The sequence below is a fragment of the Agarivorans sp. QJM3NY_29 genome, assembly GCF_050870835.2.
Classification (GTDB): Bacteria; Pseudomonadota; Gammaproteobacteria; order Enterobacterales; family Celerinatantimonadaceae; genus Agarivorans.
Genome location: NZ_CP194036.2, coordinates 173,015 through 230,685 on the forward strand (window position 1 = coordinate 173,015; position 57,671 = coordinate 230,685).

General features: G+C 45.8%; 44 protein-coding genes and 2 pseudogenes (2 of these 46 running past the window's edge). 36 read left to right on the plus strand and 10 right to left on the minus strand.

All coding sequences use genetic code 11. The features are described 5' to 3' along the window. From tssF to ACRRS0_RS00845, 9 genes are all read left to right on the plus strand, one after another. Positions 1-1,549, plus strand: the 3' portion of a protein-coding gene (tssF, locus tag ACRRS0_RS00805; protein ID WP_432455102.1) for a type VI secretion system baseplate subunit TssF. The gene continues 281 nt to the left of window position 1, outside the view; the window shows 1,549 of its 1,830 coding nt (coding positions 282-1,830); the start codon falls outside the window, past its left edge; it ends in the stop codon at positions 1,547-1,549. Then, positions 1,546-2,523, plus strand: coding sequence for a type VI secretion system baseplate subunit TssG (gene tssG / locus ACRRS0_RS00810; protein ID WP_432455101.1), 978 nt, complete (start codon positions 1,546-1,548; stop codon positions 2,521-2,523). Before tssF ends, tssG begins: the two co-directional genes overlap by 4 nt. Positions 2,524-2,554: 31 nt before the next feature. Then, complete coding sequence (gene tssH / locus ACRRS0_RS00815) at positions 2,555-5,137, plus strand: type VI secretion system ATPase TssH (protein ID WP_432455100.1); 2,583 nt, start codon at positions 2,555-2,557, stop codon at positions 5,135-5,137. 191 nt (positions 5,138-5,328) lie between these two features. Beyond that, entirely contained in the window at positions 5,329-5,808 is a 480-nt protein-coding gene (locus ACRRS0_RS00820) for an Hcp family type VI secretion system effector (RefSeq protein ID WP_432455099.1), read from the plus strand. Positions 5,809-5,878: 70 nt separating this feature from the next. Continuing rightward, positions 5,879-7,693 carry a type VI secretion system Vgr family protein gene (locus tag ACRRS0_RS00825; RefSeq protein WP_432455098.1) on the plus strand — a complete coding sequence of 605 codons (1,815 nt, stop codon included), beginning with the start codon at positions 5,879-5,881 and terminating at the stop codon, positions 7,691-7,693. An 8-nt stretch (positions 7,694-7,701) separates the two neighbouring features. Beyond that, on the plus strand, positions 7,702-7,989 hold the full coding sequence (locus ACRRS0_RS00830) for a PAAR domain-containing protein (RefSeq protein ID WP_432455097.1): 288 nt from the start codon (positions 7,702-7,704) through the stop codon (positions 7,987-7,989). Between the two features lies 1 nt (position 7,990). Beyond that, positions 7,991-8,860, plus strand: coding sequence for a hypothetical protein (locus ACRRS0_RS00835; RefSeq protein ID WP_432455096.1), 870 nt, complete (start codon positions 7,991-7,993; stop codon positions 8,858-8,860). Between the two features lie 16 nt (positions 8,861-8,876). Continuing rightward, positions 8,877-13,274, plus strand: a complete 4,398-nt coding sequence (locus ACRRS0_RS00840) for an RHS repeat-associated core domain-containing protein (RefSeq protein WP_432455095.1) — start codon at positions 8,877-8,879, stop codon at positions 13,272-13,274. Next, positions 13,274-14,143 carry a hypothetical protein gene (locus ACRRS0_RS00845; protein ID WP_432455094.1) on the plus strand — a complete coding sequence of 290 codons (870 nt, stop codon included), beginning with the start codon at positions 13,274-13,276 and terminating at the stop codon, positions 14,141-14,143. Before ACRRS0_RS00840 ends, ACRRS0_RS00845 begins: the two co-directional genes overlap by 1 nt. Here the strand turns inward: ACRRS0_RS00845 and nfi are convergent. Beyond that, on the minus strand, positions 14,136-14,810 hold the full coding sequence (nfi, locus tag ACRRS0_RS00850; protein ID WP_432455093.1) for a deoxyribonuclease V: 675 nt from the start codon (positions 14,808-14,810) through the stop codon (positions 14,136-14,138). The two genes, ACRRS0_RS00845 and nfi, sit on opposite strands and share 8 nt — an antisense overlap. Positions 14,811-15,124: 314 nt before the next feature. On the opposite strand from nfi, the gene ACRRS0_RS00855 reads away from it, so the two are divergent. The 8 genes from ACRRS0_RS00855 to ACRRS0_RS00890 all read left to right on the plus strand — a co-directional run bounded on the left by ACRRS0_RS00855 (position 15,125) and on the right by ACRRS0_RS00890 (position 19,783). Next, positions 15,125-15,442, plus strand: coding sequence for a hypothetical protein (locus ACRRS0_RS00855; protein ID WP_432455092.1), 318 nt, complete (start codon positions 15,125-15,127; stop codon positions 15,440-15,442). An 8-nt stretch (positions 15,443-15,450) separates the two neighbouring features. After that, complete coding sequence (locus tag ACRRS0_RS00860; RefSeq protein ID WP_432455091.1) at positions 15,451-16,203, plus strand: PoNe immunity protein domain-containing protein; 753 nt, start codon at positions 15,451-15,453, stop codon at positions 16,201-16,203. After that, the gene (locus ACRRS0_RS00865; protein WP_432455090.1) at positions 16,200-17,006 is read left to right on the plus strand and encodes a PoNe immunity protein domain-containing protein; all 807 of its coding nucleotides are present in this window, start codon (positions 16,200-16,202) and stop codon (positions 17,004-17,006) included. The genes ACRRS0_RS00860 and ACRRS0_RS00865 overlap by 4 nt, the downstream gene beginning before the upstream one ends. 244 nt (positions 17,007-17,250) lie before the next feature. Next, the gene (locus ACRRS0_RS00870; RefSeq protein ID WP_432455089.1) at positions 17,251-18,057 is read left to right on the plus strand and encodes an EndoU domain-containing protein; all 807 of its coding nucleotides are present in this window, start codon (positions 17,251-17,253) and stop codon (positions 18,055-18,057) included. 9 nt (positions 18,058-18,066) lie between these two features. After that, a complete protein-coding gene (locus ACRRS0_RS00875; protein WP_432455088.1) occupies positions 18,067-18,453 on the plus strand; it encodes a hypothetical protein in 387 nt (128 codons plus the stop codon). 118 nt (positions 18,454-18,571) lie between these two features. Beyond that, on the plus strand, positions 18,572-18,697 hold the full coding sequence (locus ACRRS0_RS00880; protein WP_432455087.1) for a hypothetical protein: 126 nt from the start codon (positions 18,572-18,574) through the stop codon (positions 18,695-18,697). An 83-nt stretch (positions 18,698-18,780) separates the two neighbouring features. Further along, positions 18,781-19,296, plus strand: coding sequence for a DUF5675 family protein (locus tag ACRRS0_RS00885; RefSeq protein WP_432455086.1), 516 nt, complete (start codon positions 18,781-18,783; stop codon positions 19,294-19,296). Continuing rightward, positions 19,289-19,783: a hypothetical protein gene (locus ACRRS0_RS00890; protein WP_432455085.1), complete on the plus strand. Its 495-nt coding sequence runs from the start codon at positions 19,289-19,291 to the stop codon at positions 19,781-19,783. Before ACRRS0_RS00885 ends, ACRRS0_RS00890 begins: the two co-directional genes overlap by 8 nt. A gap of 110 nt (positions 19,784-19,893) precedes the next feature. Here ACRRS0_RS00890 and ACRRS0_RS00895 read toward each other — a convergent pair. Beyond that, positions 19,894-20,112 (minus strand): annotated as a pseudogene (locus tag ACRRS0_RS00895) (IS256 family transposase); the annotation flags it as partial. Positions 20,113-20,162: 50 nt separating this feature from the next. Between ACRRS0_RS00895 and ACRRS0_RS00900 the strand changes: the two are divergent. Further along, positions 20,163-20,398: pseudogene (locus ACRRS0_RS00900) on the plus strand (hypothetical protein); the annotation flags it as partial. Between the two features lie 670 nt (positions 20,399-21,068). Here the strand turns inward: ACRRS0_RS00900 and cspE are convergent. The 4 genes from cspE to dgcN all read right to left on the minus strand — a co-directional run bounded on the left by cspE (position 21,069) and on the right by dgcN (position 24,473). Further along, the gene (gene cspE, locus ACRRS0_RS00905; RefSeq protein WP_432455084.1) at positions 21,069-21,281 is read right to left on the minus strand and encodes a transcription antiterminator/RNA stability regulator CspE; all 213 of its coding nucleotides are present in this window, start codon (positions 21,279-21,281) and stop codon (positions 21,069-21,071) included. Positions 21,282-21,621: 340 nt separating this feature from the next. Beyond that, the gene (locus ACRRS0_RS00910) at positions 21,622-22,479 is read right to left on the minus strand and encodes a D-amino-acid transaminase (protein ID WP_432455083.1); all 858 of its coding nucleotides are present in this window, start codon (positions 22,477-22,479) and stop codon (positions 21,622-21,624) included. A gap of 12 nt (positions 22,480-22,491) precedes the next feature. Then, positions 22,492-23,466 carry an N-acetyl-D-Glu racemase DgcA gene (dgcA, locus tag ACRRS0_RS00915; protein ID WP_432455082.1) on the minus strand — a complete coding sequence of 325 codons (975 nt, stop codon included), beginning with the start codon at positions 23,464-23,466 and terminating at the stop codon, positions 22,492-22,494. Beyond that, positions 23,466-24,473, minus strand: coding sequence for an N-acetyltransferase DgcN (gene dgcN / locus ACRRS0_RS00920; protein ID WP_432455081.1), 1,008 nt, complete (start codon positions 24,471-24,473; stop codon positions 23,466-23,468). Before dgcN ends, dgcA begins: the two co-directional genes overlap by 1 nt. Before the next feature lie 816 nt (positions 24,474-25,289). On the opposite strand from dgcN, the gene ACRRS0_RS00925 reads away from it, so the two are divergent. The 6 genes from ACRRS0_RS00925 to ACRRS0_RS00950 all read left to right on the plus strand — a co-directional run bounded on the left by ACRRS0_RS00925 (position 25,290) and on the right by ACRRS0_RS00950 (position 35,614). Next, a complete protein-coding gene (locus ACRRS0_RS00925) occupies positions 25,290-26,654 on the plus strand; it encodes an alanine/glycine:cation symporter family protein (protein ID WP_432455080.1) in 1,365 nt (454 codons plus the stop codon). Positions 26,655-26,732: 78 nt separating this feature from the next. After that, positions 26,733-27,812: an alanine racemase gene (alr, locus tag ACRRS0_RS00930; protein WP_432455079.1), complete on the plus strand. Its 1,080-nt coding sequence runs from the start codon at positions 26,733-26,735 to the stop codon at positions 27,810-27,812. Between the two features lie 247 nt (positions 27,813-28,059). Then, positions 28,060-28,947 (plus strand): IS982 family transposase, encoded by an 888-nt coding sequence (locus ACRRS0_RS00935; protein WP_432455078.1) that lies wholly within the window; start codon positions 28,060-28,062, stop codon positions 28,945-28,947. 354 nt (positions 28,948-29,301) lie between these two features. Next, entirely contained in the window at positions 29,302-33,654 is a 4,353-nt protein-coding gene (locus tag ACRRS0_RS00940; RefSeq protein ID WP_432455077.1) for a thrombospondin type 3 repeat-containing protein, read from the plus strand. Positions 33,655-33,678: 24 nt separating this feature from the next. Continuing rightward, a complete protein-coding gene (locus tag ACRRS0_RS00945; RefSeq protein ID WP_432455076.1) occupies positions 33,679-34,314 on the plus strand; it encodes an outer membrane beta-barrel protein in 636 nt (211 codons plus the stop codon). 373 nt (positions 34,315-34,687) lie between these two features. Further along, positions 34,688-35,614, plus strand: a complete 927-nt coding sequence (locus ACRRS0_RS00950) for a homocysteine S-methyltransferase family protein (RefSeq protein ID WP_432455075.1) — start codon at positions 34,688-34,690, stop codon at positions 35,612-35,614. A gap of 151 nt (positions 35,615-35,765) precedes the next feature. Here the strand turns inward: ACRRS0_RS00950 and ACRRS0_RS00955 are convergent, their stop codons facing one another. Next, positions 35,766-36,455 (minus strand): GntR family transcriptional regulator, encoded by a 690-nt coding sequence (locus ACRRS0_RS00955; RefSeq protein WP_432455074.1) that lies wholly within the window; start codon positions 36,453-36,455, stop codon positions 35,766-35,768. Between the two features lie 358 nt (positions 36,456-36,813). Here ACRRS0_RS00955 and ACRRS0_RS00960 point away from each other — a divergent pair, with 358 nt between their 5' ends. The 6 genes from ACRRS0_RS00960 to ACRRS0_RS00985 all read left to right on the plus strand — a co-directional run bounded on the left by ACRRS0_RS00960 (position 36,814) and on the right by ACRRS0_RS00985 (position 42,144). Further along, positions 36,814-38,001 carry an ABC transporter substrate-binding protein gene (locus ACRRS0_RS00960; protein WP_432455073.1) on the plus strand — a complete coding sequence of 396 codons (1,188 nt, stop codon included), beginning with the start codon at positions 36,814-36,816 and terminating at the stop codon, positions 37,999-38,001. A gap of 91 nt (positions 38,002-38,092) precedes the next feature. Continuing rightward, complete coding sequence (locus ACRRS0_RS00965) at positions 38,093-38,962, plus strand: branched-chain amino acid ABC transporter permease (RefSeq protein ID WP_432455072.1); 870 nt, start codon at positions 38,093-38,095, stop codon at positions 38,960-38,962. A gap of 4 nt (positions 38,963-38,966) precedes the next feature. Continuing rightward, positions 38,967-39,938, plus strand: coding sequence for a branched-chain amino acid ABC transporter permease (locus ACRRS0_RS00970; protein WP_432455071.1), 972 nt, complete (start codon positions 38,967-38,969; stop codon positions 39,936-39,938). Beyond that, positions 39,935-40,717 (plus strand): ABC transporter ATP-binding protein, encoded by a 783-nt coding sequence (locus tag ACRRS0_RS00975; protein WP_432455070.1) that lies wholly within the window; start codon positions 39,935-39,937, stop codon positions 40,715-40,717. Before ACRRS0_RS00970 ends, ACRRS0_RS00975 begins: the two co-directional genes overlap by 4 nt. Before the next feature lie 3 nt (positions 40,718-40,720). Next, entirely contained in the window at positions 40,721-41,443 is a 723-nt protein-coding gene (locus ACRRS0_RS00980) for an ABC transporter ATP-binding protein (protein WP_432455069.1), read from the plus strand. A gap of 5 nt (positions 41,444-41,448) precedes the next feature. Further along, a complete protein-coding gene (locus ACRRS0_RS00985; protein WP_432455068.1) occupies positions 41,449-42,144 on the plus strand; it encodes an aspartate/glutamate racemase family protein in 696 nt (231 codons plus the stop codon). Between the two features lie 103 nt (positions 42,145-42,247). On the opposite strand, the gene ACRRS0_RS00990 is transcribed toward ACRRS0_RS00985, so the two are convergent. Further along, positions 42,248-44,428 carry a phosphatase PAP2 family protein gene (locus tag ACRRS0_RS00990; protein ID WP_432455067.1) on the minus strand — a complete coding sequence of 727 codons (2,181 nt, stop codon included), beginning with the start codon at positions 44,426-44,428 and terminating at the stop codon, positions 42,248-42,250. Positions 44,429-44,676: 248 nt separating this feature from the next. Between ACRRS0_RS00990 and ACRRS0_RS00995 the strand changes: the two genes are divergently transcribed. The 4 genes from ACRRS0_RS00995 to ACRRS0_RS01010 all read left to right on the plus strand — a co-directional run bounded on the left by ACRRS0_RS00995 (position 44,677) and on the right by ACRRS0_RS01010 (position 50,013). Then, complete coding sequence (locus ACRRS0_RS00995; RefSeq protein WP_432455066.1) at positions 44,677-45,363, plus strand: hypothetical protein; 687 nt, start codon at positions 44,677-44,679, stop codon at positions 45,361-45,363. Between the two features lie 687 nt (positions 45,364-46,050). Further along, complete coding sequence (locus ACRRS0_RS01000) at positions 46,051-46,905, plus strand: substrate-binding periplasmic protein (RefSeq protein ID WP_432455065.1); 855 nt, start codon at positions 46,051-46,053, stop codon at positions 46,903-46,905. Between the two features lie 11 nt (positions 46,906-46,916). After that, positions 46,917-48,410 carry a methyl-accepting chemotaxis protein gene (locus tag ACRRS0_RS01005; protein ID WP_432456117.1) on the plus strand — a complete coding sequence of 498 codons (1,494 nt, stop codon included), beginning with the start codon at positions 46,917-46,919 and terminating at the stop codon, positions 48,408-48,410. Between the two features lie 235 nt (positions 48,411-48,645). Next, positions 48,646-50,013, plus strand: coding sequence for a (Fe-S)-binding protein (locus tag ACRRS0_RS01010; protein WP_432455064.1), 1,368 nt, complete (start codon positions 48,646-48,648; stop codon positions 50,011-50,013). A 287-nt stretch (positions 50,014-50,300) separates the two neighbouring features. On the opposite strand, the gene ACRRS0_RS01015 is transcribed toward ACRRS0_RS01010, so the two are convergent. Next, complete coding sequence (locus ACRRS0_RS01015; protein ID WP_432455063.1) at positions 50,301-50,489, minus strand: hypothetical protein; 189 nt, start codon at positions 50,487-50,489, stop codon at positions 50,301-50,303. A gap of 12 nt (positions 50,490-50,501) precedes the next feature. Beyond that, positions 50,502-54,056, minus strand: coding sequence for an alpha-amylase family glycosyl hydrolase (locus tag ACRRS0_RS01020; RefSeq protein ID WP_432455062.1), 3,555 nt, complete (start codon positions 54,054-54,056; stop codon positions 50,502-50,504). Positions 54,057-54,595: 539 nt separating this feature from the next. Between ACRRS0_RS01020 and ACRRS0_RS01025 the strand changes: the two genes are divergently transcribed. Then, complete coding sequence (locus ACRRS0_RS01025; RefSeq protein WP_432455061.1) at positions 54,596-56,641, plus strand: hypothetical protein; 2,046 nt, start codon at positions 54,596-54,598, stop codon at positions 56,639-56,641. Positions 56,642-56,706: 65 nt separating this feature from the next. Beyond that, a protein-coding gene (locus tag ACRRS0_RS01030; protein WP_432455060.1) for an alpha-amylase family glycosyl hydrolase crosses the window boundary here: on the plus strand, positions 56,707-57,671 show its 5' end (the start). 2,635 nt of this gene lie beyond the right edge of the window; 965 of the gene's 3,600 nt are visible here — the first part of the coding sequence; it begins with the start codon at positions 56,707-56,709; its stop codon lies off the right edge, out of view.

Genomic DNA, 57,671 nt, shown 5'->3' on the forward strand with positions numbered 1-57,671 from the left:
GATGAGCACTCAAAACGTCACTGACTATAGTTTGATGATCCCTAAAGGGACGGAATTAGATACCCAAGTTCCGGGCTATAAAAGTTGTCGTTTTAATACGTGTTACGACGTGCAAATGTGGCCGATAGAGCTTACTAAAGCGAGTTTTGAAAGTGCCCCCTTTAAAGCGCCTCGGCCCAATTTTCAAAAGCATGTTAGCGCCGTTTTAAAATTAAGACTGAGTTGCGAATTTGATGATGTGTCGTTCCGTGATTTAGGTATCGACAAGCTGCGATTCTATATTCACGGCCAACCACAGCTGAGCTATCAACTTTATCAATTAATTTTTCAATCGAGTGTTGGTATGGCATTTGCCAATCCTGACAGTATGCAGGCTCGCCAATATTTGCAAGCAAGGCATATACATGCGGTCGGCTTTGCCGATGAAGAAAAGGTCGTACCTTACGAACAACGTAGTTTTAATGGCTACCGTTTGTTGGTTGAGCATTTTTTATGTCCTGAGAAATTCATGTTTTTTGAGCTTCAAGATCTGGAGCCCAATTGGTTTGGTGAGCAGCATGAAGTGGACCTATATATCTATCTTGACGCCGATTCTGATATTCTGGCGAAACAGCTTAGTGCAGATAACATCTTACTTGGTTGTGTACCAGTGGTGAATCTGTTCGAAGATGAGTTGGAGCCGCTGCGCTTAGATCCCGCTCGGTTTGAGCATCGTCTGGTGCCTCGCTATCGTGATGCGGATATCTCCGAAGTGATTCGCATATTAGATGTAGAAGCTTTTGATCAGCACGACAATGGTGTTGCAGTCACGCCTTTTTATGGTAGTCAGCTTCCTCATTATGTGCCTGCGGGTCATCTATTTTGGACGCTGCGTCGTGAATTCAACAAATGGGCGGGAGGCCATGACGAGCCGGGCGTAGAGAGCTATTTATCAGTGGTTGATGGCAATGCGAAGCCGCTGGATATCGAGCAGCATGAACAATGGCTGATTTCAGCGAAAGCTCTGTGCAGTAATCGAAATTTGCCTGCAAGACTGCCCTTTGGTGGTGGTCAACCCTCGGTCGTGATGCCCAGTCGCGCTGACTCTCTAAAAAATGTTCGCTGTTTGCTGCCATTTAGCGAACCGGTGCGACCGGCAATGTTTGATGCTTCTCGCTGGCAATTGGCCAGTCACCTAACGCTCAATCACTTTACTCAGGCAAATGCAGTCCAGTTGTTGCAGGAGTTGTTGCAGTTGTACGACTTTAAACAGTTACCGCAAACCAAGGTGTTGATTGAAGCTATCACCAGTCTGGATGTTCAGCGAGCAACCGCAAGAGTCGTACAAAATGGTCGAGTTGGTTTCTGCCACGGTTCGGACATCGAGCTTGTATTTACCAACCAAGATTTGTCTGGCACCAATCTGTTCTTTTTTGGCAATGTACTGGCACACTTTTTTGCACAATACACCACCATTAATAGCTTTACCCGTTTAACGATTCGAATACTGGGCCATGCTCAAGCATTGCATCGCTGGCCCGCCTTGGCGGGAGATATGGAGCTGTTATGAATCTCTTTGAAGGCTTAAATAGTGGCAGCGAACAAGATTTTCATCATAGTGTGGTCGCGATCCAAGCAAGTCGGGGGGGCGTTCATCATGGAATAGGCTCCGATACGCTGCCAAAGCACGAAGCGCTGCGTTTTAAAGTGCCGCAAAATTTAGGTTTTCCGGGAAAAGCCTTAGCGAAGGTGGTGGTGCCAGAGTCGGCCTCGCAACCTTACCAGGTGTACGTCAATTTCATGGGCCTAACCGGGCCTAGTGGCGTATTACCCAGCCATTATAGTGAATGGGTCATGGAACGTTGCAAACAAAAAGATGAATCGATGCGTGACTTTTTAGACATCTTTCATCACCGCGTTATTTCTTTGTACCACCGCGCTTGGGAGAAATATCAGTACCCACTGCAATATCTGCGTCGCTTACAAACTGGGCAATCCGATCCTATTTCTTTGGCTTTGCACGCATTAGCGGGGACTTCTACTTCTAGTCAACTTTATGTCGGCGGACTGTTTTCTCAAACCATACGCAGTGCACAAGCCTTAAAACAAATCGTTCAGCTGATATCAGGCTGTCAGGTGGTGGTTCATCAGCGAGTCGGGCAGTGGCTGAGTTTAAATGAATCTGAGCAAACGCAGTTAGGAGGCCGATTCACCCCTGAAGGTCAGCATGCTCAGCTTGGCAGAAGTGCCACCTTGGGCAGCAAAATATGGGATGTGGGCTCAGCCATTGACATTGATATTCAGGCCGACAGTCAAGCGGCGGCTCAGCGTTTGTTACCAGGAGGGCCGTTATTGGATCTATTGCAACAAACCGTGGCCGCATATTTACCGAATCATATTCGTCCTCGTTGGAGTTTAAGTGCACGTTATCGAGATATGCCGAGTGGGCGTTTAGGTCATTGCAGCTTGGCTCTTGGGCGCGGCGCATCCTTAAGCATGAATAGTCGGCACATGGAACAGTACACCAAGATAGTGATTGCGTAAGCGCATTCGAAAGCAAGGAAAGGGAATAAAAATGACCACAATGAGTTTGAAATCAATGGTTGAGAAGCTGTCGCCAGCTGCCAAGCAAAGTTTAGAGTCGGCCGCCGCGCTATCTAATAGCCGTAGTCATTTTAGTGTTGAAGTTCAGCACTGGCTGTTGGCAATGTGTGAGCAGCGCAGTGAGGATTTATACATCATCGCTCAGTATTATTCGCTTGATTTAGCGGGCTTTATTCAGGATTTAAATCGTAGTCTTGAACAAGCTAAAACGGGTAATCCACAAACCCCAAGTTTGTCTCCGCAAATTGTGAGTCTATTAAGTGCAGCATGGATGGTCGCGACGATTGAATACCAGCAAACCAGCATTTTTCCAGTGCATATTCTTCACGCTTTATTGAGTGACGATACTTTAAGTTTCACCACCATGGATTATTTGCAACATTTGGAAGCCATTGAGGTTAGTCAACTGAGCCGTATTTGGTCGGGCCTGCAAAATAACGTTGGTGATGGCACTGTTCAGACTCAATCCTCAGCTAAAACGCCTAACTTAGAGCAGTTTACCATCGACTTAACCGAGCAAGCTCGACAGGGCCAACTCGACCCAATTTTAGGGCGTGATGATGAAATCCGTCAGATGATCGATATTTTAACTCGTCGACGGCAAAATAACCCAATTTTGACAGGTGAGGCTGGGGTGGGTAAAACGGCCGTTGTGGAAGGTTTAGCTCAACGTATTGTCGCCAAAGATGTACCTGAATCATTACAGAATGTGAGGATTCAGGTCTTGGATTTAGCCTTGCTACAGGCAGGTGCTGGGATGAAGGGCGAGTTTGAAAATCGTTTAAAGTCGGTGATCAGCGAGGTAAAAAACTCGGCAATCCCAATCGTTGTTTTTATCGATGAAGCGCATACGTTAATTGGCAGTGGCGGCCAAGCTGGGCAGAACGATGCTGCTAATTTACTCAAGCCAGCCTTGGCGCGGGGTGAACTGCGAACAATTGCCGCTACAACTTGGGCTGAGTACAAGAAATATTTTGAGAAAGACGCTGCCTTGACGCGTCGCTTTCAAGTGGTGAAAGTTGAAGAGCCTAGTGAAGACAAAGCGATCGTCATGTTGCGAGGTTTGCTGCCAGCGATGGAAAAGCATCATCGAGTCAGTATTAGCGATCAAGCTTTACAGGCAGCAGTTTGTCTTTCAAATCGTTACATTAATGGTCGTCAACTACCCGATAAAGCGGTGGCCTTGCTCGATACAGCTTGTGCCCGGGTAGCGATGAGCCAAGCGGCAACGCCAAGCCAGGTAGAGCATTTACAGCGACAGCAGCAACAACTCAGTGCTCAAATTGAGCAATTAGAGAGAGAACAGTTGACGGGTTCTAATCATCAAGCCCTACTTAGCCAACTTAGCTGCCAATTGGTAGATGTTCAAGCTGCCTTTGCGCAAGCCGAAAGCACTTGGCGTGACGAACAGGGTTTGGTGAAAAAAGCCAAGCAGTATGTTGATGAGATTTTAAATGTGGATCATGACGATCGGCTTGAGTTACGTCGTCAGCTGGTGGATTTGAAAGCCTCTTTAGCGGAAGTGGCTCAACCGATGGTGTTCTTAGAAGTTGATGAATTACTCGTTGCAGAGGTGATTGCTGATTGGACGGGTATTCCTCTTGGGCGGATGCAAGCTAATGAGATAACTACGGTTTTGAACTTATCACAGAAAATGGCCGAGCGGATTATCGGCCAGGATCACGCTCTAGATTTAATCAGCAAAGTAGTACAAACCACCCGTGCTCATCTCAGTGACGAGCGTAAGCCCAATGGGGTGTTTTTACTCACGGGACCCAGCGGTACAGGTAAAACGGAAACCGCTTTAACTTTGGCTGAACAGGTCTATGGCAGTGAAGATAACCTCACGGTAATCAATATGTCGGAGTTTAAAGAGGAGCATAAAGTCTCTTTATTAGTCGGCTCTCCTCCGGGATACGTGGGGTATGGTGAAGGGGGCGTGCTCACCGAGGCTGTGCGGCGCAAACCTTACAGCGTGGTATTACTGGATGAGATGGAAAAAGCCCACCCCGGAGTGCAAGACATATTTTATCAGGTCTTCGATAAAGGCTCGATTAAAGATGGTGAAGGTCGAGACATAGACTTCAAAAATACCATCATCATTATGACTTCGAATGTTGGAACTGATACCACCACTGCTTTGTTTGAGGATCAAGAAACAGCCCCTGATATTGACGGCTTAAAACAGGCGCTTAACGATGACCTGCTCGCCGTATTTAAGCCGGCTTTTATCGGTCGCTTAAATGTGATCCCTTTTATTCCTCTAAATCACGTCACACTGCAGCAGATTGTTCGTTTGCAGTTACAGCGTGTCGAACAACGGTTTTCCAAGAGTTATAAAGGAACATTACGTTTTTCTGAGCAAGTCGCTGAATATTTGAACCAACAATCAAATAACGCAGATATAGGTGCGAGGGCGATTCAAAATAATATTCAAAATGATTTATTGCCGATTATATCGAAAAAGGTGTTGGAGGCTGTTTTTTCTAAGAAAAATGTCGGATCAATCTTAATCGATATACGTGATTCTAATTATTGTGTAGAAACAGAGTGATTTATGTTTATTTATTGATATAAATATCTATAATGTGTTATTCGAAGTTGTGATGGTTGTCTTTTTAATTTGTTTTTTACTGGATTGATTTGTGAGATGGCTGCGACAAGTAAATTTGCTCGTTTAAGGCGATGCATTAATAACCTAGCCCTTATGGGTATATTTTTAAAAATTAGCTAAAGGAACTTAGCATGCAAGCAAATACTTATTTGAAATATGGTGATATTAAAGGCGAAGCAACCGCTGAGCAGTACAAAGATCTAATTACGCTGTTATCAGTTGATTGGTCGGTGAGTCGTGAGATCACTTCTCATACGGGGACTGCCCAAGATCGTGAAGCGAGCGCAACGCGCTTATGTGATGTCACAATTTCAAAAATGCAAGATAAAGCTTCGCCTGATTTATTCAAAGAAGCCACTATTGGTAAGGGTAAACCAGCAGTTTTCCACATTACTAAGCAAGGTGAAAAAATTGAAGAAATCATGAAAATCGAGTTAACCGATGCGATGATTTCTAGTTATGCTGTTTCGATTCAAGATGATCGTCCGGTAGAGCACATCACGATTTCTTACACTGAAATGATGATGACCGTTACCCCAACTGATGATCAAAATAATGTTCAAGCACCACTTGTTTACGGCTATAGCGGTGTTAAAGGTCAACAAATGTAATTGTTCTTACCTATGGGGTAGTTTTTAACTATCCCGTTTTTATCTTTATTTATTGTGAAAAATGAGAAATATGAAAAAGGCAAGCCAGAGCAAGAATATCATACAAATAGAAACACCTTTAGGTAAGGATGTACTCCACCTTACTCAATTTGATATTCAAGAAGGTATCTCTATTCCTTTTTCTATAAATGTTTCTTGTTATAGCAATGGTCAGCTTATTTCTCAGGATGATCTTATTGGTAAATCAGTGACGGTTAAATTAGATTACCAAAAGTCTGAAGAAACTGTTACTCGCTATTTTAATGGTTTTGTTTCTAGCATCCATGCATTAGGTAGTCGTATTTCTAGCGAAGCCGAAGGGGAAAAATATCAGGATTATCGTTTGCAGCTGGTATCGGGTTTACATTTTTTAAAGCAACGAATCAATTGCAGAATTTTTCAGAAGCTTAGTGTAGAACAAATTGTCAAAAAGATACTTACTGAACACGGTGTACCGATGCAGAGCGAGCTTAAGTCAACTTACTCGAGTTTGGCATTTAAGGTTCAATACAACGAAAGTGACTTAGACTTTGTGCATCGCCTATTAGAAGAGGCGGGCATTTTTTATTTTATAGAACATCGTAAGAGCAAGCATTCTGTGGTTTTAGTCGATGCTTTGACCGCTTACCGAGAGGCTGAAGAGTCGCAGGTCGTTTTTACTACCGGCTCCTTAGCCGAAGCGCATGTTTTTTCTTGGAACGGTAATTTTCAGCTCCCTGCTGGACGCTCGGTTAAGTATGGATTTGATTTTATAAAGCCCAAAGTAAAACCAAAGGGCGAGCAACAAAAAGTAGCCGTAAGTAAACAGCAATTAAGTAGTGAAGTCTTTGAATACTATGCTGGTTCTGAATTAAACCCGGAGTTGCAAAATTCTGCGAATATTGCTTTAGAAGCGATGCAAAGAGATACCTTGTTGTGTGCTGGTGGTAGTACTTGCGCGACTTTTTCGGCAGGCCAATACTTTACTTTCAAGTCTCATGAAGATCCAAAACAGCTGAACAAAAGTTATTTGATTACCCAGCTGTCTTTAAGTGTCGCCATCGTTAGTCAAACGGGAGCCGCGAAAAATAGTGGTCAGGTATTACACAATCAGTTTTCGTGCATACCTTCCGAGGTGCTATTCAGACCGTTACAGGTCACCCCGCGCCCCTTGATCCATGGCACTCAAACCGCCTTAGTCACAGGCGATCCTGGTGAAGATATCCACGTGGATAAATATGGCCGGATTAAAGTCTTATTTCATTGGGACCGTGAAGCCAAGCCAGATAGCAGTAGTTCTTGCTGGATCCGGGTGGCGCAAAATTGGGCGGGTAGCCGTTATGGCGCATTTTTTTTGCCGAGAGTGGACCAAGAAGTACTGGTGAGTTTCCTCAATGGTGATCCCGACCAACCAGTGATTACCGGAGCGTTGTACAACGGTGATCAAATGCCGCCCTACGCTTTACCCAGTAAGAAATTCCAGTCGGGTATTAAAACGCGTTCTACTAAAGGGGGCGGGGAAAGTAATTTCAACGAGATCCGTTTTGATGATGATGCCGGAAAAGAACTGCTCTACCTGCAGGCGGAAAAAGATCTACAAACCGAAATTAAGCAGTGTCAAATCGAAAAAATTGGTAAAGATTTGACGATTGAGGTAGCGGAGAACCAGTCGCAGAAGATTGGAAAAACCCTGCTGCTTGATGTTGGAAAAAATCTTGATCTTGTCGCTGGAAGCAAGGTCACAATTAAGGCTGGTGGTGCCTCTATTATTTTATCGAGTGGTGGCAATATCGACATTAAGGGCTCGTCCATTTCTATTAATGGTTCGGCTATCGCCCTTAAGGCGCCTTCCATCTCGTTAAACTAGGAAATTACATGGGTAAGCCAGTCGCAACGTTGGGGTCGTTTCATATGTGTCCTAAGGTTGAAAATAAAGTACCCCATGTGGGAGGGCCCGTTGCCAGTGGTAATGGAGGAGTCACTGTGGGCGGGATGCCAGTTGCCTGTGTTGGTGACAAATTAGTGTGCATTGGCCCTCCAGATTCAATTTCTACGGGCTCCGGTTCGGTCACTGTAGGGGGAAAAGCGGTAGCTCGCTTAGGTGACTCGACCGACCATGGTGGCAAGATATTGGCAGGTAATCCAACGGTGTTAATTGGCTAAGATGATGTTAACACTAGACATTGAAGCGATGCAGTTGGGCCAATACGATGACCCAGTCAATATTTTTGAGCTTAGCGAGAAGCAGGCCTTGCAGCCAGAATTAAGGCTTCATCAGCAAGGCTGCTTACGCCATTTTAGCTTTGACCACACAGTTACCGAGCGCTTGCTTGAGCTTCGTTGGGATGCCGATGCGGTTTTCGTATTACTACCCGAGGCCCCGATTGTTCAGGCTAAAGGGAAAGACTATCAGCGGCTTCTTGACTTGATCCCTAGTATAAAAGGTTTAGCCAAAGTGTATTTGTTCCCCTATGGCCGGAGTGCTTTGCAATTAGCTATGCGTCAAGCGGTTAAGCTGTTTTCGCAACAGCAAGTGAGTGATATTCAGCTCATTGCCTACCATGAGGACCCGCGTTTAATCACTCTTGTGAGAGAACCGAGCACTCCTGCCAGCCAATGTTTTATTGCCGGCCGACTGCGTCCAGCAGACAAAGGCTTTGTGATCCCTTGGACCGGTTACGAAGTGCAGACTTCAGATAAAAGCACTCAAGCTACGATTGCAGCACTGATTCAGCGCTATCAGCGTCAATGCGGCAAGTCGCTCAGCCAATGTTATTTCCCAACTGCGTTGCCGCAAGCTTTGAGGGATGGCTGGTTACACAGTGTTGAGTATTTTCAAGACAGCCTTACATCGCGCAGCCAGTTTATCTTTGCCGATGCACTGATTGGCGACTTGGGGGTGTGTAGTGGTATCTATAACTTATGCCATTGTTTAATGCTGTATCAGCAGCAAAAATATGCTGGAACAAGCTTTCAGCTGGCTCTTTCCGATGATGCCTATCGGAGCGCAATGACGCTTCGTTGGGTCGCTTAGTGGTGTAAACAGCAGTATGGATGGAACCCAAAAACAAGTTGTAACCGCTAACGATGGTTTTGCTTATGAGTTTTTTAAAGGCATTAAAAAAAATACCTCAACATCAATTTCTTTTACTGATGTCGCGAGCGTTGAGCTGTTTTTAACGAAGTTTAATGGGGCCGTCAATGCTGCTGGAAAAGGGCTGCATACGGTTTATCTTTTGTTGCCTTTAAACAAGCGAAAGCAGCCGCGGCAACAGCTTGTAAATGCTTTACTCTCTGGCGAAATTTGGTGTTATCAGCAGCGGGTAAAACAGTTGCCGATTTCATCTCCTGCTTCGACTCCCTCTCGGAGTTCATCCGTCCAAAATGAACCCAAAGCTCCGGGAGGGCGTTCGAAGACTCAAGTACAAACTCAAGACCAGTACGCAAGTGAGCCTGTTGCACAATCGATTGATCATCAAGATACCGTATTGTGCGGCGATCCTGTTGCGATGAGTAGTGGTGAGGAAGTCCTTCAGTTGGTAGATGTTCATCTACAGGGGCATGTAGCACTGTGCTGGCAGCGTATTTATCGTTCTAGTTGCTCCCACCTTGATCTGGGACTGGGTCTGGGTTGGCGTAGTAATTTTCATTATAGCTTAGAGGAAGATTTCGGCGAACAGCCGTGCTGGCAATTTACCGACGCATTGGGTCAAGTATTCCGCTTTCCATATGTTGCCGTCGGAGCCAAAAGCATTCAAGTTAAATCCGGTATGGTGCTGCGGCATCAAAGTGATGATATTACCATCAGTCACGCGGATGGCAAAACACTGTACTTTAGTAAAACGCAGCAAGCTTGGTTACTGACCAAATTAAGTGAAGGAGTGGATCGTGCATTCTTGTTGAGCTATTCAGCTGCGCATCGACTGATTGGTGTCGCGGTGAATCGTAGTCAACGGATCTATTTACGTTACGACCTAAAGGGCCATTTACTTGAGGTGTGCTCTAGTAGAGCTCAAGATGCGCAAATTTATGCGAATTATGGTTACGATGACAAGCGTCGGTTGATTCGCGCAAGCAATCGCTTTGCTCAGCAAGAGCACTACCGTTATCAGCAAGGTTTGTTGATCCAAAGAACACGCGCTTCGGGATTTCGTCACTATTTCCGATGGGATGGTAGTGACCAACGCGCTCGGTGTGTTGAGCAGTGGGGCGATAATCAGCACTATCATTATCGTTTTGAGTATCAGCCGGAACAAGGGATTAGCCGTAGTTTCGATAGTTATAATAACTGTTGGACTTACTTGCATAATGCGCAGGGTCAATTGCTTAAAAAAAATGCGCCCGATGGTGCCACTTGGCGATTTGAATATGATGAGTTCCAGCGAAAAATTAGCCAAACTGAACCAAATGGGACAACTACGTGTTTCCATTATAATAGTGCAGGCCAGTTAGTTGCCGAGCTCCATCCTAACCAAAGCTTGACTTGTTATTCCTATAATCGTTTAGGTTTTGTGAATCAGATTGACTATGCCGATGGTTCATCACTCAAACGGGAATACAACAGCTTAGGTTTACTTACCCAAGAAATCGACGTTCAAGGTGTGGTCACTCAATATCGCTACGATGCGCACAGTCGTTTAATCAACAAGTCTGCCGGTAATCAGCCTGCACAGTTATTTTGGTGGAATGAACAAGGTCTGCTGAGCGCCAAGCAAGTGGGCGATGCCCTGACGCGCTACAGCTATAACGCTATTGGGGAATGTAATGGTGAAGTGAATGCCTACGGTTGGGTTAGTCAGTATGTTCGTAATGCCCAAGGGCAGCTGATTGAGGTAGTTCATTATCACCAAGACCAGCCACAGCAAACCCGGTGCCAGCGATACGCCTATGACCAAGCTGGACGGCTCAGCGCCCGAACCAACCCGCTTGGTCATACCACCAACTTTGAATATCAAGGATTATCGCAGCCTAGTAAACAGATTAACCCCGATGGTTCATGGCTTGCTTTTAGCTACGATAAGGAGCGCAACCTAACAGCCATTGAGCGTAGCGACGGTCAGCGTTATCAATTGGAATACGACAGTTGTGAGCGTATACGTCAAACCATCGGTTTTGATGGGCGCGAGCAAGCCTATCAATACAACCTGGCTGGTCAACTAATACAGTTAGTGGAAAACAGCGAGCGTTTGGTGCAGCTGAAGCGAAATAGCTTAGGCCAAGTGATTGAGCAGCGTAGCACCGCCAATGGCATGACTTTAATTAACGACTTTGCTTACAACTTACAAGGCAAACTAAGCCAAGCCAATAATAGCGCTCGTAAAATTCGTTTTAATTACTTTGCCAATGGTCAGTTACAGGAACACTGGCAAGACGACTGGCATATCCGCCATCAGCTTAATCAGCAAGGCTTGCGCAGCCAAACCCGCTTACCTGACAGCAGTATGCTTCGTTATCGCTACGATGAACACGGTCGCTTAAGTGAACTAACATTGAATGGCCAAGCACTGATATCCCGCCAGTTTAATGCCAGCGGCAGCGAGCTAAACCGCGAGCTCAGTGCTAGTCATCAACAGCATAATCATTACGACCCTCAAGGGCGTTTGCTGAAGCAAGAGTGGCAGGGCGACACATTAAATCTGGCGCGTGACTACCGTTTTGATGATGGCGACCAATTGCTGGGGGTCAACGATAGTGAGCTGGGCGCACAAAATTACAGCTACGACCCGCTTAGCCAACTCACCAAGGCCACCTCTCACAGCGGTGACAATCAAGCCTTTAGTTTCGACAGTTTTGCTAACCCCAAACAAGGCGAGTTGGTCGGCGATAAACTGCTGATGCTCAACGAGCGCAGTTACCGCTACGACCGCTACGGCAATCAAGTACTCGCTAGCCAAAGTAAGGTGCGTCAGCAGCGGGTATTTAATGGTTTGAACCAACTGGTCCGGCTGAGTGAGGGGGGAAAACATGCTGAATATCATTACGATGCTCTTGGGCGTCGTAGCCGTAAAATCACCTCCAGTGGCACCACTGACTATCTCTGGGAGGGCCAACAGCTAATCGGTGAACACTGCCAAGGGCAATTTACCTGGTATGTGTACGAGCCTAATAGTCACCGCCCACTGGTCATGATTAAACAAGGGCAGGTTTACCACTACCATTTAGACCATATTGGCACGCCTATTCGTTTAAGTGATGAGCAAGGCAACATCGTATGGCAAGCCCACTATCAGGCCTACGGCGCAATAGAGCAACTAAGCGTTAAGCAAATAGACAACCCGCTGCGTTTTCAAGGCCAATACTTTGATGATGAAAGCGGCCTGCATTATAACCATCACCGTTACTACTGCCCACAGCAAGGGCGCTACATCCAGCAAGACCCGATTGAACTACTCGGTGGCTTAAACCTCTACCAATACACTCCAAGCCCGACTAACTGGGTAGATCCTTTGGGTTTGTGTAAAGAGGATGGTGCCCCTTTGGTTGCTGGACTCCCTCTATTGGCTCCGGCTGCTCAGCCCTTAGCATCAACAGGCTCGCAAGTATTAGGACAATACGCTACGCGGCAAGCCGCCAACCAAGCGGTTTATGCTGTTGCGGAAAGGTCTTTATTGGCGTCATTGATACCCAAAACACCATGGGCACTGCTGTTTTATTCGGGTGAAGTCGGAGCGGGTTCAGATGATGTAGCCGGTTTTATTCAGCAACAAGCTCAGCAAGATGAGCTGGGGCATCGAACGTGGTTGGCTAATGGTGGTGATGGTAGTATTGAGGAGTGGAAGTCTCGGGGTAAGCCCTCTGAGTTGGTGGCTAATGTTACTGAGGAAACTGGCTTGGCAGATGAATTTAAGCTGAGCGATGGGCAGAAAAATGATATAGTTTCTATCAGAAAAATATTTGGAGATAATTTAAATTCTAGAGTTGAAATTGAAGCTAATGCATTAATTGCAGCAGGTAGAACGGATGGGGTAGCACTTTCTTGTGCTGGTATAGCTGAGCAAGGCATTGTGGGTGAAACCTTTCAAAATATTCCTTTCTCTATGAAAAAAGGAAGAACTTTCCCGGGCACTGAGAGGTTTGGGGAAAATAATGGTTTCATCAGAATAACAGACCAAGCGGCTTACTTGGATGAAGTAACAAGGCTGTATGCGAAAACTGGTAATGATTTAAATCCTGTGATAAGGGACCAAATCAAAGCGCATGTGAGGCAAGGTGCCGAGTTTGGACTTCGTGATGAAAAAGGGTTGAAGGGTATGCCAGGGCTTCATGCGGAAATACAGTCTGCAAATTATGTGTTGAATCAAGTGAAAGCAAAGCCAGGTTTTGATATTAGTAACGTACAAGTTTCAACCTATAAGCTTCAGAACAGCCCTGGTCAAGGTGGGCCATTTACAGCTTGTAATCATTGTAGTGGTATTTTACAGGGTTTTGATATATTGACTGGTCATTGATGATGATAGTAGTTAAAAGTGAACTTGAATTTGATAGTTTCAATAAAGCGTTCTATTGCGGGAGCTTGTTTAGTGGTGTCATTATAGATGTTGTCGATGGTGTTGTGGTTGAAAAAAAAATATGTCGCCAAGGGAAAATAGTTGGCGATTACACCTTACCATTTCCACTTTATGAAACCAGTAAACTAGAAATTGATGCTGAATTTTTAGACGGATTTGACGAACCTTTTAAATTTCGAGGAGAGCTATATAACGGTGTTGCTTACTTTTTTTATAAGGGTGAACATTCGATAGTAAAACAGTATGACAATGGAGAGGAAGTCTCGGAAGCAAAGTATTTAAATGGCATTTTACAAAGTTTAGAGCATGCTGAACAGGATGATCGCATGACACAAGATTATGTATGGGATGAGGGTGGAAGTATTAAAGACTTTTGTATTCATGCTGTAGGTAAGTTTCAGATGGCCCTGCATTTTGAGTCTGAAGAAAAGATATCGTTATTGACTGTACGTGGTCACTATTTCCAAGAAATAGAAGCATCAAAAGGCTTAGTATTAGTTGATAAGTTTTATAGTCCAGACTTCTTGAGAGAGATTAGTGGCGGAACGAAGTTAAATATCTCTGGTTCGAATATAACTGATAGTATGTTTAGTGATTTACTTCAGGGTGATGGACTGAAAGACACTCAGCAGCTTCAAATATATAATACTGGTATAACTAATGTAAGTTTTCAAAAAATAATCAGACTGATTAAGCTTTCTGAGTTGTATGTGGAATCTGACATTTTGACAAATGATGATGTAAAGCATTTCAAACTAGCACATCCTAACTGTTATGTGAGGTTTAATGGTGAAGAAGTTATTATTTAGCTTTTAAGGTTGCACGAACTGTTTGATCCGCTTGTCGAGTTGTCTCTGGTAGCCGGTATTTAGGAGAGAGTTTTAGTACCCATTCACAGGCCGTTGCGAGTGAAATACGGTGGCCGATTGAAACGTAAATAGGATTGATACCAGTTTGCGTTCTTAATGCATTACCAATTATTTCATTGTTATCAACAAGAGGCGCAATTGCGCCTCTTGTTGTATCTGGATTTTCATGTTCTCCGAGTAATCGTGTCTTGCCACAGCCGACAGTCGGTACATCAAAGATCACTCCCAAATGACAGGCCAACCCAAAGCGCCGGGGATGAGCAAGACCTTGTCCATCACAAATGACTAAGTCAGGTGTGTGTTTAAGCTTTGAAAAGGCCTTCATTAGCGGTGGTAGCTCGCGAAAAGAAAATAGACCAGGAATGTAAGGGAAATTAACAGTATCAGTTGCTGTCGCTGTTTCGATTACTTCTAAAGTAGTTGTGTCAAGAATGACGGCTGCAGCTATTAGTTTGTTGCTTTCCTTGGAATAGGCGACATCAACTCCGGCAACCAGATGAATTTTACCAAATTGATCTTTTTGTATTACTTTAGCTGCAAGTGAGTGCTGAAGTTGCAAGGCTTCTGTTTCAGTAATATCCCAAGAGTGTGTAATGACTGGCTGCATAAGAAATCTGTATCTGTTTGGTTACAGCAATGAACATCATGGGCACTTAATCCAATATACTTATGTATTGCCCATTCGTTATGCATTCAGTTGCATGTAGTGGTTAGAAACATTCTATTGCTTTGGGTGATCGTTTTGTCCCAAAGGCTATAATTAATCAGCATATTATGCACGTTTTCAGTTGTTGTAAAGGGTGAATCGCCCTTAGTTTGTCGGAGGCTAACTTTCTTGAGAGAATTAGCCAATGAGCAAAAGAATTACCTATTCCCCAGAAGTCCGTGAACACGCAGTGCGCATGGTTCTGACATCAGAACGTGAGTACTCGTCCCGATGGTGTTTACCAACACCCCAATCCGCCCCCTGATTTTGTGATTACCGAGGCGAAATACGGCAAATCGCGCTTGGGTAAGACAACGACTGGCAAGCAGATGAGTGATGACTGGGTGACGGACAAGCGCCTAAGGGATGCAGGCATCACTAGCAGGAAAGAGCGTGATAGGATTCTAGACGCGCTTGACGAGGGTGATGGTAGTGTTGAAAAAATGTTAATCCGCAATAAAGCAGATGGCACAGTCGTCGCAAAGCGATTAGATAAGCACGCTAAAGTTGTTAGTTCAGGATTGATTTTATAAGGTACAAGATGATTAGGGATACGAATAAAAGCAAAGAATATTTTGAAGAGTTAGTTGACTACAGCCAAGAGTCGATTAAAAAAAGAGCTCTAAAGCTTTCATCACAAGCTGAGTTGGGTGTTTCAACCAAGCTCAATTTGTCTTTCCGCCTACTGACAAATCATATTGTGTTAATGCAAGAACGCTATTCGCTTGGGGATGACTTAAGTGAGTTTGAGTATCTCTTAGAAATGGCTATTGAGTATCGCCGCAAACAGAAGCAATTCGCAGATGCCTTGCCTTCAAATGAGCAAAAAGATCGTATTGGTTGGGAAGAAATTCGCGAAGATTATTTGGCAGACATTTTTTTGAAATGGTTGAGTTTTGCCTATTGCTTAGATATGGGGCAAGCCTACTACCAAGAGGTCTTAGATTTAATTGGAAACCAAGGTCGAGATGCCTTGTTTGATAACATCGCGGTTAGGCTGGGCGATACCGAGCGCGAAGTTGCAGAGAGCGTCTTGTTCAAACGCCGCTTCAACAAACTGTTCAAAGTGATTGAGGCTGAACCTGCTGAGCGCCCTAAGCTGATGTTGGCTTACTTAGATGCATGGTACAAGCTAGAGGGTAGCCCAGATTACCACTTGATGGATGGAGAGGCTTACGATGGTTATTGGTGCTGGGAAGCGGCTTTAATTACTAAGCTTTATGAGATAGATGACCGCCTCTATATCGACCATCAATACTACCCCAAAGACTTGGTTCACTGGAGTGAGCAGTGATTCGAGACCAACGCCGTGATGAGGCCTATTTTAGCGAGCTGTTAAGCGATTTAGACGAAGCGCTAGCAGAAACCCAACAGGCGCTAGATGAAGGGGTTTTTACCTCGCTCAGTGAACAAGTCGATGTGGCCCAGCAACTCTTCCAGCTTGCCATCATGCGTGCAGTCGCGCATTACTCTTATGGTAGCGATATGGCCTCTCTTAAGTTATCCGTGTTGGCGATATTGCCTTATCGCCAGCAGCTAAGTGCCACCGCAGATAAACTGCCCGCTGTACACCAATGTTATCGCCAAGACTTTGAGCGTTTAGGTGGGGTAGGTGAAGCCTGCGGCTCAGCCAATATTAATCGCTATGTTTACGCTTTATGGTGGTTAGCCTTGTTGGTTGCGGTGGGGGCAGAGCAAACGCATATTCAACAAGTTCTAGACATCATCGCAGAGCGGGGTAACGATGCGCTATTAGACCGTATTGCCCATAAGTTAGGGGATACTGACCGCCCCATTTCTTCCACACTTTACTACCCCTGCACATATCAAGCGCTATTGGATGCCATAAATAGTAAAGGCGATGCTCAAGCAGAACATCTGAATGTGTTTATAAGGCAGTGGTACGACAGCCTAGAAGATGCAGATTGGTTCGATAAGCATTTATGTGACTGTGAATTTGAATACACCGACTATTACGTTGGCTACTGGTGCTTTGAAGCGGCTTTAATAGTCACGCTTTTTGACACTCCTAAAGCATCCATGAATGAGCATGTAATGTTTCCCCGCGCCTTAATTAAGGGGGTTGTTCGAGGCTAATGATTCAACTTTCATTTATAGATTTTTATATTTACAAGGCTAAGTAAGCAATCACCTAATCCCTTGGCTTGGGTGGTGTCAATAAACCTAATGACATAAAAGCAGTGCAAGCGGCCTGCATGATAACCATCACCGTTACTACTGCCCACAGCAAGGGCGCTACATCCAGCAAGGCCCGATTGAACTACTCGGTGGCTTAAACCTCTACCAATACACTCCAAGCCCGACTAACTGGGTAGACCCATTGGGTTTGTGTAAAGAGGATGGTGCCCCTTTGGTTGCTGGACTCCCTCTATTGGCTCCGGCTGCTCAGCCCTTAGCATCAACAGGCTCGCAAGTATTAGGACAATACGCTACGCGGCAAGCCGCCAACCAAGCGGTTTATGCTGTTGCGGAAAGGTCCTTATTGGCGTCATTGATACCCAAAACACCATGGGCACTGCTGTTTTATTCGGCTGAAGTAGGTGCGGGTTCAGATGATGTAGCCGGTTTTATTCAGCAACAAGCTCAGCAAGATGAGCTGGGACATCGCACGTGGTTGGCGAATGGTGGCGATGGGAGTATTGAAGAGTGGAAGTCTCGTGGTAAGCCCTCTGAGTTGGTGGATAGTGTTTCAGATAAGTCTGTCGATTTAAATGCAATTGCGACTAGAGATGTTGGTAATGTTACCGCACCCATTGATTTCGATGGTCACATTCTGAGTGGAGAAGTCAAACCAAATGGAAATGTGGTTGGTGGTCATTCGACAGCGACAGGTAATGTACGTGTGATACTAGGAACTGAATCTCAACCAAATGCTCGAGGCGTATATACCGCTCAGATAGAAGTACCAGACCCGTCTAGTCCTGGTGATTTCTTACCTAAAACTAGTAATGGTGGTATATCTACGATGTTTCCAGATTCGTGGTCCGCAGATCGAATTAAAGTCGAGATGGATGCTGCTTACCAAAATAAGGTGGTTACTGGAAATAAATGGAGCGGTGTAACACCTAGTGGTGTTACCGTCGAGGGATGGTTAATACCAAAGACTACGGTCTATCCAAAATATTAGGATCGAAATATGAAAGTTACGTATTTATGGGAAGGAGCAGAGAGCACTCTTTCCCCAAGCTGTAAAACTGAAACTGTTCATAGTGATGGGTTCAGTCTCCTTTCTTGCCTTTTAATGGATGATGGAGGTATTCCTTATTTTCAGACTATTCCTTGGATTAAGGAAGGAATAATGAAAGTCGACTCAGTCTTAAGTGGTACAACAGTATCTTCTAGCTGGATTAGAGAATCATGGGGAGTATTAATTACTCTAGACGTTGCCAAAATATACTCAATGCATGATGAGACCTATTTTGAGGAGTTTACTCTTCAACAATTTAGAAATGCTCTTGTTTCATGGGAGGCTTTTATAGAGGCAAAGCCAAACACTAGCGAACAGAAAACTATCGAACTGTAGCTTGCATAGTAAATGGGTCCGAGTTGCTTTTAGCTTTTTCGCGCACAGGTAACGCTAGCGTTGTAGTTCGAAAGTAACCATACGAAATTTTAAATATAACTGTGTACAAGGTGTAACAATGGCTAAGTTGCAAATCACCCAATCTGTTGGTTTGGGTGGCGTAAATACACCCCAAGACATAAAAGCAGTACAAGCTGCCTTAAATCAATTGCTAGGTTTAATTCCCCCCCGACTAAAAAGTTAGCCGAAGATGGAAAGCTAGAGGCAAAACCAGAAAACTCTAAAACCGTTGCGGCGATTAAAGTATTTCAAAAGAAAGTGGTGGGTATGGTGCGTCCCGATGGGAAAATTGACGTGAATGGGCGAAGTCATCGAAAAATTAATGACAAATTAATAGCTCTTTCTGCTAAAGCTAACTTGAAAATAAAAGTTACACGTCTTAAGCAAGGAACTAAATCAACATTGGGTTCTTTAAAAATAGATGGGATAGCGAAAAGTTGGTACGTGCTAGAGCCCGGAGGACCAGATTCCCAGCAAGAAGGGTCTGATCAACGAATAAATACTGGTTCTTATAAGTTAAAACCTTATAACTCTCCAAAATATAAGAATGTTTATCAGTTGCTTAATGTGCCGGGTAGAACAAACATTTTGATACATGCTGGAAACTATCATCAGGATACCTTAGGTTGCTTGATGCCCGGAAATACTAGCGGTAAGTCTAGTAGTGGTGAGTACAATGTTGGAAATAGCCGCACTGCCATGAAAGAAATTTTTGAGTATATTGCAGCAGCCAGTAGTACATCAGTTGAGATTACTAATTCAGAGGACCTAAATAATGATTAAGAAAAGTTTAATGGCATTGGGGCTTCTTATTGCTTCTTTACAGGTGTTCGCCACAACTGCTGTCAATGACATTAACTTAAACTGGTTAAATAAAAATTATTTTGAACTTAAGCAAGATATAAAATCTAGCAATTCTAAAACGACTGTACCTATAGCGAATACATTAGGGTTAATTTGGTTAAAGCGTGACGGTGCAACCTCGGGAGAAGTATCCCCGTTGATCGCCAGTTTACTGATTAAGCAACCTAATATTATGCTTTCTATATTGAGTGAGTATCCTGAAGAGTATCAAAAGTGGCTGGAAGAGCTACAAAGCGCGTTGTTGACAGATTTTAGTGGTGGCGAAGAAGAAGCGTTAGAAGAAACTCGATTAGAGCTTATTCAGTCGATGGAGCAGATTAGCCATAACGAAATGCACTCACTAAAACCTTTTGCCGATCAATTAGCTAACAAACTAAAATTACTGAGCATTAGGGTAATTGATTAAGAAAAAATTATTTCAGGCAAAGTGTTGGAGCCTTGCAGCTAGGGAATAAAAGGGATCAGAGTCACTTTATATTTTTGGATGAAGAGCGTGGTCTGTTTTCTAGAGGGCGTTCAGAATTCTGTGTCAGCTAAGGCATCATCCAAACGCCCTTCAAAGCGGATCGCCAGTTGAGACAATGTCATATTCCAGTTCTGGATTGGTATTGTCCATTTCTTAGAAGCATTCAATATCCCAGCGTACAGCAGTTTTAGCAAGCTATTTTCATCCGGAAAACCACCCTTAGTTTTGGTCAGTTTACGGAACTGACGATGGACCGCCTCTATGGTATGAAGATAACCTAGACACCCACCCTAATTGGTAAAAGTAGGCATAAGCAACAATGCTTATATTCATATCCAAATATACAGGGTGCTTGTTTGTGTCGCGTTCACGTCAATCACAGGTCAGTCTCCAAGATACACCGTACTATCACTGTGTCTCCCGCTGTGTTCGGCGTGGATTTCTTTGTGGCAAGCCTCTCACTCTGGGCAGAGCTATGAGCATCGCATAGAGTGGGTAGAGCAGCGAATTCTTCTGTTAACTCAGGTGTTTGCCATCGATGTTTGTGCCTATGCTACTGCCTAACTAGACACCCAACCGAATTATAACGGCAAGCTGGCTGAAAAGCGCAGCAGGCAGTGGCGCAGGGACTATGATGACGGCGGCCGCCTGGTGGCCGAGCACAGCCCGGAGCAGGGGCTGACCGAATATCGCTACAACGCGCGCGGGAAGAAGGTCGCCGTAGCCGTAAAATCACCGCCCAAGGCCAATTTATCTGGTATGTGTACGAGCCCAATCGCCACCGCCGTATTCTTCAAAATGGGAGCTATCTTAGGTCTTGATAAGTAAAGGCTTGGTTTATATGTTTGTTTGAGCAATATCGATGCTCACAATGATTTAACAACGGCTATTTGTGTTTGCCGTTATTAGAACAGGATGTAGTTTGAGAAAAAATATGCTACTTAGCGGGTTTATTATTTTGTTGGCGTGATTGTTGAAACCAAAACCGTTGTCGACCTGTTGAACGAGACATAGGTGTCCTTATAATTTTTATTTAATGAAGCGGTACGATGCGATATTTAAATTATCGATGTATTTATTATGAAGTAAATAGAGGAGGTCATGACACTAACAAGAAGTCGTTATTGGAAATGCGTTGATGATCTAAGTTACAGAATAAATAGTGGATTAATCGTTAATAGAGCCAACGTAAATGCCAATGTAGCATTTACGTTGATAGCATATATTATATTGCTTCTACGTTAGCAGCTTGAGGACCTTTTTGGCCCTGCTCTACGTCAAATGATACTTTTTGGCCTTCAGCAAGGGTTTTAAAACCTTCTGAAGCAATTGCGCGAAAATGTACGAATACGTCAGCGCCGCCGTTGTCTTGAGTGATAAAACCAAAACCTTTGTCTTCGTTAAACCATTTTACTGAACCAGTTGTTTTATTAGACATATTGTGTCCCTTAATATTTAAAATTCATAAAGTTATCGCGATAATGCGAGCGCTGAAATTGAATTATTGAATGTGACGATAAAGCTAAGGGAAAACTGAGGATAACAACCGTAACGAAGAAATTCTGAGGTTTACATTTACTTGATGGTTCACTAATAACTCTGTATAGCAGAGCAAGATAATAGTACCTGAGTTTCGAGTATTGTAAAGCCATATTTGAAATATATAAATTCAGTGGATCCTGTCGGGGCATGTTTTTATAGTGTTTACGCTGAAGCTCAGCTAGAGAAGGAAGACCTGATACACATTTGTATCAGGTCTGAGAATTGTCTTGAGCGACTTATATTGCTGCCGCTTGTGCGACTTTAATGTATATTTCACGTAGCTTTTGGGCAATAGGACCTGGTTTGCCATCGCCAATCGCTTTGCCGTCAATCTCAATCACCGGCCATACAAAGGTGGTTGCCGAACTCACAAAGGCTTCTTTCGCTGCATAAGCTTCTTCAATGGTGAAGTTGCGCTCTTCCACTTCCAGTTGAGCATCTTCGGCGAGTTGTAATAAGCTAGCGCGAGTGATGCCATGTAGAATGTCGTTACTTAAAGGCCGAGTAATGATTTTCCCTTGCTCGGTGACGATATAAGCGTTGTTTGAGCTTCCTTCGGTGACATAACCGTCTTCAATCAACCAGGCATCGCTAGCACCAGCTGCTAGCGCAGCTTGTTTCGCTAGGCAGGGGGCAAGTAAGCCTACGGTTTTTATGTCGCGACGTTTCCAACGAATATCAGGGATGGAAATCACCTTCATGCCTTTGGCGGCTTTGGGGCAGTCGATCAGTGGGCGGGATTGGGTGAATAATACCAAGGTCGGAGCGGTGTCTGCTGGAAAAGCAAAGTCGCGATCACCGGCATTACCACGGCTAAGTTGCAAGTAAATGCCACCTTCTGTTAGCCCATTTTGCTTGATCAGTTCGCGTTGGATCTCGGTGAGCTGCTCGCCGCTCACTGGCAAGGTCAGTTCGAGCTCAGCGCATGAGCGTTCTAAGCGGGCCAAGTGGCCGGCATTATCGATGAGCTTGCCATCGAGCACCGCGGTGACTTCGTAAACCGCATCCGAGAATAAAAATCCACGGTCAAATACCGAAACTTTTGCTTCTAACTCAGGGACATATTCCCCATTCACATACACGATACGTTGCATGATTATTTCCTCTTAGCCCCACAGCTGTGCTGTGAAAGGCAACATCTCATTATTATTAAATTCAAAGCCGTGTTCGATGTCTTCACTGAGTAGCAGGGGACCATCGAGGTCAACAATTTCACAGCCCTGCGCTATTACAAAAGCTGGTGCCATGCTAAGCGAGCTAGAGAGCATACAACCCACCATGATTTGTAGACCGGCTTGTTCGGCAAGTTCTTTTAAAACCAGTGCTTCGGTCAAACCGCCAGTTTTATCAATTTTTATGTTGATCATGTCATATTTACCGATAATGCCCGGTAGGCTCGCGCGGTCGTGACATGACTCATCGGCGCAGATAGGGATCGGTCGCGATAGACTTCTTAAAGCCTCATCGTCACCCGCTGGAAAAGGCTGTTCAATCATCGCTACATCTAACTTAATCAGCTCAGGGATCAGTGAGTTATAGAGTTCAACTGTCCAAGCCTCGTTAGCGTCAAGGATGATCTTGGCGTTTGGCGCACCTTGGCGGACGGCCGCGACGCGTTGCAAATCTTCAGCTCCACCGAGCTTCAGCTTAAGCAAGGGGCGAAACGCATTTTCGGTCGCGGCTTGCTGCATCTTTTCCGGTGTATCTAAAGATAAGGTGTAGGCGGTGGTGAGAGCCGCTGGCGTGGCTGACACTTTTTGCCAAATGGAAATACCTTCCTGCTTACATTCTAAATCCCACAAGGCGCAGTCTACGGCATTACGCGCAGCGCCGGAAGGTAATAACAGTTGTAGCTCTTGGCGCGACAGACCTTCACGTAAGCGTGGCAAAATCCCTTCAAGCTGAGCGAGTACACTGTCGATAGATTCTTGGTAGTGGGCGTAAGGAACACATTCGCCACGGCCAATTTTTCCTTGGTCTTCCAGCTCGACAATAACCGTTTCTGCTTCGGTTTTACTGCCGCGAGAGATGGTGAAAGTTCCGCGAATTGGCCAACTTTTTGTAGAGAAACGAACTTTCATTATAGCTCCGCTAATTTTTCAACAATACGGCCTACACCTTGACGGAATGGATCAACGACTGGCAAGCCAATGTTTGATTCAAGTTGCGCCATATAATCTAGAGCTTCTTTTTCTTCTAGCTGAGAAGTGTTCACTGAAATACCAACAAATTGTACGTTTTTATTGGTGAGGCTGGCAGTTGCTAAGTTGGCCTGCATACAAGTTTCGATATCAGGTAGTGAATAGTCGGGGACGCCACGCATGTGGGTGCGGGTTGGCTCATGACATAATACCAGTGCGTCAGCTTGTGAGCCGTGAATGAGACCTGTGGTTACGCCGGCAAAAGAAGGGTGAAATAAAGAACCTTGACCTTCGATGATATCCCAGTGGTCAGCGCTATTGGCTGGTGCAATCGTTTCAATGGCTCCGGCAATAAAATCGGCCACCACGCAGTCGGCGCTCACGCCTTCACCACAGATTAATATTCCGGTTTGTCCGGTGGCTCTAAAGTCGGCATTAAAACCCTGCTTTTGAGCTTCTTTTTCGATAGCTAATGAAGTATACATTTTACCGACTGAACAATCGGTACCTACCGTGAGTAGACGTTTTCCGGCGCGTTTTTTACCACTGGCGACTGGGTAGGCTTGGCTTGGGTAGCGAACATCGAATAATTGGCGACCATGCTTCTCGGCACATGCAACGAGTTCTGGGATGTCGCTGAGTTTGTTATGTAGACCCGCCGCGATATCAAGACCTGATTCTAGTGCTTCAATTAATACACTAACCCATTCATCGGAGATGATGCCACCGCGATTAGCGACACCAATGACCAAAGTTTTTGCTCCTGCAGTTGCAGCTGCCGCAATCGAGAGGTCCTCTAAGCCGCAATCCGCATTACAAGAAGGGAGGCGAAATTGACCCACACAATACTCGGGATGCCAGGTTTTAATGCCTTGGGCTACTTTGGCTGCAAGTTGATCGGCTGCGTCGCCAAGAAACAATAGATAAGGTTTTTTCAGTTCCATCATTAATACTCCGTAAACGTGTTGCTGGTGAGTCACTATTTAGGCATCAGCAGCGTCATTGATCTTGAATGTTGATAAAAACTCTCTGCAAGAAACATGACAAAATTTCGCATGTAGTGCTTCTTATGGTCAAAAACACTTTACTCAAAATGAGAGGATCTGTTGGCAGATGACAGAACTAGGGTATTTTTGATAGCCTTATCATATTTAGGAAATGCTGTTACTTTTGTTTTTGGTGGGGATTAATGTCTTAAAAATTTTGCGTTCCAGAATATTTCATCAGCAATGATGGAAACTTGGATTTATATAATATTGATCTTAAGTTCCTCAGTAGATGGATGCTCTGCGCCTCTGTCTGATATTTTTATTCATCCCATCTGACTTTTTATTTCGTCTCATGTAGGTACATCGAATGTGAATGAGGAACTGCGGTTATTTATTGCACCCAAATGGGGCTTTGTTCTGTGATGTTGCACATATTTGGTGCTATTTAGCTATTTTTTCGAATTGATTTACACTACTATGTCAAATGTTAATAAAATGTATCAGTATGTTTCTATCTGCCTTTTGTCGATAAAAGAGGTTTAAATAGAGCATTTATAAATAGCGTTTTATTCTTGCTTTTGGCTTGTAATATGGCGAATTATTCTAGTGAGTAACAAGCTGTGTCCATGTTATGACTATTTAACATTTGTTAGTGTTGGTCGTCGCTAAGCTACTCATAACACGCCGTTATGGATGGTATTTGGTAGATTGGTCTACTACTTGCTGTGACTAATCTAAATCGTTTTATTAAATATAATTATGGAGAACAAATAAATGGACTTTATCTCTGGGCTGATTGGCCAGCTCAATGGCATCGTTTGGGGTGTACCAATGTTGGTGTTAATTTTGGGCGTCGGGATATTTCTCACCGTAGGCTTGAAGTTTATGCCGATCCTCAATATTGGCCCGGCTTTTAAACTGATGTGGGATGGCCGAGGAGCAAGTGGTAAAGGTGAAATCCCGCCTTTTCAGGCATTGATGACGGCGATGTCAGCCACTGTTGGTACGGGTAATATCGCGGGGGTTGCGACAGCGGTCTTTATTGGTGGTCCGGGAGCATTATTCTGGATGTGGATGACTGCTTTATTAGGGATGGCCACCAAATACGCCGAAGCCGTATTGGCGGTTAACTACCGTGAAAAAGATGAAAATGGCAGCTATGTTGGCGGCCCAATGTATTACATCAAAAATGGCATGGGCAAGAAATGGGCCTGGCTGGGCACCTTGTTTGCGGTATTTGGCGCGGTGGCATGTTTTGGGATTGGCAACGCGGTGCAGTCAAACTCGATTGCCCAGGTGCTAGAGTCTAACTTCTCATTTTCGCCGTTAATGGTTGGCTTAATCATTATGGTACTGGCGGGCGGGGTTATCCTTGGGGGCTTAAAACGAGTGGGTAAGTTTGCTGGTGCCTTGGTGCCAGTGATGGCGGTTGCCTATATCGTTTGTGGCCTTATCATTTTGCTGATGAACCTTGGAGAAATTGGTCCAGCGATTATGACGATTCTAGAACATGCCTTCACGCCGGCTTCGGCTCAAGGTGGTTTTGCTGGTGCAACAGTCTGGATGGCGATCCGTTTTGGGGTGGCGCGCGGGGTGTTCTCTAACGAAGCCGGTCTCGGTTCTGCGCCGATTGCCCATGCGAGTGCTCAAACTGATGAACCTGTTCGCCAAGGCTTGATTGCCATGTTAGGAACTTTCCTTGATACCTTGGTTATTTGTAGCATTACCGGTCTGGTGATTGTGATTTCAGGCGCTTGGACCGAAGGTGCCTCGGGGGCTGCGTTGACCTCTGCCGCCTTTGAGCAAATTTTACCTGGCTGGGGCGGTTACTTGGTTGCTATTAGCCTTGCTGTATTTGCTTTTACCACGATCGTTGGTTGGTCTGTTTATGGCGAGCGTTGTGCTGAATACCTGTTTGGTCCTAAGGCCGTTCTACCGTTTCGTTTATTGTTCATTGTGGCTTTGCCGGTCGGCGCAATTATGGAGTTAGACTTTGTTTGGTTGCTGGGTGATACCCTGAATGCAATGATGGCTATTCCTAACTTAGTTGCCTTAGCGGTGTTAAGTCCGGTGGTCTTTAAGTTAACCAAGCGCTACTTTAGTCAGCAGCAAGCGCCTAATGGGGTTACCGAGTCATAATTTTATTGTGTGAATCAGCCTTGCCAAGCTTCGACCTTGGCAAGGTGCCATCTTTAATTTTCTAGTGAAGGAGGAAGGATGCTCACTGCAGAAGCTGTGATCGATCTACAGGCTTTACAGCACAATTATCAGGTTTTGAAGCGGCTTTGTCCCAAGCAGCAGTTGGTTGCAGTGATTAAAGGTGATGCTTACGGCCACGGTTCGGTGAATGTCGCCAAAGCCTTGCCTAGTGCTGATATGTTTGCCGTGGCGAGAATTGAAGAAGCGCTGGAACTGCGCGCAGCAGGTATTATCACGCCGATCCTACTGTTAGAAGGCTGTTTTTGTAGCGAAGATTTAATGCTCGCTGCCGAGCACCAATTTCACACCGTGATCCATAGTGACTTCCAGTTACAACAGTTTACCGCAGCACATTTGCTCAGGCCTTTGCACGTGTGGGTGAAGCTCGATACAGGCATGCATCGAGTGGGGATTGAGCGTCCCCAGTTTAATGACTTTGTTCAGCAGCTTCAGGGCTGCGTTAATCTCGCCGGTGAGCTGGGTTTTATTAGCCACTTGAGCTGCGCTGATGACTTAGATTCAGCTACCACCCGCCAGCAAATAGCCTTATTTGAAGACTTAACCAAGGACTATTCTGGGCCCAAAACCCTTGCGAATTCGGCTGGCGCGCTGTATTGGCCCGATGCGCAATATGACTATGTGCGCGCCGGGATCTCGTTGTACGGTATTGCTCCTAATGAGCAACAAATTGGTCAGCAACATCAGTTAAAACCAGTGATGAGTTTGAAGTCGAAATTGATTTCGGTGCGTCATCACCGCAAAGGTGAACCGATTGGATACGGTGAAATTTGGCGAGCCACAGAAGATACGCTGATAGGAGTGGTCGCCATGGGCTACGGTGATGGTTATCCTCGTTCGGCACCCGCAGGTACGCCAGTCTATATTAACGGACGGATTGTCCCCATTGTGGGTCGGGTATCGATGGACATGCTCACGGTTGATTTGGGCGCTGATGCCGGCGATCAAGTGGGTGATAGCGTCGAGTTCTGGGGTCGTCAATTACCCATTGAAACGGTGGCTCAAGCCATTGATACCATCCCCTATGAATTGTGTATTAAGTTGACTAAGCGAGTCGTTAAAAGTAAGGCGTTTACCTAGCGAAGTGGTATTCCGCTAACACTATTATATTGTTATTAAGGGGCAGAATAATTGCCCCTGTTTCCCGCCGTATCTCTTCCTTAAAACTATCGATATAGAAGGTACTCGTTTGGTTTGTCGACACCTTTGTGAAGCTTGTCTAGCCTTTCTAAGGGAACCTGAACTCGGGATAAAAAGAAGGGAACTAAAAGCTGGTTCTGCGATCAGATCTTTCGACCAAGAGAGAGCCATCGCAAAGAAACCAGCTATGCATAAATTAGTGGACTTATTTTGTCATGTCGATGACTTTTGTAAGGCTTTTCTACCTCAGTGGCAAAAACTTCAGCTTGAAAGCGGCGAACGTAAGCGAAACCGCAAAGGTCGAATGTCCGAAAGCGAAATCATGACAATCATTATCGCTTTCCATATGTCTCATCAGCGTGATTTCAAAAACTTTTACCTTGGAATCGTACGCCGTCACTACAAGAGTGATTTTCCCACACTACTCAGTTACACACGATTTCTTGAAGTAATGTCTTCTGTGCTCGTGCCATTGAGCTCTTTTTTTACTCATGTTAAAGGAGAGCCGACAGGCATTGAGTTTATTGACTCTACGAGTATTAAGGTCTGCCAAAATTTACGCATTCCAAGGCATAAGGTTTTCAAAGGAACTGCGGCAAGAGGTAAAGGTACAATGGGCTGGTTCTATGGGTTTAAGCTTCACATCATTACCAACCATCTCGGCGATATCGTTGCAGCCAAACTTACACCTGCTAATACCGATGATAGAAAGCCTGTTCGGGAACTATCAAAAGGCCTTTTCGACAAGCTGTATGCAGACAAAGGCTATATCAGTAAAGCACTTACCGAAGATTTAAAAGAGGACGGAATTACCCTAATTACGACCCACCGTAAGAACATGAAACCGAAAGTACTTGCCGCTTGGGATAGAGCGATGTTGTCAAAAAGGTTCATTATCGAAACCATTAATGACCAACTGAAAAACATCTCTCAGATAGAGCATTCCCGCCATCGGAGCCTGCATGGATTTATGTTGAACCTACTTGGAGGGCTAATCGCATACAGTCTGAAACCAGAAAAGCCATCGCTAAATATCACGAGCGCTGAGAAAATAGGGTTGATGGCGATGGTTTAAACCGATCTGAGGTTAAGGGAGTAAAAAAGGCATTCGCTTTAGTCATTTTTATATTCTTAAGTTGAAGGCCAGATAGAACCTACCAAGATTTTTGTTTATTTTTTGTTGAAAAATTACTTCTACACCGACGAATCAACCTTTTTCATCTATTTGAGTTCGTGCAACTCATTGTATACTTGAATCTATTTCAAGAAACATGATATAAATCAAATTCAGATATTTTGTTAATGATGGGTTGCATTTTATCGATCTATTCTATTGTTGTCTCTCGATTTATATTTTCAAAGCTTTAACTAAGTATTGCCATCATCATTGAGTAGGATGATCCAATGTCGGGCGTTAAAAGGGAGTTTTATGCGCATATCAAGTTTATCCTCAATTGCTGTAGCAGCATTATTTGGGCTATCTATTCCGGCCTTCGCGGCTAATGACACTTATGCCCTCGATAGTGGCCAGCTGCGTTTTGGCACTGGTACAGAAACATCGATCACTGCTTCTGGTGTATTAAAACAACCTTTTTATTATGACGATGCGAATAGCACATGGTACAAATTGACTTATTCGAGCTACCCCCTGAGTAGTGCGATTGGGTTTGGCGGGGATGGCTCCGAGATTTGGAATAATAATGGCACTATTACTCAAGATCCTACTTTAAGTAATCAGACCATCGATAGCTCGGCTTTTACTTTGTATGATGGCGTGAAGGGTTATGGAACCCTTACTACAAATGGCTCGCTCGCCTTGGATGGAGCTAATTTGGGCTATCAGGCGAGCTTTACCGTCGAGCAAGACTCTCCCTATGTTTCGATTACTGTTAGCCTGAGCAATTTGGGGACTAGCAACGTCGAAAATCTTCGTTTCTGGATGGGGACGCGAGATGATTATGTGGGGACCGATGATAGCCCCACTAAAACACGTGGTAATTTAGTGGATGGTGTATTCACGCCAATTTCTACGTCAGCGGAGCAAGCGCAAGGCTTACAAATTGAAAGTAATAATGGCTCCAGCACTAGTGGGGTGTTGTTTTATGTAAAGTCTGACGCAGCCTATCTCGTGCAGAATAATTGTTGCTCTTTTACTAATGTCATTAATCAAAACCCTGCCATCTCGACTGTCCAAGCCAGCGGAGATGGCTCCTATGCTTTTTATATTCGAATGAAGGATCTTGCGCCCGGCGAGACGGACTCCTTTACTTGGTATTACGCCGCCGGCGATTCATCTGAACTGCAAGCTTTGGCTCAGACCATTTATGACGCGGCTCAGGGGAAAGACGTTGTTGAAAATGTGCCGGTGGCTTTCGAAGATGAAGACTTTGTTGATGCTCAAGGAAATGTTGTTGCTAAAATTCGTATCGCTTCATTGCCAGAAAATGGCGCACTTACATTAAATGGAGCCACGATCAGTGAGGCGTTAGAGATTAATAGCGCCGATTATAATCTGATTAGCTATGCCCCCGATGAAGATTTTGTAGGGACCGACCAATTCACCTGGCAGGCCTGGAATAGTTCTAATTCAGAATACAGTTCGGATATTAGCACGGTGACATTTACTATTCTCAGCGATTCAGATGGCGATGGCTCAGCGGATGTGGCGGATGAAGATATTGATGGCGATGGTGTCCTTAATGAGGAGGATGCTTTCCCCGAAGACCCGACCGAATTTGTCGATACCGATGGCGATGGCATCGGTAACAATGCCGACACCGACGATGATGGTGATGGCGTAGCCGATAGCACTGATGCCTTCCCGCTTGACGCAGCGGAATCTGTTGATACCGATGGCGATGGCACCGGTAACAATGCTGACACCGACGACGATGGCGATGGCGTGTTAGATGCGGATGATGCTTTCCCACTCGATACAGCTGAATCAGTCGATACCGATGGTGATGGTACCGGTAACAATGCCGATACCGATGATGATGGCGATGGTGTGTTAGATGTTGATGATGCTTTCCCACTTGATGCTGCGGAATCTGTCGATACTGATGGTGATGGTACCGGTAACAATGCCGATACCGATGATGATGGCGATGGGGTTGCCGATACTGGTGATGCCTTTCCATTGGATGGTAGTGAAATTATTGATACTGATGGTGACGGCACCGGTAACAATGCCGACACCGATGATGATGGTGATGGCGTAGCCGATAGCACCGATGCTTTCCCACTTGATGCTGGGGAATCTACCGATACTGATGGTGATGGCATGGGTAATAATACCGACACCGACGATGATAATGATGGCGTAGCCGATAGCACCGACGCCTTCCCCTTAGATGCTGCCGAAACCGTCGATACCGATGGCGATGGCATTGGTAACAATGCTGATACCGATGATGATGGTGATGGGGTCGCCGATGCCAGCGATGCCTTCCCCTTAGATGCTGCTGAAACCGTCGATACCGATGGTGATGGTATCGGCAACAATGCCGATACCGATGATGATAATGATAATGTGCTAGATGCAGATGATGCCTTCCCTCTTGACGCAGCGGAATCCGTCGATACCGATGGTGATGGTATCGGTAACAATGCTGATACCGACGACGATGGCGATGGCGTATTAGATGCGGATGATGTTTTCCCACTTGACGCTGGGGAATCTGTCGATAGCGATGGCGATGGTATTGGTAACAATGCCGACACCGACGATGATGGGGATGGCGTATTAGATGGTGATGATGCTTTCCCACTTGACGCTGCGGAATCTGTCGATACTGATGGCGACGGTACCGGTAATAATGCCGACACCGACGACGATGGTGATGGCGTATTAGATGCTGATGATGTTTTCCCACTTGACGCTGCGGAGTCTGTCGATACCGATGGTGATGGCACGGGTAACAATGCTGATACCGACGATGATGGTGATGGCGTATTAGATGCGGACGATGCTTTCCCACTTGATGCTGGGGAATCTGTCGATACTGATGGCGACGGTACCGGTAATAATGCCGACACCGATGACGATGGCGATGGCATGAGTGATGAATGGGAGCTTGCTAATGGTCTTGATCCTCTCGATAGTGCTGATGCTGCTTTAGATTCTGATGGTGACGGTGAGAGTAACCTGGAAGAATTTACCAAGGGCAGTGATCCGCTCCGCGATACCGTGGCGCCTGTAATAACGCTTGATCCTGAACTTTGGTTTAATGCCACAGGCTTATTTACTCAGCTTGAATTGACTGCTGTTTCAGCCACCGATCATTTAGATGGTGAAATTGCAGTTGAGATGGTCGCCGGACAAACCTTACTGGAGCCAGGGGTACATACGTTGACTTATCGCGCCAGTGATGCGGCGGGTAATATCGCAGAAGTTAATCAAACTGTGAATGTGAGACCCTTGATAAACTTTACGAAGGACCAAACCATTTTTGAAGGGGATTCGGTAACGGTAGGCGTTGTGTTAAATGGCGAATCGCCGGTTTATCCACTCACGATTCCTTATGTTGTGTCTGGTACGGCGAGCAATGGATTGGATTATGTGCTAGAGGATGGCAACTTTGTTATTGAATCAGGCAAACAAGCGCAAATTAGCTTTGATAGTTTAAACGATTCGATTGCCGATGACGCCGAAACTATCGAACTAAGCTTGCTTGGTGATAGCGCTGAATTGAATATGGGAAATAGAACTTCCCACCTGGTGACAATTAGTGAAGAGAATATCGCGCCCGAAGCGAAATTTGCGATCCGTCAAAATGAGAAATTACGGGCAGTGATCGCACAAGATCAAGGCATGGTCAGCATTCAAGTACAGGTGAGTGATGCAAATGCAACGGATACTCATACTATGGTGTGGGATTTATCCGACAGCCTAACGGGACTAGCACCTGAGGGCGATACTTTGAGTGTTGATCCAAGTGACTTAGCCGCTGGTGTTTATACGATCGCGGTGGTGGTGACGGATTCAGGTTCGCCTTCGTTAAGTGACAGCGTGCAGACTAGCTTTACTGTCACTTCGATCCTGCCAGCCTTGTCGAATAGTGTCGATAGTGACCAAGATGGTTTGTCCGACTTTGAAGAGGGTTACCAGGATACAGACCAAGACGGTATTTATGATTACTTAGATAATCAAAATTTATCGTCTAATGTTGTCGGTCATCTCATTTCGGAAGGCAGTTATAACTTACTTGAATCAGATCCCGGAACCAGTTTACGGCTGGGTCAAGGTGCGCTGCAGCTCGGTCGTGAAGGCACCTTAGTGGAAGAAAATGACATGTATAGTGATACTCAATCGCTTGACAGTGATGTGGTTACACATGTTGGAGGGATCTTTGATTTTGAAGTTCACAATATTCCTGAGCATGGGCAATCGGTGAATGTGGTGATCCCTCAGCGTGCTCAGATCCCGGAAAATGCGGTTTATCGTAAATGGTCTCCGGAGGGTGGCTGGCGTACTTATGTGGAAGATGCTAACAATCTGATTTCGTCAGCCCCAGGCTCAGAAGGTTATTGTCCCCCCCCTGGAGATCCTGCGTTTGAAGTTGGCTTGGTGAGCGGGTATTGGTGTATACAGCTAACGATCGAAGATGGAGGTCCCAATGATGATGATGCGACAGCCAATGGAAGCATTGTCGATCCAAGTGGTATGGCGACTCGTCAGCCAATTACCGAAGGGGTGAGTGCTTCTGGTGGCGGCTCATTTGGTGGCGTGGCGGGTTTGCTATTGGTTGTGCTGGTGATGGTTCGCCGTCGTTTTTCGTAAGCAGTGATAAGGATATTTTTGAGAATGAAAAAACGATTCGTCTATGGATGTATTTTGGCGATCATCGCTTGGATGGGCTCGGTGCAAGCCGCCAGTTATGATGAGGGCAGTCCTTGGAAACTAACCCTTGGAGCAGGGCGGGTATTCAGTAATAGCGATGTGTCTGAGATAAACCGAGGCTTGAGTCAAGCAGGGCAAGATGTTCAGGTGTCTGATTTTGATGATAGTCGCTTAGGTTTGAGTGCTTGGTTGGCTTATCAATGGTCTGCTCACCATAGTGTGGAGCTTGGTTATGTCGACTTTGGTGACATTCAGGGGACTATCAGTGGTGACATGGTGGATCCAGATGAGCTACAAGCAGCACTGAATGACAATTTCCCACATTCTGCGAGAGGATTCGCGCTAACTTGGCGGCCATCTTACCGAGTGGTGAATAACATGTCGGTTTATGGTCGGGTTGGCCCTTATTTTTGGAAGACCAAGGTGAATGCAAGTAATGATTTAATCAATACCAGTCATTCAAGTGGCGTTGATGTCTTGCTTGGTGCGGGTGTTGAATGGAAAGTTGCACGGCGTTGGGCCGTTGGCATTGGTTGGGACCGCGGTTATTTTGGTTCCGACAATAATGATTTGATCTCCTTGAGTGTAAGTTTTCATTAGTAGACTCTCTTGCGTCGCGTGAGCTTCAGCTGAGTAATTGCTTTGCCAAGCTCTGTGAATCAACCAGACAAGCCAAGCTTGTCTGGTTTTTTTATGGGACTGTTGAGCTGCTGTTTGCTTTAATACCAATCTAACTAATGATCGCTTCATTCTTGTTCGCCTAGATCACCGCCTATCTTGAGTGCTTCCTTCGTCTTGTTATTTCAGACATTCGCGATGTTTTCACCGTTGTCACGCGCCGCTCCCACAAAAGCTTCCCTTCGCAGAGACAGCGATTGAGAAAATCTTGAGATTGTTTTTGTTATTTATGGACATCTATACATCCAGATCGGTAGAATTTTGAAATCTTAAAGACAGTTAAAGAGAAAAATTAATGTCGCAAACTAGCATCACCATCCTCGACGGCGGCATGGGCCGCGAATTAGCTAAACGTGGGGCGCCGTTTCGTCAGCCCGAATGGTCTGCTCTGGCGATGATTGAAGCGCCAGACATGGTGCAACAGGTACACCAGGCCTTTATCGAAGCCGGTTCGCAAGTTATTACCACCAATAGTTATGCTTTGGTGCCCTTTCATATTGGCGAGCAGCGTTTCATCGAACAAGGACTCGAGTTGGTACAGCGCTCAGGTGAGGTGGCTCGCCAAGCGGTAGAGCAGGCTCAATCGACTTGCGCGGTGGCGGGTTCTATTCCTCCTTTATTTGGCTCTTATCGAGCCGATTTATTCTGTGCAGAGCAGGTTGAGACGGTGGCGACCCCGATAATTCGTGGCTTAGCCGAGTATGTGGACCTTTGGTTGCTGGAAACGCAGAGTCTGATTGAAGAAACTCAATCGGTGACTCAACTTATTCAACAGCTTAGCGCTGAGCAAAAGCCTATTTGGGTATCTTTTACCCTGGAAGATGCAGAGCCGACCGCCGAACCTTGTCTGCGTTCCGGTGAAACGGTGCAGGCAGCGGTGAAAGCGATGTTTGGCTTGGGGATTGAAGCAATCTTATTCAATTGTTGTCAGCCCGAAATTATTGAAGCAGCCTTGCAGGTGGCCCAGGCCGAGTTAGCTGCCCATCCGGAGCAGAGCATCCGCTTAGGTGCTTACGCGAATGCCTTCCCGCCGCAACCTAAAGACGCGACGGCGAATGACGGCTTAGATGAGTTGCGCGAAGATCTATCGCCTTCGGCTTATCTTGGCTGGGCGGAGAAGTGGCAAGCCCAGGGCGCTTCGCTGATTGGCGGATGTTGCGGCATTGGGCCGGAGCATATTGCGGCCCTGGCCGCACATTTTTCAGCGCCCACTTCAGCCTAGCGAGCAAACATCCCCATCACTCATGCTTTCTTAAGCTTTATCGGCTGAGGACCGCGTGGCTGGTGGGTAACAGTGATGCGCTGGCTAGTTCGCGAAGAACCACTCGCAGCATCTGTTGCCTACCCAGCCCCTTAATCATGGGCTGGGTACACTAATTTGAAAAAAGACTGGCGAGATCGGGGCGATGATCAGGCCGACTGGTCAGGTTGATATTGGCTTTGATGTGATCGATATGTTGCTGCATTAACTGCACCGCCAGCGCTTCATCCTTAGCACGCATCGCCTGCACAATTTGCAAGTGTTCATCATCGCGGCAATTACTCATGCCGACCGCCCCAAACATACCAATAATTAACGAAGACTGAGTGACTAAATCTTTCACCAGACGCAGCATCACCGCATTATCTGCCACCTGAGCCAAGCTAATATGAAACTGCCCCGAAAGCGTGATGGCTTTACGTCGATCGCCTGCGGCATGCGCCACAGATTCCTGTTCGAGGTGCTGGCTTAAGCGCTCAAAGTCGCCGGGCTGGGCTCGCTGGACAGCTAAACGCATGATACTGGGCTCGATGGCTAAACGGGCTTCGAATACATCTTGGGCCTGTTTTGTGGTAGGGCTGGCGACAAAGGCGCCCTTATTGGGTTGCAGCACCACCAGCTGGCGATTGGCCAGGGTTAATAATGCCCGCCGTACTCGCATGCGCCCCACGCTAAAGGCCTTACACAGTTCAGACTCTGCCAATTTGGTGCCGGGCGCCAGGCGCTGGTCGATTAAGGCTTCATAAATGCGCTCTACAATCATTTCTTCTTCGGCGCTATCGGCGATTTTATTGTCATTCATGGATAATTGTTAACCTTCCTGGCGATTCAAGCGGTGCAACATTTTAAACCACGCTGCACTATTTTCATTCATATCTTACGACATTTCACTGAATTAGCCTGCATTGTTTTGTTGCCCGAGAGGAGGCCGGTTCGCGCGATCCCCAACAAAACAGGGCTGCTAGCGCTATTGCGTAAAAAATGAACGGCTTAACCAGTGCATGGCATAAGCCTTGCTTGTTAACGATGCGAAGCGTGTATTGTTAACAATGTATTATTTGTGGTTAACGATCCATGAGTTTCAAGGAAAACGAAACCAATCATTTTTTATTTGCTGTTCAGTGAGAAGCATAAATGTGTGCTTTAAAGGAGATCATCCAATGCAATATCGCAATTTTATAAAGTATGGCCTGTTAGCCAGTGCTATCAGTATAACTTGTTCTACCTTTGCTTTTGCCGCCAATCCGGTGCTTAAAGTTGGCTTTGTTGGGGTGACCTCCGGTCCGGCGGCTGCCTGGGGGATTTCTAACCAACGTTCCATGGAGACACGCGCCGATTGGCTCAATGAAACCGGCGGCGTCACCATCGGTGATACGACCTACGATATCGAAATTGTTGCCTTCGATGATCAAAAAGATCCAAAACGCTCGATTGCCGGTATGGAGAAAATGGCGCAGGAAGGCATTCACTATGTGGTGGGACCAAACGTGGATGACGGCGCAGCAGCGGTTAGACCGGTGGCCGAGCAAAAGGGCATTATGTATTTTCCCTATGCCTTCCCCAAATCTTTATATACCAAACCGGCGTCAAATGCGGTCTTGGGCATGGTGGCGAACTATCAGTCGGGGCCCGCTATTTATGCCTACCTGATGAAACAAAAGGGCGTAAAAAAGGTCGCCTTTGTGGCTGCCAATGAGTCCGATCCGCTGAGTCAAAGAAACGGTGGGGTTGCGGCAGCCAAAGCCCTGGGCCTGGACGTGGTCTCAAGCAACGTGACTTACCAGGTGGATACCACCGACTTTACCCCGGTGTTATTGCCAGTGATTAAATCTCGTCCAGACTTATTGGTATTATCGGGAGTCTCTCCGGCCAACGCACCGCAGTTGATCCGCTCGGCACGTGAGTTAGGTTACAGCGGCCTGATCTCCACCGAAACGGCGCAAGATGCCAACGTACTCCAAGAAGGTGCCGGCAAGCTGGCCGATGGCTTTATCTCGGTGGGGGGCGCATCGACACCTGAGTTGGCCTCTGATGCCATGCGTGAATTTGTCGCGCGCTACACCAAGAAATTTGGTGAATATAATGACGAGTCAAATACCAAAGTTTATGCCCTGGAGTACATTCTTGAAACGCTGAAAGCCAATCCTCGCGCGATTGACGATGTGGCGGCTTTTCAAACCACCATGGATACCTTTGAGGCGCCCAACCCTTATATGGTGGGTGATGCCAAGTTGAGTTATGTCGGCATGTCGTCTTTTGGTCAAAAGCGTCAAGTGTCGGTGCCGCTGGTGGTGAATGTCTATCGTGATGGCAAATTTGAGACCTTATTTGTCGCCAATGTCGACTAGTTGCTTGCTGGCAGCGCTTTAGGCTGCCGATGCCTGGTCGCTTGCAGGAGCGATCAGGCGCTTTATAAGTTTGCTTTGTGAAGGCTTGGTTATGGAACAGATTATTGTAAATGGTCTCTACCTTGGGGCGCAGTACGCACTGATTGCCTTAGGACTTACCCTAATTTTCTCGCTGATGAATGTACTCAATTTCGCCCACGGACAGATGTATGTATTAGGCGGATTTGTCACCTATACCATCGTGGTGCAATTTCAGTTGCCATTCTTGGTGGGCTTGATCTTATCGGCGCTGACGCTAGCTGTGGTGGGAGCGCTGATCGAAAAATACTTATTTAGACCAGTGATTAAAAAATCCAAACGAGACGAGAGTTCGATGTTACTGGCGGCCGGTATTGCGTTTTTTCTGGATGCGGTGATCCTGCTGAGTTTTGGTGAGAAGCAGCGTGGCGTCCCGAAAATTGTAGAGGGTGTTTTCAACTGGGATTTTCGAGTGATTATGCCCTATGACCGGATTGTGATAGGCCTGATTGCCATCGCCATGATCGTGGTTTTCATTTTATTAATGCAGTATTCAAAGCCGGGGCGAGCCATGCGAGCGCTGGCTCAAGATAAGGTGGCCGCTCAGTTGATGGGGGTGGATGTGGACCGCTATCAGATGATTGGTTTTGCGCTGGGCGCCAGTCTTGCTGGTGTGGTGGGCGGCTTACTGGTGACCATTACCGGGATTAATCTTGGTATGGGCGGACCGGCGTCCATTAAAGCCTTCATGATGATCATGATTGGCGGAGCGGGGGTGATTTCGGGGGCGATAGCCGGCGGATTTATTCTTGGCATGTTAGAGAGTGTCGGCCTATCGGTGCTTTCGGAATATGGTGATATTACCTACTTGGTGATATTTGTCTCTTTGATGGTCTTTTTAGCCATTCGCCCGCAGGGGCTGATGGGCAAACCTTGGGGCTAAGCAAATGAATAGAAAAACAGTATTGAACGTGGCGCTATTTCTGGTCGCGGTTTATTTATTGGTGCCCTTGCTGATCATGCTCAGTGGCCGCAGTGATTTTTATTACACGCTCACTTCGGTGGCACTGCTATCCATTGCCTCGGCAGGAGTATGGTTAACCTTCTCGATTGGTCGGATCAATATCGGCCAGGGCGCTTATGCACTGGCTGGGGGTTATGTTTCGGCGATCCTGGTGACACAGTTTGAGCTTAATTTCTGGCTCACCCTGCCGCTGGCGGGCATCTTTTGCGCGCTGCTGTCGGTATGCATTGGTTTGCCGATCTTAAGATTGCGTGGCGTCTATTTTGCTATGGTCACGCTGGTGTTGACTGAGGTGATGCGACTCACCGCCCTGGCGCTTCCGGTGACTCAGGGAGCGAAGGGGATTACTTCCATTCCGCTGCCTCAGGCGCTGGAGATCTTCGGATTCAGATTGATCCCCGATTTTTCCAGCCTGAAAAATCCCAAGCTGGCTTTTTATTTGATGGCTGTGAGCATGATGATCGTCGCCTATGGAGTGGTGTGGCGTTTGGTGAATTCTCGGCTGGGTCATCTGTGCCGTTCGCTCCAGCAAAACGAAGAGCTATCGGCCTCGATAGGGGTGAATACCGCCTACTTACGTGTGGTGACCTATGCCATCTCCTCTTGCTTTGGCGGGATCGCGGGTGCCAGTTTTGTGGCAATTTCGCAGTCGGTTTATCCTTCGTCATTCCAGGTCGCCGACAGCGTGAACTTCATGCTGAATTGTTTTTTGGGCGGCTTGGCTTATGTGTTTGGCCCGATGCTCGGCACCTTGATGCTGTATTTTGGCTGGGATCTGTTGTTTACCGCGGGTAAGTATCAAATGCTGATTTTCTCTAGCTTGTTGATTATTTTGATGTTGGCGCTGCCCAACGGCGTGCTGAGCCTGCTGGAACGAAATAAGGAGCGCTCATGACAGCCTTACTCGAATTGCGCGCTGTGACCAAGCGTTTTGGTGGTTTAACTGCGGTTAACAATATTAGCTTCTCGGTGGCGGAGGGCGAGATCCTATCGGTGATTGGCCCCAACGGCGCGGGGAAGTCGACCCTGTTCCAGCTGATCTCATCGTTCCTGAACACCAGTAGTGGCGAGGTCTTGTTCAGGGGGCAGCGAGTCAATAATCTCGCGCCGCATATTGTGGCGCGTAAGGGCATTGTGCGCACCTTTCAGGAAACCACGGTGTTTCGGTCAATGACGGTGCGCGAGAACATTATTGCCGCCCATCATCTGCGCTCTAAAGCTTCCTTGCTGGGGTTCTTTTTCGGCACTAGGGCAGCCCGTGCCGACGAGCGCAACTTCGGTGAATCGGCAGATAATCTTATCGAATTTCTGGAAATGCAGGCGATTGCGGATGAACTGGCCTCCAACCTGCCTCAGGGCCACCTTCGAGCGTTGGGCATGGCGATTGGCCTGGCCACCGATCCGGCGGTGTTATTGCTCGACGAACCTTTTGCAGGGATGAATCACGACGAAACCATGAAAATGGTGACGTTGGTGAAACGACTGCGAGATGAGCGCCAGGTGACGGTGTTGCTGGTCGAGCATGACATGCCAGCGGTGATGAAGATTTCAGATCGGCTGATTGTGATTAACTTTGGCCAGAAAATCGCTGAAGGCACCCCTTCTGAGATTCAAAATAACCCCAAAGTCATCGAGGCCTATTTGGGCTCTGAAGACGCCGCGATCGGGATGTAAACTATGAGCGAAATACTGCGTTTGGATAATGTAGAACTGTATTACGACCACGTATATGCCCTGAAGGGAGTCAGTTTGAATCTTCAGCAAGGGGAAACGGTGGCTTTAATTGGGGCCAATGGTGCCGGCAAGTCGTCGATTTTACGGGCGATTACCGGTTTATCTGCCATTCACTCAGGGTCGATTAATTATTGCGGGGAGCGCCTCGATGGCACTGCCGCCGCCGAGATCGTGAAAAAGGGGATTGCCATGGTACCGGAAGGGCGGCGGGTATTTCCGTTGATGTCGATTAAAGATAATTTGCTGATGGGCGCATTTACTCGCAGTGACAAGGCGGGCATCGCCGAGACGCTGGAGAGTGTTTTAGAGCGTTTTCCGCGCCTGCGCGAGCGCTATCATCAGCAGGCCAGTACCCTGTCTGGCGGCGAGCAGCAGATGATGGTGATCGGACGCGCCCTGATGGCGAAACCGAAGTTGTTATTACTCGACGAACCCAGCCTGGGGATTGCGCCGAAGCTGGTTCAGGACATTGCCCGCTCGATTGTTGCTATTTCCCGCGATCAGGAGGTAAGTGTGTTGCTGGTGGAGCAAAATAGTCGTATGGCGATGTCGATATCCAATCGCACCTACGCCTTATCAACCGGCTCGGTGGTATTGGAGGGTGCTTCCCGAGAATTGATCCATGATCAGCGAGTGAAAGCCGCTTATCTGGGGGGCGAGGTGTAAACGCGATGCGAATTTTGCTAGTGAATCCAAATACCTCGGCGGCGATGACCGAAAAAATTGCCGCCTCTGCCCGACTGGTGGCCGCACCGGGCACCGATGTGCTGGCGGTGCATTCGCTGCAGGGCCCTGCCTCCATCGAAGGTTACTATGATGAGGCGATGAGTGTGCCGGGGATGTTGGCGGCGATCCAAACGGTGGTGAATTATGACGCCATCGTGATTGCCTGTTTTGATGATACTGGCCTCGACGCCCTGCGTTGTGTCACCGATAAACCGGTGTTGGGGATCGGTGAGGCAGCCACTCATGTGGCCTCGATGCTGGCCAATAAATTCTCGGTGGTGACGACTTTGGCGCGCTCGGTACCGGCACTGGAACATAACTTGTTGAAATATGGGATGGAACGAAAATGCGCTAAGGTTCGTTCTTCGGAAGTGGCGGTGCTGGAGCTGGAGCAAGCGAATCCGCAGGCCTTCGCCAAGATCTGTTCAGAGATAGAGCAAGCCATCGCGCAGGAGCGTGCCGAAGCCATCGTATTGGGCTGTGCCGGAATGACTGACTTGGCCGAAACGCTTGCCAACAAATATGGTTTACCGGTACTCGATGGGGTGTCCTGTGCGATCTCACTATGTGAAAGTTTGGTGCGTTTAGGCGTGAAAACCTCACGTTTGGGTGGTTATGCGGCGGCGGTGGACAAGAGTTAAGCTTGCCTGCGAGCCTTTAAGCCAAGTGACAAGGTTTATCTTCGCAATAAAAAAGGCCCCTCTCGGGGCCTTTTTCTATTTTTCTATACTTGGTTGCTGAGCATTACTCATTAATGTGGGCAATCACAGAATTAGCGGTGTATTCCAGGGTGACCGAGTGCCCGGCTAAGCTTGCCGTGGCGTATTCACCTTTCAGGCCTTTGGCAGCGTTGATGAGGGTAAAGCTGTCTCCTGCTTTAAGCGCTTGTTGGCCGGCTTCAAGCTGGATATTGCCTTGATTAACATAAGCGACACCCGCAATCTTGATTTGCTCGGCATCGGCGTCGAGTACCAGTTTAAGCACCCCCGATTTTTGAGTAAAGTCACCGTCAATTTCCAGCGCGCCACGGCTATCTACCTGAACTTCACCACTGCTGAGGTAGAGGTCGCCCTGACCAAAGGCTGTTGGTGATTGCGCTGTTAATACTCCGCCAAGTAACAAAGTTCCGCCGCTATAGCTGTTATTACCGCTTAGGTTGAGTTGGCCTGTACCATCTTTGCTGAGCATGCCTTCGCCACTAATGTTGTTGCGCCACCAGTCTTGCGCGGCGAAACCACCTTCGCTGCGAACCATGGTGACATGCACATCGCCATCAAAGGCACCATAACCATCGGCGGCAGCAACCAGGTTGATACGTCCCCAGCCATTGGTTTTATCCAACATTGGGTAGCCTGAATCGACTTCGGTGCTGGCGAGTACTGCGCGGCGTTGTGCATCACTCAAGTAAGGTTGGCGGGTGGCCAATAAGGCTTCGGCGCCTTCCGGAACGATTGGTGCTAGTCCTTTGGTGCCGGTTTGCGGTAGGCCATAGGTGAGGCGGAAGGTGTAGGCGTCTTTTAGGGCCTGATGATCGCGGTAGCGGTTGTTGTTAAATACATTCACGTTGAGGGTACCGTCATCGTTTTTGAAGCTTCCTTCGTTGGTGACGGTTTGATTTGCATAGTCATAAAGGCTCATGCTGGCAGCGGTGGCTTTGCCGCCGAAGTAGTCTCGTGTTTTGTTAAAGGCTGCCGCGGCAACATCTGGTTGAGTATTTAAGGCAAAGCTTGCGATCATCATCGCTTGTACTCGTCCACCAATCACATCAATCGGAGAGTGCATACCGGCTAAGATGCGGTTTTCACCCAAGTCCGAGCCACGGGCAACCAGCGCATCAAAACGCTCGGGCAAGGCGTAGGCATAGGCTAAAGAGGCCAGAATACCGGCATTCGTGTGACCACTGGGGTAGCCGTTATCTTTACGACGGTTTTCGGTGGTAGGGGTATATAAAGAGTCGGCTTCATGGCTGCTCGAGTGGGCACGACGGGCACAGAACAGGCCTGGGATCACCTTGACACTGGTAGTGTACTTGTCAATTCGGTAATCGGCGTTGGCTCGGCTGGCACTGCTGCCATCAATACAGCTAAAGGTTTCCACGGCGATGAAGTCCGTTTCTCCTTGGTCATTCATGCGCCAGGGACGCGGCGTGCCAAATAGGTATTTAGGGCCGCTGGTGGACGCGTAAGAATTTCTAAACAGTTGGGCGAGCTTGACCACATCGCCTAAGGTTGAGTCGGCAAGTCCACCATAGGTGGAAAAGCTATCGTTGTCGCCAGGCTTGTAACGAGTATTGTCGGTGACATCGCTGACTAAGATCTCTTGAAAACTGGCAAAAGCACCTGAGTTTGCCGCGTAGTCTTCGGTGAGTGGGCCAAAACCATCGATAGTGCTGTAGTTTTTACTGCGAATATCATCTAAGAAGGCGTAGAGCGTTTGTTGTTCGGTACGCTGAGCAGTAACATCCACTACATATTTGATGTTGGCTTGCCAGGTGGCCGGGTCTTTAATTTCGCTACCCGCGGCTACATAATCACTCGGCTGACCATTGGCTGCATTGTGCGGATTGGGGCCATCACCGGCTTTGTAACCATTGTCTGCATCGGTGTAATCTTTAGCATATTCCTGCCAATGATCGGTGGTTCCTTTCCATACATCGTTAATCCCACTCAATAAAGTATTGATCGGATTGCTGCTGAGGGTGAAACGGCCATTACCATCGCTGCGTGGAATATAGGCAACACTGGGGAGTGGATCGCTTACATCGGGGATAGCCACATATTGTTCGAAACCCACACCTCGAGGCTGAGCTGGTTCGGTGATGGTTACTGCTGTGTCGCTGTCATTATTACAGGCGGAGAGTAAACTCACAGCAAGTGCGATAGTGCTGAGCTTAAAGAGCGGTTTGTTACTACTGCTGAACTTCATGTGTTGGTTATCCATTTGGTCGATTAATTACGTCGCGATGCTAATGGATATATATTTCACTTTTATTTAATTTATGTTTCAGTTATTACGTGAAAGATTAGTAGCTTATGGGGTACTGAGGGTGAATTTGACTCCTCTCTGAGTTCGTTGGCTAGTCATGGTTTGGTTGATCACGGTGCAATACTCAAGTCGTGGTAGTCTATAAATAAAATATCACGAACCAAGATGGTTTTTCAGAGGCCTGAGCAATGAAGGAATTTTTGCTACAACGCTTTGTGCAAATCGATTGGAGTTGCAATCAAGGGCAGTTGTTTGCCATGTTACTCTTAGCGCTATGGTTATGGGCTATATGGCCAGCCAAGGCCATTGAGGCCTTGCTCAAGGATGGTAATAAGCAAACCAAGTTATTGCTCGTGCTGACGGCGATGAATGGATTGTGGTTACTCGACGGGAGTGTGACTGAGGGGATCCATGTTCATTTTCTGGGCTTAGTCACCCTAATGTTGATGTATGGTTGGCGAATGGCCACGGTGATGGCGATGTTGCCTACGATGTTTTTCGCCACATTGATGTTAAAACAGCCCTTCGATTTTGCTATTTATGGCTTGTTGGTGGTCGCCTTACCGACTTTTTTATGTTTTGCCGTGTATAGTCAGGTATTTAAGTATTTACCCCATCACTTGTTCGTTTATATTTTTTGTGGGGCATTTTTGAATGCCTTTTTGTCGATCATCTTTCATATTCTGGCATGGTCGGTTTGGCTGTGGTTGAGTAAAGACTACAGCTGGGATTTCTTGAACCAGAACTACTTGTTAATTATTCCATTATTGGGTTTCCCTGAAGCCTTACTGAATGGCATGGCGGTGACGTTGATGGTGGTCTACTGTCCGCATTGGTTATATGACTATTCTGACAACACCTACTTTGAACGTTAATAAGTGACACTCAAATCAAAGCGAATCGTTCGGTATTGCTCCCAATTTAATAAGGACTCTGTGCGCGAGCAGTAATCATTGGCATTGATAAAATAGAGATATCCAATCACTCTCGGTAAAATGGCCGTCGGTAGCTATTATTTATCAATCCGGTAACTTCACAATTAAAAGTATGGTGTTTACATCGGTTTATCTGGAAAATAAGCTTATTCATCCCGCAGGTATTACCAGCAATAATCACGATACCATTTTCATCACGAACTCTATCTAAAAAGTATAAATATCTTGTTCTTCGATTAAGAAATAATTTTTTATTGAGTTACAAATTAAATTTGTTGATTTTAAAATGAGGATTATTTTTAACAAAATAGTTTCAATAGCATTTGACACTTAAGTTGGATATTTTGTTTGTTGCGGATTGATTATTCTTCGGTTTTTTTTGGTGCGCTTGGTCTATGTTGATGGACTCTGCCTAATAAGCGAGTGAGCTGTTATTGTAAATAAATAGGCAGAGTTCTAAGGAAGCGACAGTTGATCTTGAAGACAAATGGAGCATTTAGTTTGTGATTTTGCACGATTAAACCCGCACGATTGCAGCAAAACATCGCGGATCTGCTATATATAAAATAGCAACTCAATCGTTAGTTTAGGTTATTAGCATAAAATGGCTAGATAGAGAGTCCTCATATGAACAATAAAGTTTTATCGGCAATTGCCCTTTCTCTGATGATCTTGCTGAGCCCTTTGGTTGTCGCCAAGCAGATAAACGTCAAAAAAGTTGAGGGTGATAAGGAGCTATTAATCTTTAGCATATTAAAACTAGCGCTAAGTAAATCTTCACCGGAGCTCAGTTTTAATCAAGCCAATGAAGAGATGACCGAAAGTCGGTTAATTAATGAAGTGATCGCTGGCAATATTGATGTAATTTGGGGCGGGGCCTCTACGGCCAATGAAGAACAGATGCGGGTGGTACGTATTCCAGTATTGAAGGGTTTACTCGGACATCGGATTTTTATTATTCGTAATGGCGACCAGCATCGCTTTGATAACATTAAAAACTTAAGTGATTTAAAACAATTAAAAGCTGGTCAAGGCACCTTCTGGGGGGATACTCAGGTGCTTAAAACCGCCAATATCCCTACCGTTACCACCATCAAATATAATAATTTGTTCCCAATGCTTGAAGGGGGGCGCTATGACTATTTCCCGCGAGCCGTGCATGAACCTTGGAGTGAGGTGAAAGGCCATCAAGAGCTTAACTTAACGGTAGAAAAAAATTTGATGCTGATCTATCCCTTCGCGATGTATTTCTATGTAGGCAAAAACAACCAGCAATTACATGATTTGATTTATAAAGGTTTTGAAATGGCAATCGAGGATGGCAGCTTCGATACGCTATTTTTTAACCATCCAATGATCAAAGCGGTGCTCGAACAAGCGAACTTAGGTCCGCGGATCCGGATCCATATCGACAATCCTTACATGCACCAAGACACGCCAACGGATCGTCCTGAGTTTTGGCTTGATATTAATAAATTATAGGAAGGTAAGTGATGAAATCAATTACTCATAAGTCGATGCTGATGCTCTCAAGCACCTCGCTTGTGGTGATGCTTATTGTCTTTTCAGTGAGTTATTCCCTCGCAATCAATTATTTTGAGCGAGTCGAAGCGCAAGAGATCTCTGGACTGAAAAAGACCTTCAGTATTGTTCTGCGTGAGCCGATTTTCTCTTATGATAAAGATCTTATTCGGGATATTTCCGCAGGTTTTATTGATGATCCAATTATTCATTCGATCACTGCTTTTGACCATCGTGGTAAGTTATTGGCCGAAGTGACCGAAAGTGGCCCCACTCCCGATAGCTCGGCACTGGTGAGCCAAGATGTCGAGGTAGTTTGGAGTGGTAACGATCCGATCGGTAAGCTGGCAGTGACCTTTAGAACCGATAGCAATGATGCCTTGCTTAACATGGTCAAATTTACTTTTGTGGCGATTGCGGTTGTCTTGTTAATTACTTTACAAGCCACCAGTTGGTTTACGTTGTCTAAATTTGTGGTTGGTCCGATTAAGGTGGTCGCGGATGCCTTAGCCACCATCGCGGCGGGGGGCGGAGATTTAACCAAAAGATTGGAAGTGAAACGCGATGACGAAGTAGGACAGCTAGCCACAAACTTTAATCATTTTATTGAGCAGTTGCAGGGCTTGATTGGCAATGTGGTCGATAATGCCACGGAACTGGCTACCACCTCTTCTGGCATCAAAGATTCTGCCAGTAATAACCTAGCCGCCATTCAGCGCCAATTATCTGAAACAGAACAAGCTGCAACGGCTTTGAATGAGATGTCATCAGCGACTAATGAAGTCGCCAAAAGTGCCAACAAAACCGCCGAACATACGCGAAGTTGTTCGGAATTGGCAAAAAAAGGCGACCAAATGGTGCTAAATACTGCTTCGCAAATTAACCAACTGAATGATGAAATGACCGCAACTGCCGATAAAATTACTCATGTGAGTACTCAAAGTGACACCATTGGTTCGGTGCTCGACGTGATTAAGGGCATTGCAGAGCAAACCAATCTATTAGCGCTTAATGCGGCGATTGAAGCAGCCCGTGCGGGCGAGCAAGGTCGGGGGTTCGCGGTGGTCGCCGACGAGGTTCGTAATCTCGCACAACGTACTCAGGAATCTACCATCGAAATAGAACGGATTATTGAAGAGTTACAAGCAGCCTCTTCTAACGCAAGCGGTTCAATGCTATCCAGTCAAGAGGCGCTTCAATCAACCATTGAAGAGTCACAACTGGCGAACCAAACTCTAGAAGAGATACTCGAGAATATTAATCAAATTAATGATATGAACTTGCAAATAGCTGCCGCATCGGATGAGCAAAATATGGTTGCTTCTGATGTGAGTCGCAACGTAACTGAAATATTTTCCTTGTCTAATGAAATTACCTCTAATGCAGAAAATGTGCAGTTAGCCAGTGAGCAACTGAATGATCTTAGCAATAGCATTAAAAAATTATTGGCGAATTTCCACGTTTAAATAGTTTACTTCACGGCCTCTGGATCCAGAGGCCGCTTATTTCAGCGGCTAGGCTTAGCGACAGTGGTACTCATTTTTGCGATGTGTCTGGATTGTGACATTGACCTTCAATTGTGGGTATGACAAACGACAAAGCTCGCTTGCCAAGGGCTAAATGGCGGGCTACCCCCTGATTCCTCTAGGCATACTTCTTGATAACGCTCTTTAACTATGACAACACACGAGCGTCGCATCAATGGATAATAAACTGGATTGGTCAGCTTTTGCAGAGCAAGGCATGGGTGATGCCTATGCTGGGATCCCTAAGCAGGGTGGTGATTTTGCTAAAGCGGTGGCGGTTTGCATTGGCAGCGGTCATTGTGAGCGTAATCAACGTGGTGTGATGTGTCCTAGTTTTCGGATCACTCAGGATCCAGAGCAGTCTCCTGGAGGGAGAGTTCGGCTACTTAAGCAATATTTGAATCGTGATCTGGCTTGTGAACCAGAGCCTCAGTTAATGGCCGCTTTAGATCAATCGATGGATAGTTGCGTGGCGTGTAAGGGCTGCAAGCGCGAGTGTGAGAGTAACCTCGACATGGCACAAATTAAGGCCGAATATCTGGCTCAAAAGTTGGTGCAACAGCCGTTGTCGCGGCGCGATTGGCTATTTGCGCATCTGCCCCAGTTGCTCTATCGGCATCGGTGGTTGGGGAAGTTGATTGGTTTGCGTAATCGGGCTGCTTATCTTGCGAAACTTAGCGATCATTGGCTGGGTATTAGCGCGCGTATCGCCTTGCCTGAGCTGGCGACTCGACGCTTTGCTCCAGAAAAACGAGTTTACTATCCCTATCAGTCATTGAGCGATCGACCTCCGCGTTCGGTGGTGTTATGGATTGACCCTTTTACTGCATTATTTCACCCCAAACAGGCTGATGACGCCTTGCACGTATTGCGTAGCGCCGGTTATGTGGTGTGGCTGGTTCATCCGGAGTCGCAAGCCGATAGGGTTTTGGATTCGGGTCGAACTTTGTTCAGTAAAGGCTTGATTGATAGCGCTCGTCAACAGGCCAGCTACTTGTTGGAAGCACTGGCGGTCCATGTGCATTTTGAGCGCCCGATTATCGGTTTAGAGCCCTCATCGCTACTGATGTTACGGGATGAATTCTTAACACTTGGTTTGGGGGAGGCGGCTGAAAAAACCGCTAAAAAAGCGCTGCTTTTTGAAGAGTTTTTAGCTCGCGAAAGTCTGATGGCTGATTTCGCCTTAAAGCTGGTTGCTGAACCGCAATCAAAGCCGCTGCTGGTGCATGGTCACTGTCATCAAAAGGCGGTAGGCGCTATGAAATCGATGCGTCGAGTATTGCGCTTAGTAGCAGGCCTACAGTTTAAGATGATCGAGTCCACTTGCTGCGGTATGGCAGGTACCTTTGGCTTAGAGTCGGAACACATCGATCAGGCTCATGCCATGGCTGCGCAAGGTCTGCTTCCTGCACTGGCCCAGCAAACCGAGGCGACGATTATCAGTAATGGCTTTGGCTGTGCTTATCAAATAAAACAACTCAGTGGACGTAAACCACTGCATTTGGCCAGCTTCTTAGCGAGTCTAATTAAAAGGCCTCGCTGAGGTTTGGCCATTGCAGAATAGAGAGTGCTGTTTGTATTTAATTTTCGCGGGAGACAAAAATAGTTAATTGAAGTCTGAGGTATAGCATTTGGTTCGTTAAGCAAATGGGGTGTAACCAAACGTAAATCGCTTTGAGCGGATGGCTGGTGATTGATTATTTAGCGCTGCCATGGTTCAACTCGATGACACATGGCCAGCTTTACCTCAATAAATAACATAGGGCTGAAAAAGCACTCAAGCGAAACCCGCCCCTCGGTGAGGATTGGCTGCCATAGTGCTACTTCCAACTATTGTTTTTTGGGTTTACTTTTTAACATTTCAAGAATGTTTTTCTTGGCCGCGCCTTTAATCGCTTCGTTTTCTTGGATCTGTTGGCAAGCGGCTTTTGTCCCTGAAGCCGGGTTACAATCGGCATATGCAGTTGAGCTGCCACAATAAATGGTAAATACGCACAAAATTAAAGATATTTTTTTCATTGATAGACTCCATTAGTGAATATTGTTTAAGGCGGTCATTGCTTCTTCTTGGGTTTCAAAGTATTGCTGTAATTGGTCGATATACCAGATTTCCGAGCCTTGTGTATTGTCGCCGGAATCCAATATTTGAATGTCCCATTGCTGCTTATTTGGCAAATAGTAATGAATGATGAATTTATTCGATTCTTCGATGACTAAGGTCGGGAGGCTGGGGTTTGATGCATTGAGGGTAAAGTTGTAGGTACCGGTTTGCTTAATTTGGGTTTTAATATTCTCGCTATCAGAACCATTGTATAAGGTTTTTTCCTGAGCGAGTTGCAGCGTATGATTTCCGGTAGGCTGAGTTCCAATGTTGACCGCTGTGCTCCAATTGTTGTCGGAAACTTTAAACTCATAATTTCCCTGTTTTAGGAATAACAGACCACGGTAAATAAGGTCTCCTCCGTAATTTAAGGGAATGGTTGTCTCCCAAGCATTCATGCTGCCGCGAACAAAAACGTTTTTGTTAAGGGGACCATAATCAATACTTTTATTTTGTTGTGTCATCACGGCAATCGTAGGACCACCATTTTGGTAGTTAAATCGGATGCTGTAATTGGCTGCGGCCGGAATATCCAGTACTAAAGACTGGAAATTATTAATTGGCGTTCGAACATTTGGCTTCAGTTGGATTGTGCTCGAGTGCTCGGAGGATAATGGATTTGAATGTTCGCCCATCTGATACAAGCCTGGTTTTAATGTGGAGAAGTTTAATTGGTAGAAGTTGTCCCCCATATAGCGAAGACTCTTGGCGCCTTGATCATGCCAAAGATCACTGTATAGCTGAATTGTCTGCCCGAATGGTCCTGGATCAGGCAGTAATAAATGGAACTTAATGTCATCATAGGCAAAGTAGTAAAAGTTATATAATTGGCGCTTATCTATTGAACTAAATATATTCTCCGATACTTCTGAATTCGATAAACCTTGTTCTGCGAAAGGAAGTCCTACGTTCATTTTGGTCCAACTCTGGTCGGCAAATTTGAATTCTATGGTTCCTTTATCAAGCATTTTGCTCACCGAATACTGTCCATTGCCTTGGTTTATCATTTCATCGGCTAAACCCCATCCGTTCATGGACCCCCTTAGGAAGAAAGTTAAGTCAGTAAACTGGCTTGTAGGATCCGCTGAAAACTTGAGTCTTTGCGGCTTATTGTTGCTCGTTTGCTTGTGCTGAGAAATGTCGCCATTATTGTCGATGAAGAGCGTCGCCTTAAGACTGCCGTCAGGATCCTCTGTTGAATACTGAAGTAATTGTGAACGATTAATAAAGATTGGCCGATCGAACCTGAATTGATGATGGTTGCGAGTGGCTGGGAACAAGCCGATAGTTTTGACGTTGTCATGCCAAACGTAGTGGGCACCCTGCTTTGCATTAGCCTTTTCGGTTGCGAGTTGTCCATGATCATCAATGATAAACAGTGAGTCACGTGCATTGCCGTTTTGGTAGTACAGAGTAATTGGAGAAGGTAAGCGACTATCAACCAGATTGGATGTGCTTACTTCTATTTCTCGGTTGTTGAGTTCGGCGATGGCTTTGAATGTGACTTGAGCACCGTTGTTGGTATGCGATGCATCCCAGAACAAGCGATAAGGTGGTGCGGTATCAGTGCCGATAAAATGAAACCCATCACCGGTATTTACATAAAAACGAACGGCACTGCTTTGTAGGGGGGTGGTGAGGCCATCCAGGCTGACTTTGAGCTGAACTTGACCACTGAGAACTTCAGTTTTAATAGGGGTGTCAAACTTTACTGTTGCGGTGTTGGGGGCCGAAGGGACGGTTTGCTCGGCCTTATATACGGCGAAGCTGAGCCCTGGTAGATGTAAGTTCAGTTTCCCGTTCTGGTCTGGCTTCATGGCTTCATTCAGCTTGCTATTTGTCAGTAGTAATTGGTAACTGGGACGGCTTACTGGCAGTGAGACTTGTTTCTCTGTTGTGGCGGAATTAAATACGATGAGATAATCGATACTCTCTTGTTTTAACACTCGAGAGAAGGCGTAAATACCGGGACCATCACTATCGTGATACAAGGGATACATTGCTCCACGTCGTAGCGCGGGTTCATTTTTATATAACTGGGCGTAAGCTCGAATACTTTTAAATAGCGGATGGTTATAATCAAAGTTTGAGTCTGCGGCGGTCTTGTTGGTGCCAAGTAGTGGGGTTGTGGCATAGCTTTGAGTCTTGGTTTTGAACATATCGACACGTGACTCTTTATCAGGCCCTGTGCCAACAAAACCCTGTTCATCGCCGTAATATAGGGTTGGTATCCCTCGAGCAAAAAACATAAAGGCATTGGCGACTTCTACTCGCTTGAGTTGCTCTTGCGCTGAGATGCCCTTGTTTTCTAAGCCAACAAAATATGCAAATCGGCCAATGTCGTGGTTTCCAATGAAATTCGCCAAGGTATTGGTTTGGGTATTTGGCGTGATATAGAAGTCATCATTCAAAAATAGTGAGTCAAGTTGTTCCGGCGATTCATGCTTTGAAAACACACTGCGAATGGTACCTTGGATACCAAAATCGAGTAAAGAGGGGAAATGCCCGGCTTTTAAATACTTGCTACGACCCGCTGCACTGTAATCAAAAGCTTCGCCAAAAATAAAAAAGTTGGGTTTACCCAGTTGTTTGGCGTATGACTGGATCTCATTATTCCAGGTTTGCCAAAATTCGATTTCGATATTTTTAACCGTATCGACTCGAAATCCATCGATATTGAAGTTCTTCATCCAAAACTTTGTGATATCAATCAGTCCGTTGATCACTTCTGGTTTGCTGGTATTTAAGTCATCGCCACCATTGAAATCCCCAAGCAGAGCGCTTTCACCAGCGTGATTAGTATCACCATAGTTGTGGTAATTACTGATATCGTTTAGCCAGGCTGGGTGTTTGATAGATTTGTATGGCTCAGGTAGAAAGGGGGTATAAGGGTGGGCGGAATCTGGCCCGCGATATGTGCAGTCGTAATAATTTACTTGTGTATTGCCATGGTTTATTACAAAAGGCGGATTTGCAAATGCTCCTTGTTCATCATGACATTCTCGAAACTTGATGGCATCAAACGTATGGTTGAGTACCAGGTCTAGATATATTTTAATCCCTCTTGCGTGAGCATTTTCAATCAGTGATTTGAGCTCGTCATTGGTACCTAAATGAGGGTCTACATTGAGATAGTCTTCGACCCAATAGCCGTGATAGGAGGCTGATTCAACTAAGTCTGAGTTAACTCTGATAGTGTGGTTTTTGAACACAGGACTCAACCACAGCGCAGTAACGCCTAAATTTTCTAGATAATCTAAATGCTCACTCAGTCCTTGGAGGTCACCGCCATGGTAGTAGTCTTCGTTGCTTGGATCAAAACCATGTTCGCTGCGAGAACCTTTAATATAAGCGTTATCGTTATCTGGATTTCCATTTGCAAAGCGGTCTAGTAGAACAAAGTAGATAAACTCGTCTTCAGGCGATCTATTGGGGTCCGAAATATCCTTATAGATATTATTGTTTGCAATAGATAATGGGCTCATAAAAATTAGCAGCGCTATGCTTGCAAAATATCCTATTTTCATTGTTTCTTATCTATCCCTGTCGTCGATCTTAAATCCATTTTCACCAGTATTTAATATATAAATATATAACTAGAGGTGTGATTCTTTCTTAGTGATATTCATATTATATGAGTATCACTAATGTATTTATTTGGTTTATGTTACTGGTGACGGATTCTAAGTTAACTTTGATTTAGTGTCTACGTTATTATTAATAATAAAGTCAGGAAATCGTTTTCATGTTTATTTTGTACTTTGCTAAAGCGTTTTCAACGCTATTTTATTTTTTATTCTTGTGTATTTGTTAATTTCATCTGTAATAAGTTTGTTATTTTGCTATTGTTTTTATTGTTTTTATTGTTTTTATTGTTTTTATTGTTTTTATTGTTTTTATTGTTTTTATTGTTATTTGCAACCTGCGTTTATTTATTTGTCTGTGTTTAGTTAGTTTTTATTTATGGATGCCATTCTCGAATGGTTTATGAATGCTTATCTTAAATTCGAAAAGGTTCGGTTATATGCGCGGCTTTAGATTACGGTTTTGGGCCGGTGCTTTTTTTTTAGCATTGCTATCTGGAAGTTTACTTTTTGATGCTTATATTTTGTTGAAAGATGGGATGTTAGCGCTTGCCTACCCCTATGAGCTTGATTATGGGGAAGGGCCAATTTTGTCTCAGACTATTTTACTGGGGCAGGGGCTTAATATTTATCATGACTTTTCGCAAGCTCCCTATACGGTGGCCAACTACCCTCCTGTTTTTCATTACTTTTCTCTTGCGCTCACTCCGTTCGTTGGGTCGTTTTTACAAGCGGGACGGCTGGTGTCATTTATGAGTACCTGGGGTGCTGCGGCGGTCATCGCCTGTTGTGTATTCAGTTTGTCGAATAATCTAGATATTTCTAAAAAAACACGGCTATTTGTCGCGATGCTGAGTGGGGCTGCATTTCTAGGATTGGACTACGTATATATGTGGGCCGCGCTGATGCGGGTAGACATGCTCGCGTTGCTATTAACGCTCTGTGGATTGGCTTGGTTTATCTGGCGTGATCCAAAACAAGATGGGCTTTGGGTGGCTATCTTGTGGTTTTGTTTGGCTGCATTTACTAAGCAATCGACTTTAGCCGCACCGATGGCTGTTGCTCTTTACCTTCTGTTGAAATCGCGCCAAGACGGATTCCGTTTTAGCATCGCTATAGGAATTTTAGGCGCGAGTGGTTTGGCTCTCCTGGTATGGAACAGCGAGGGGGGAGCATGGCAAAATTTAGTGATTGCGAACAAAAATAATTTTTATTGGTCGGATGTCGCTAAGTATCTCGGGCTAATGGTTCGAGACAATTGGCTATATTTAGTCGCGAGTTTGTTGTTGTTAACATTTTGGTTATATCGAGCACTGAGAAGTCAGCTCGACCCGCGTATTTTACTGATAATCATCTACCTTGGGATTGCATTTTTAACCGCGCTTTCAATTGGTAAAGTGGGTTCTAATTTTAACTATTACATTGAGTTTCTTGCGCTTGCTTGCATTGCCTTTGGACTGGTTCTGCTGATTATCATTCGCCAATCGCAGCTTATTGCCTCTAAGGCTGGTTTAGTCGTGATGCTGATGTTCGCTGTCGCGGTCACAACTTTTCATAGTTTGAAATATCACGGTCAATTCAAACCAAGTTATAGAAGTCTTAAAGTGGCAATGGGGGAGCGAAATATTCGAAATGAAGTGGCGCATCAACAGCAGTTAGATCGAGTCGTTGATTGGCTTCGTAGTCGCACTGGGGAGGTAATATCTGAGGACATGACCTTGCTCTCGGTTGCAGGCCAGCCCTTAAGTTTTCAACCATTTATTATGACGCAATTAGCAGGGCAAGGCCTATGGGATCCTTCGCCAGTTGTCGAATCGTTACTCGATCGTCGTTATGCGGGGGCGGTTTTATTGTTTGACCTCGATAACGTGCCAGCTTACGCCAAAGCGAGGTTTAGTTCAGACATACTCAATGCCTTGAAGAGTCGTTATCAATTACGTGAGACCTTTGCGCAATATCACCTTTACGAGCCTCTTAGTGTTTCAGTTCCGCAACATTTTATTTTTTATAGCCGCGCTACCAAACCTGCATTGGGGCCCTTGAAAAAACCGTTGTTATTAGCCGGTCTGCATGACTGGAATCAAGCTTCGCGGATGGATTATCAGGGGGATAATTGCTACGCAATGGTGTTGCTATTAACCCCAGGACATTACGACTTTCAGTTTAAAGATATACAAACCTCAGACATCCGTTTGGCATCCAGCCAATTGCGTCAACAGGGTAAAAAATTGAGTTTTGATATCCCAGTTGCTGGGGTTTACACGCTGTTACTTGAGGTAGCTGATGATGCTGCGTTTACCTTGTCACTTGAATCCAGTCATCACCTTATTTTGAACTATTTCGAAGTTGATCACTGGGAGCGAGAATTGGTCCCCTTGGATCGAGAGACCACGGGGATGCAGGTGTGGTACTTGGCTCCTTTTCAGCAAACTTTTTTTAGTGAGAAAGAGGCGCTGGAGTTTTTGCGCCTTCACTCAAAAGCTTAACAAGCTAAGCGAGGCCGGTAGTGTCCGGCCGAATGGAATACGTTTAGTTAATAAGGACAACATTTATGCAAATTGATGCTCGGCGAAGGTTATGCCTGAACGGTTTGATGTTATTCACGCTATTGGTGTTATGTCGCGCCAATGCGGACGTTTATGATCCGCGAAATATGAATGAACGAAAAATGGAAGATGAAGTGGTCTACTTTGTACTTCCCGATCGATTTTATAACGGCGACCAAGATAATGATCTCGGAGGTCTCGAGGGGACAATTTACCAACATAGCTTTAATCCGTCCGACACCGGTTATTACCATGGTGGAGATCTAAAGGGCTTACAACAAAAACTCGATTATATTCAACAGTTAGGCATTACCGCGATCTGGATGTCGCCAGTGCTTAAAAATCTGCCTTTACAGGTGGGGCCCGATGGCACAGAGTCTGCCGCTTATCATGGTTATTGGACCATTGACTTTACCCAGATCGATCCACACTTTGGGAGCAATCAAGATCTTCAGCACTTTGTTGATGAAGCGCATCGCCGAGGGATCAAAGTACTATTTGATGTTATTACCAATCACACCGCTGACATCATCAAGTTTCGAGAGTGTCATAATGCTCAAGGTCAATTCTTGACGAAGCAAACGGTTTGTCCTTATCGCTCTCTCGAAGAAAGTCAAACATCACCCTATACCCCTTTTGTGCCAGAAGCTTTTGCCAATATTAAAAAACCCACTTGGTTGAACGATATCAGTGTTTATCACAATCAAGGTGATACGACTTTTGCCGGTGAAGATGCCTTGAATGGTGATTTTGAAGGGATGGATGACCTTAATACCGAAGACCCGCGGGTCGTCAAGGGCATGGTGGAATTATTTAAGCACTGGATTGATGCTGGGATCGATGGCTTTCGTATCGATACGGTGCGCAATGTCAATATTGGCTTTTGGCGTGAGTGGGCGCCGCAAATTTTGGATTACGCGAAGCAAAAGGGAAAGCCAAACTTTTTTATGTTCGGGGAAGTTTACGATTA

Excerpts from the sequence above, each read along its gene's own strand:
- tssG (WP_432455101.1), top strand. The coding sequence starts at position 1,546 with ATGAATCTCTTTGAAGGCTTAAATAGTGGCAGCGAACAAGATTTTCAT.
- tssH (WP_432455100.1), top strand. The coding sequence starts at position 2,555 with ATGACCACAATGAGTTTGAAATCAATGGTTGAGAAGCTGTCGCCAGCT.
- ACRRS0_RS00820 (WP_432455099.1), top strand. The coding sequence starts at position 5,329 with ATGCAAGCAAATACTTATTTGAAATATGGTGATATTAAAGGCGAAGCA.
- ACRRS0_RS00825 (WP_432455098.1), top strand. The coding sequence starts at position 5,879 with ATGAAAAAGGCAAGCCAGAGCAAGAATATCATACAAATAGAAACACCT.
- ACRRS0_RS00830 (WP_432455097.1), top strand. The coding sequence starts at position 7,702 with ATGGGTAAGCCAGTCGCAACGTTGGGGTCGTTTCATATGTGTCCTAAG.
- ACRRS0_RS00835 (WP_432455096.1), top strand. The coding sequence starts at position 7,991 with ATGATGTTAACACTAGACATTGAAGCGATGCAGTTGGGCCAATACGAT.
- ACRRS0_RS00840 (WP_432455095.1), top strand. The coding sequence starts at position 8,877 with ATGGATGGAACCCAAAAACAAGTTGTAACCGCTAACGATGGTTTTGCT.
- ACRRS0_RS00845 (WP_432455094.1), top strand. The coding sequence starts at position 13,274 with ATGATGATAGTAGTTAAAAGTGAACTTGAATTTGATAGTTTCAATAAA.
- nfi (WP_432455093.1), bottom strand. The coding sequence starts at position 14,810 with ATGCAGCCAGTCATTACACACTCTTGGGATATTACTGAAACAGAAGCC.
- ACRRS0_RS00860 (WP_432455091.1), top strand. The coding sequence starts at position 15,451 with ATGATTAGGGATACGAATAAAAGCAAAGAATATTTTGAAGAGTTAGTT.
- ACRRS0_RS00875 (WP_432455088.1), top strand. The coding sequence starts at position 18,067 with ATGAAAGTTACGTATTTATGGGAAGGAGCAGAGAGCACTCTTTCCCCA.
- ACRRS0_RS00880 (WP_432455087.1), top strand. The coding sequence starts at position 18,572 with ATGGCTAAGTTGCAAATCACCCAATCTGTTGGTTTGGGTGGCGTAAAT.
- ACRRS0_RS00885 (WP_432455086.1), top strand. The coding sequence starts at position 18,781 with ATGGTGCGTCCCGATGGGAAAATTGACGTGAATGGGCGAAGTCATCGA.
- ACRRS0_RS00890 (WP_432455085.1), top strand. The coding sequence starts at position 19,289 with ATGATTAAGAAAAGTTTAATGGCATTGGGGCTTCTTATTGCTTCTTTA.
- cspE (WP_432455084.1), bottom strand. The coding sequence starts at position 21,281 with ATGTCTAATAAAACAACTGGTTCAGTAAAATGGTTTAACGAAGACAAA.
- ACRRS0_RS00910 (WP_432455083.1), bottom strand. The coding sequence starts at position 22,479 with ATGCAACGTATCGTGTATGTGAATGGGGAATATGTCCCTGAGTTAGAA.
- dgcA (WP_432455082.1), bottom strand. The coding sequence starts at position 23,466 with ATGAAAGTTCGTTTCTCTACAAAAAGTTGGCCAATTCGCGGAACTTTC.
- dgcN (WP_432455081.1), bottom strand. The coding sequence starts at position 24,473 with ATGATGGAACTGAAAAAACCTTATCTATTGTTTCTTGGCGACGCAGCC.
- ACRRS0_RS00925 (WP_432455080.1), top strand. The coding sequence starts at position 25,290 with ATGGACTTTATCTCTGGGCTGATTGGCCAGCTCAATGGCATCGTTTGG.
- alr (WP_432455079.1), top strand. The coding sequence starts at position 26,733 with ATGCTCACTGCAGAAGCTGTGATCGATCTACAGGCTTTACAGCACAAT.
- ACRRS0_RS00935 (WP_432455078.1), top strand. The coding sequence starts at position 28,060 with ATGCATAAATTAGTGGACTTATTTTGTCATGTCGATGACTTTTGTAAG.
- ACRRS0_RS00940 (WP_432455077.1), top strand. The coding sequence starts at position 29,302 with ATGCGCATATCAAGTTTATCCTCAATTGCTGTAGCAGCATTATTTGGG.
- ACRRS0_RS00945 (WP_432455076.1), top strand. The coding sequence starts at position 33,679 with ATGAAAAAACGATTCGTCTATGGATGTATTTTGGCGATCATCGCTTGG.
- ACRRS0_RS00950 (WP_432455075.1), top strand. The coding sequence starts at position 34,688 with ATGTCGCAAACTAGCATCACCATCCTCGACGGCGGCATGGGCCGCGAA.
- ACRRS0_RS00955 (WP_432455074.1), bottom strand. The coding sequence starts at position 36,455 with ATGAATGACAATAAAATCGCCGATAGCGCCGAAGAAGAAATGATTGTA.
- ACRRS0_RS00960 (WP_432455073.1), top strand. The coding sequence starts at position 36,814 with ATGCAATATCGCAATTTTATAAAGTATGGCCTGTTAGCCAGTGCTATC.
- ACRRS0_RS00965 (WP_432455072.1), top strand. The coding sequence starts at position 38,093 with ATGGAACAGATTATTGTAAATGGTCTCTACCTTGGGGCGCAGTACGCA.
- ACRRS0_RS00970 (WP_432455071.1), top strand. The coding sequence starts at position 38,967 with ATGAATAGAAAAACAGTATTGAACGTGGCGCTATTTCTGGTCGCGGTT.
- ACRRS0_RS00975 (WP_432455070.1), top strand. The coding sequence starts at position 39,935 with ATGACAGCCTTACTCGAATTGCGCGCTGTGACCAAGCGTTTTGGTGGT.
- ACRRS0_RS00980 (WP_432455069.1), top strand. The coding sequence starts at position 40,721 with ATGAGCGAAATACTGCGTTTGGATAATGTAGAACTGTATTACGACCAC.
- ACRRS0_RS00985 (WP_432455068.1), top strand. The coding sequence starts at position 41,449 with ATGCGAATTTTGCTAGTGAATCCAAATACCTCGGCGGCGATGACCGAA.
- ACRRS0_RS00990 (WP_432455067.1), bottom strand. The coding sequence starts at position 44,428 with ATGAAGTTCAGCAGTAGTAACAAACCGCTCTTTAAGCTCAGCACTATC.
- ACRRS0_RS00995 (WP_432455066.1), top strand. The coding sequence starts at position 44,677 with ATGAAGGAATTTTTGCTACAACGCTTTGTGCAAATCGATTGGAGTTGC.
- ACRRS0_RS01000 (WP_432455065.1), top strand. The coding sequence starts at position 46,051 with ATGAACAATAAAGTTTTATCGGCAATTGCCCTTTCTCTGATGATCTTG.
- ACRRS0_RS01005 (WP_432456117.1), top strand. The coding sequence starts at position 46,917 with ATGAAATCAATTACTCATAAGTCGATGCTGATGCTCTCAAGCACCTCG.
- ACRRS0_RS01010 (WP_432455064.1), top strand. The coding sequence starts at position 48,646 with ATGGATAATAAACTGGATTGGTCAGCTTTTGCAGAGCAAGGCATGGGT.
- ACRRS0_RS01015 (WP_432455063.1), bottom strand. The coding sequence starts at position 50,489 with ATGAAAAAAATATCTTTAATTTTGTGCGTATTTACCATTTATTGTGGC.
- ACRRS0_RS01020 (WP_432455062.1), bottom strand. The coding sequence starts at position 54,056 with ATGAGCCCATTATCTATTGCAAACAATAATATCTATAAGGATATTTCG.
- ACRRS0_RS01025 (WP_432455061.1), top strand. The coding sequence starts at position 54,596 with ATGCGCGGCTTTAGATTACGGTTTTGGGCCGGTGCTTTTTTTTTAGCA.